The 54,783-nt window shown below is 57.0% G+C and carries 48 protein-coding genes; 39 read left to right on the forward strand and 9 right to left on the reverse strand.

The annotated features are described in order from the left end of the window. From ACESLM_RS14685 to ACESLM_RS14695, 3 genes are all read right to left on the reverse strand, one after another. On the reverse strand, positions 1–372 hold a 372-nt coding region (locus tag ACESLM_RS14685; RefSeq protein WP_372632323.1), incomplete at its 3' end, for a hypothetical protein. 116 nt (positions 373–488) lie between these two features. Further along, complete coding sequence (locus ACESLM_RS14690; RefSeq protein WP_372632367.1) at positions 489–2,243, reverse strand: ABC transporter ATP-binding protein; 1,755 nt, start codon at positions 2,241–2,243, stop codon at positions 489–491. 5 nt (positions 2,244–2,248) lie between these two features. After that, on the reverse strand, positions 2,249–4,000 hold the full coding sequence (locus tag ACESLM_RS14695; RefSeq protein WP_372632324.1) for an ABC transporter ATP-binding protein: 1,752 nt from the start codon (positions 3,998–4,000) through the stop codon (positions 2,249–2,251). Positions 4,001–4,201: 201 nt separating this feature from the next. On the opposite strand from ACESLM_RS14695, the gene ACESLM_RS14700 reads away from it, so the two are divergent. The 8 genes from ACESLM_RS14700 to ACESLM_RS14735 all read left to right on the forward strand — a co-directional run bounded on the left by ACESLM_RS14700 (position 4,202) and on the right by ACESLM_RS14735 (position 14,323). Continuing rightward, entirely contained in the window at positions 4,202–5,245 is a 1,044-nt protein-coding gene (locus ACESLM_RS14700) for a helix-turn-helix domain-containing protein (protein WP_372632325.1), read from the forward strand. Positions 5,246–5,330: 85 nt separating this feature from the next. Beyond that, positions 5,331–6,374, forward strand: a complete 1,044-nt coding sequence (locus tag ACESLM_RS14705; RefSeq protein WP_372632368.1) for an AraC family transcriptional regulator — start codon at positions 5,331–5,333, stop codon at positions 6,372–6,374. 53 nt (positions 6,375–6,427) lie between these two features. Further along, positions 6,428–7,867, forward strand: coding sequence for an MATE family efflux transporter (locus tag ACESLM_RS14710; RefSeq protein WP_372632326.1), 1,440 nt, complete (start codon positions 6,428–6,430; stop codon positions 7,865–7,867). A gap of 94 nt (positions 7,868–7,961) precedes the next feature. Next, positions 7,962–8,573: an MptD family putative ECF transporter S component gene (locus tag ACESLM_RS14715; protein WP_372632327.1), complete on the forward strand. Its 612-nt coding sequence runs from the start codon at positions 7,962–7,964 to the stop codon at positions 8,571–8,573. After that, positions 8,570–10,408, forward strand: a complete 1,839-nt coding sequence (locus tag ACESLM_RS14720; protein WP_372632328.1) for an ABC transporter ATP-binding protein — start codon at positions 8,570–8,572, stop codon at positions 10,406–10,408. Before ACESLM_RS14715 ends, ACESLM_RS14720 begins: the two co-directional genes overlap by 4 nt. Continuing rightward, on the forward strand, positions 10,405–12,147 hold the full coding sequence (locus ACESLM_RS14725; RefSeq protein WP_372632329.1) for an ABC transporter ATP-binding protein: 1,743 nt from the start codon (positions 10,405–10,407) through the stop codon (positions 12,145–12,147). The genes ACESLM_RS14720 and ACESLM_RS14725 overlap by 4 nt, the downstream gene beginning before the upstream one ends. Further along, positions 12,144–12,839 carry an energy-coupling factor transporter transmembrane component T gene (locus ACESLM_RS14730; protein WP_372632330.1) on the forward strand — a complete coding sequence of 232 codons (696 nt, stop codon included), beginning with the start codon at positions 12,144–12,146 and terminating at the stop codon, positions 12,837–12,839. The genes ACESLM_RS14725 and ACESLM_RS14730 overlap by 4 nt, the downstream gene beginning before the upstream one ends. Next, positions 12,836–14,323, forward strand: a complete 1,488-nt coding sequence (locus ACESLM_RS14735; protein WP_372632331.1) for an ABC transporter ATP-binding protein — start codon at positions 12,836–12,838, stop codon at positions 14,321–14,323. The genes ACESLM_RS14730 and ACESLM_RS14735 overlap by 4 nt, the downstream gene beginning before the upstream one ends. Positions 14,324–14,347: 24 nt before the next feature. On the opposite strand, the gene ACESLM_RS14740 is transcribed toward ACESLM_RS14735, so the two are convergent. From ACESLM_RS14740 to ACESLM_RS14760, 5 genes are all read right to left on the reverse strand, one after another. Continuing rightward, a complete protein-coding gene (locus tag ACESLM_RS14740) occupies positions 14,348–16,054 on the reverse strand; it encodes a GMC family oxidoreductase N-terminal domain-containing protein (protein WP_372632332.1) in 1,707 nt (568 codons plus the stop codon). After that, positions 16,047–16,706 (reverse strand): hypothetical protein, encoded by a 660-nt coding sequence (locus ACESLM_RS14745; RefSeq protein WP_372632333.1) that lies wholly within the window; start codon positions 16,704–16,706, stop codon positions 16,047–16,049. The genes ACESLM_RS14740 and ACESLM_RS14745 overlap by 8 nt, the downstream gene beginning before the upstream one ends. A gap of 132 nt (positions 16,707–16,838) precedes the next feature. Continuing rightward, the gene (locus ACESLM_RS14750) at positions 16,839–17,633 is read right to left on the reverse strand and encodes a GGDEF domain-containing protein (protein WP_372632334.1); all 795 of its coding nucleotides are present in this window, start codon (positions 17,631–17,633) and stop codon (positions 16,839–16,841) included. Further along, a complete protein-coding gene (locus tag ACESLM_RS14755) occupies positions 17,630–17,983 on the reverse strand; it encodes a hypothetical protein (RefSeq protein ID WP_372632335.1) in 354 nt (117 codons plus the stop codon). The genes ACESLM_RS14750 and ACESLM_RS14755 overlap by 4 nt, the downstream gene beginning before the upstream one ends. A gap of 46 nt (positions 17,984–18,029) precedes the next feature. Further along, the gene (locus ACESLM_RS14760) at positions 18,030–18,869 is read right to left on the reverse strand and encodes an EAL domain-containing protein (RefSeq protein ID WP_372632336.1); all 840 of its coding nucleotides are present in this window, start codon (positions 18,867–18,869) and stop codon (positions 18,030–18,032) included. 228 nt (positions 18,870–19,097) lie between these two features. On the opposite strand from ACESLM_RS14760, the gene ACESLM_RS14765 reads away from it, so the two are divergent. From ACESLM_RS14765 to ACESLM_RS14815, 11 genes are all read left to right on the forward strand, one after another. Next, positions 19,098–19,406 (forward strand): PadR family transcriptional regulator, encoded by a 309-nt coding sequence (locus tag ACESLM_RS14765; RefSeq protein WP_372632369.1) that lies wholly within the window; start codon positions 19,098–19,100, stop codon positions 19,404–19,406. Between the two features lie 57 nt (positions 19,407–19,463). Beyond that, positions 19,464–20,675, forward strand: coding sequence for a chromate transporter (locus ACESLM_RS14770; RefSeq protein WP_372632337.1), 1,212 nt, complete (start codon positions 19,464–19,466; stop codon positions 20,673–20,675). After that, entirely contained in the window at positions 20,621–21,886 is a 1,266-nt protein-coding gene (locus ACESLM_RS14775; protein WP_372632338.1) for an HD-GYP domain-containing protein, read from the forward strand. Before ACESLM_RS14770 ends, ACESLM_RS14775 begins: the two co-directional genes overlap by 55 nt. Before the next feature lie 638 nt (positions 21,887–22,524). After that, complete coding sequence (locus tag ACESLM_RS14780) at positions 22,525–24,165, forward strand: response regulator (RefSeq protein ID WP_372632339.1); 1,641 nt, start codon at positions 22,525–22,527, stop codon at positions 24,163–24,165. Further along, the gene (locus ACESLM_RS14785) at positions 24,162–24,788 is read left to right on the forward strand and encodes an SGNH/GDSL hydrolase family protein (protein WP_372632340.1); all 627 of its coding nucleotides are present in this window, start codon (positions 24,162–24,164) and stop codon (positions 24,786–24,788) included. Before ACESLM_RS14780 ends, ACESLM_RS14785 begins: the two co-directional genes overlap by 4 nt. Positions 24,789–24,842: 54 nt before the next feature. Beyond that, a complete protein-coding gene (locus tag ACESLM_RS14790) occupies positions 24,843–26,663 on the forward strand; it encodes a cache domain-containing sensor histidine kinase (protein ID WP_372632341.1) in 1,821 nt (606 codons plus the stop codon). A gap of 192 nt (positions 26,664–26,855) precedes the next feature. Further along, complete coding sequence (locus ACESLM_RS14795) at positions 26,856–27,770, forward strand: ABC transporter permease (protein WP_372632342.1); 915 nt, start codon at positions 26,856–26,858, stop codon at positions 27,768–27,770. Positions 27,771–27,788: 18 nt separating this feature from the next. Continuing rightward, positions 27,789–28,673 (forward strand): carbohydrate ABC transporter permease, encoded by an 885-nt coding sequence (locus ACESLM_RS14800; protein ID WP_094049005.1) that lies wholly within the window; start codon positions 27,789–27,791, stop codon positions 28,671–28,673. 123 nt (positions 28,674–28,796) lie between these two features. Further along, positions 28,797–30,347, forward strand: coding sequence for an extracellular solute-binding protein (locus ACESLM_RS14805; RefSeq protein ID WP_372632343.1), 1,551 nt, complete (start codon positions 28,797–28,799; stop codon positions 30,345–30,347). Between the two features lie 119 nt (positions 30,348–30,466). After that, complete coding sequence (locus tag ACESLM_RS14810) at positions 30,467–31,513, forward strand: glycoside hydrolase family 130 protein (protein ID WP_372632344.1); 1,047 nt, start codon at positions 30,467–30,469, stop codon at positions 31,511–31,513. Between the two features lie 4 nt (positions 31,514–31,517). Continuing rightward, positions 31,518–33,005 (forward strand): FAD-dependent oxidoreductase, encoded by a 1,488-nt coding sequence (locus tag ACESLM_RS14815; RefSeq protein WP_372632345.1) that lies wholly within the window; start codon positions 31,518–31,520, stop codon positions 33,003–33,005. Positions 33,006–33,141: 136 nt separating this feature from the next. On the opposite strand, the gene ACESLM_RS14820 is transcribed toward ACESLM_RS14815, so the two are convergent. After that, a complete protein-coding gene (locus ACESLM_RS14820) occupies positions 33,142–33,306 on the reverse strand; it encodes a hypothetical protein (RefSeq protein ID WP_372632346.1) in 165 nt (54 codons plus the stop codon). A 140-nt stretch (positions 33,307–33,446) separates the two neighbouring features. Between ACESLM_RS14820 and ACESLM_RS14825 the strand changes: the two genes are divergently transcribed. The 20 genes from ACESLM_RS14825 to ACESLM_RS14920 all read left to right on the forward strand — a co-directional run. After that, positions 33,447–33,932: an RrF2 family transcriptional regulator gene (locus tag ACESLM_RS14825; RefSeq protein WP_372632347.1), complete on the forward strand. Its 486-nt coding sequence runs from the start codon at positions 33,447–33,449 to the stop codon at positions 33,930–33,932. Positions 33,933–33,986: 54 nt separating this feature from the next. Continuing rightward, on the forward strand, positions 33,987–34,904 hold the full coding sequence (locus ACESLM_RS14830; RefSeq protein ID WP_372632348.1) for an NAD(P)/FAD-dependent oxidoreductase: 918 nt from the start codon (positions 33,987–33,989) through the stop codon (positions 34,902–34,904). Further along, on the forward strand, positions 34,901–35,782 hold the full coding sequence (locus ACESLM_RS14835; RefSeq protein ID WP_372632349.1) for a class I SAM-dependent methyltransferase: 882 nt from the start codon (positions 34,901–34,903) through the stop codon (positions 35,780–35,782). The genes ACESLM_RS14830 and ACESLM_RS14835 overlap by 4 nt, the downstream gene beginning before the upstream one ends. Before the next feature lie 151 nt (positions 35,783–35,933). Then, positions 35,934–36,695, forward strand: coding sequence for an SDR family oxidoreductase (locus ACESLM_RS14840; protein WP_372632370.1), 762 nt, complete (start codon positions 35,934–35,936; stop codon positions 36,693–36,695). A gap of 185 nt (positions 36,696–36,880) precedes the next feature. Then, positions 36,881–37,444 carry a TetR/AcrR family transcriptional regulator gene (locus tag ACESLM_RS14845; RefSeq protein WP_372632350.1) on the forward strand — a complete coding sequence of 188 codons (564 nt, stop codon included), beginning with the start codon at positions 36,881–36,883 and terminating at the stop codon, positions 37,442–37,444. 166 nt (positions 37,445–37,610) lie between these two features. Then, positions 37,611–38,549 carry a nickel ABC transporter permease gene (gene nikB / locus ACESLM_RS14850; RefSeq protein ID WP_372632351.1) on the forward strand — a complete coding sequence of 313 codons (939 nt, stop codon included), beginning with the start codon at positions 37,611–37,613 and terminating at the stop codon, positions 38,547–38,549. A gap of 13 nt (positions 38,550–38,562) precedes the next feature. Further along, entirely contained in the window at positions 38,563–39,372 is an 810-nt protein-coding gene (gene nikC, locus ACESLM_RS14855; RefSeq protein ID WP_372632352.1) for a nickel transporter permease, read from the forward strand. A 28-nt stretch (positions 39,373–39,400) separates the two neighbouring features. Further along, entirely contained in the window at positions 39,401–40,228 is an 828-nt protein-coding gene (locus ACESLM_RS14860) for an ABC transporter ATP-binding protein (protein ID WP_372632354.1), read from the forward strand. 4 nt (positions 40,229–40,232) lie between these two features. Further along, positions 40,233–41,033 carry an ATP-binding cassette domain-containing protein gene (locus ACESLM_RS14865; protein WP_372632355.1) on the forward strand — a complete coding sequence of 267 codons (801 nt, stop codon included), beginning with the start codon at positions 40,233–40,235 and terminating at the stop codon, positions 41,031–41,033. Between the two features lie 22 nt (positions 41,034–41,055). After that, complete coding sequence (locus tag ACESLM_RS14870) at positions 41,056–42,687, forward strand: nickel ABC transporter substrate-binding protein (RefSeq protein ID WP_372632356.1); 1,632 nt, start codon at positions 41,056–41,058, stop codon at positions 42,685–42,687. Positions 42,688–42,728: 41 nt separating this feature from the next. Further along, positions 42,729–43,508: a class I SAM-dependent methyltransferase gene (locus ACESLM_RS14875; RefSeq protein WP_372632357.1), complete on the forward strand. Its 780-nt coding sequence runs from the start codon at positions 42,729–42,731 to the stop codon at positions 43,506–43,508. A gap of 539 nt (positions 43,509–44,047) precedes the next feature. After that, positions 44,048–45,019 (forward strand): ABC transporter permease, encoded by a 972-nt coding sequence (locus tag ACESLM_RS14880; RefSeq protein ID WP_372632358.1) that lies wholly within the window; start codon positions 44,048–44,050, stop codon positions 45,017–45,019. After that, a complete protein-coding gene (locus ACESLM_RS14885; RefSeq protein ID WP_372632359.1) occupies positions 45,013–45,924 on the forward strand; it encodes a carbohydrate ABC transporter permease in 912 nt (303 codons plus the stop codon). Before ACESLM_RS14880 ends, ACESLM_RS14885 begins: the two co-directional genes overlap by 7 nt. A 138-nt stretch (positions 45,925–46,062) precedes the next feature. Further along, the gene (locus tag ACESLM_RS14890; protein WP_372632360.1) at positions 46,063–47,688 is read left to right on the forward strand and encodes an extracellular solute-binding protein; all 1,626 of its coding nucleotides are present in this window, start codon (positions 46,063–46,065) and stop codon (positions 47,686–47,688) included. Between the two features lie 44 nt (positions 47,689–47,732). Next, positions 47,733–50,060, forward strand: coding sequence for a helix-turn-helix domain-containing protein (locus tag ACESLM_RS14895; protein ID WP_372632361.1), 2,328 nt, complete (start codon positions 47,733–47,735; stop codon positions 50,058–50,060). Between the two features lie 74 nt (positions 50,061–50,134). Beyond that, the gene (locus tag ACESLM_RS14900) at positions 50,135–51,190 is read left to right on the forward strand and encodes a TolB-like translocation protein (RefSeq protein ID WP_372632362.1); all 1,056 of its coding nucleotides are present in this window, start codon (positions 50,135–50,137) and stop codon (positions 51,188–51,190) included. Between the two features lie 6 nt (positions 51,191–51,196). Next, a complete protein-coding gene (locus ACESLM_RS14905; RefSeq protein ID WP_372632363.1) occupies positions 51,197–51,748 on the forward strand; it encodes a glycoside hydrolase family 88 protein in 552 nt (183 codons plus the stop codon). A gap of 65 nt (positions 51,749–51,813) precedes the next feature. Next, positions 51,814–53,508, forward strand: coding sequence for a hypothetical protein (locus ACESLM_RS14910; protein ID WP_372632365.1), 1,695 nt, complete (start codon positions 51,814–51,816; stop codon positions 53,506–53,508). A 527-nt stretch (positions 53,509–54,035) separates the two neighbouring features. Then, positions 54,036–54,518, forward strand: a complete 483-nt coding sequence (locus ACESLM_RS14915) for a hypothetical protein (protein WP_372632366.1) — start codon at positions 54,036–54,038, stop codon at positions 54,516–54,518. A 105-nt stretch (positions 54,519–54,623) separates the two neighbouring features. Continuing rightward, positions 54,624–54,783 (forward strand): helix-turn-helix domain-containing protein (locus ACESLM_RS14920; RefSeq protein ID WP_372632371.1); only part of this gene is annotated, 160 nt, incomplete at its 3' end.

Raw genomic sequence — 54,783 nt, forward strand, 5'->3', positions numbered from 1 at the left:
TATTTGCTCGTATACATCATTCAATTCTTTATAAGAATATTCAACGTAATGAACCTTTATTTTCGAGATATCAATATTTAGTTCTGTTGGAGCAACCCCCGTTACCAAGTTAATATTCAGAACTCCGCGATCGTCAAGATACGCCCCTGCGAACCTATCGGGATGATTTATTCTTAGTTCATATACAAATCTAAGATTATCCCCACCCGGTTGAGAAAAACCTTGTTCAAATTCGTCCTTAAACAAATTATCCTCCTCCGGTTGGGGAAATCCCCCGCCTGATTCCGGTTTAAATTGGTTTTGAACAAACCATAAAACCACGATAAGGGTAAGAACGAGAATAACTGTGAGGCTTAATTTGTTAATCTTCAACGCCGTTCCCCCATTTTATTGCAGGATCCCAACAACGTTTACATTATACCTGCATAGTCAATCAAAACGCCAGCATACAATCATTTTTTGCACCGCATCCCGGGACGGCCGACGAGTCAGGCCGGTCCGGATTCGGCGCCCGCGGCGATCTTCCAGCTGCGGGCCGTCTGCCGCTTGTGCCACAGATTTGCGTACGGACCGGCCTGCCGGATCAGTTGGTCATGCGTCCCTTGCTGGACCAGTCGGCCGCTCTCCATAACCAGAATCTGGTCGGCGTTGCGTATAGTCGACAGCCGATGAGCGATCACGACAAGCGTTTTATCCTTGACCAGCTCGCTGATCGCTTGTTGAATATGCTTTTCGTTATCGGGGTCGACGCTGGCCGTCGCCTCGTCCAGCAGAATAACGGGCGCGTCCTTGAGAATGGCCCGGGCAATGGAGATCCGCTGCTTCTCGCCGCCGGATAACGTTCCGCCGCCTTCTCCGAGCACCGTGTCGTAACCGTCCTCGAGCGCCATAATAAAATGGTGGCACCTTGCCCTCTTGGCCGCCTCCACCACTTCTTCATAGGAGGCATCCGGCTTGCCGAATTTGATGTTGTTGAAAATCGTATCCTTGAACAGATAGACGTTTTGAAAGACCATGCTGATATTCCGGAGCAGACTGTCGCAGGTCATCCGTTTGACGTCCACGCCGCCTACGAGCACCTCGCCCTGACGGACGTCCCAAAATCGTACGATCAAGTTGGCGATCGTGGTCTTGCCCGAGCCGGACATGCCGACAAGGGCGGTCATGCTCTTCTCGGGCACCTGGAAGCTGACGTTTTTCAAGATTTCGTTTTCCTCATAGGCAAATGTAACCTTCTTAAACTCGATATCGAAACGGTTCAGCCGGATATCTTTGCCGTCTTCGTCGATGATGACCACGGCGGTCAACCGCTCATACCGATTGAGCGCCGCTTCCATGACCCGGATCAGGCTGGTCAGGGTGGCCAGCGACTTGACGGGGATGTACATATAGAAAACATAAACGAGCAGCGTGAGCATGACCGACATCGCCATGCTGCCGCTCTGAAAGAAGCTGGCCGCCATAAAGACCGTCAGAGCCGTGGAGAAGGAGAACCAAGTCTGATACCGAAAACTCGGCGGCGCGAATTTCTCCTCGTAGTCGACGGCATGATCGCGGGCACTGCCGATCGCCTCTTTTACCGCTCTGGCCTTGTCTCCTGTCAGGTTCAGCGATTTGATCACCGGGAGGCCTCGCACATATTCGAGGACGGCGGAAGTCAGCTTGGCCTGCTCCCGTTGCCGGATTTCCGAGTGGCTTTTGCCGACATGCTGCAGCCGTTCCAGCGCAAGCATGGCCAGGGCGGCCAGCGCTACAGCGGCCAAGCCGATGCGCCAGTCCATCGCGAGAAGAACCGCGCATCCGATTGCCAGGCCGAGATAACCGTTAATCACCTTGTCCATCGCGCCCATGCCATGCTCCTCGATAAACAACAGGTCGATGGATACCGCGGAGGTCACGCTGCCGAGATTGCCTTCCGTGAAATAGCTCATCGGGAAGCGCTTGAAGCGGTCTCCGATACGGATTCTTTCCCGGGCGCAGACGTCATATCCCGCGCCGCTCTGCAAGGCGACAAACTGACGCCGCAGCAGGCATCTGGCGAGAACGGCGGCCAGCATCGCGCCGCCGCACAACCAGACATCCGAGGGGGCAAGCGCGTTGTCCGCGATTCTTGTAAAGAGGAAGAGCACGGCAAAAATAGGCACGTTGGCCAAGAGGCTTTCGAAAAAGCTCAGGACAAAGGCGAGTTTGATTCTGCCCGAATACTCGCCCGCGAGGGTCAGCATTCTGAAGATAAATCGCATCACTTTTATCGGCTCCTTTCCTTGACGTTAAGATCCCAGTCCATCGATTCCATGTGCGCCTGCCACATCGTTCGGTAAATAGGCGAAGCGGCCAGCAAATCGGCATGCGTCCCCTGCGCGGCAATTCGACCGCGGTCCATTAGGACGAGGTTGTCGGCATCCGCAACCGTGGACAGCCTGTGCGCAATGACGATCAGCGTTTTGCCTTGAATCAGGCCGTTCAGCGCGGCTTGAATGCGGTCCTCGTTCTCCGGATCGGTCGCGGAGGTCGCTTCGTCCAGCACGACGACGGGCGCGTTCTTCAGCATGGCGCGGGCAATCGAGAGACGCTGTCGCTGTCCGCCGGACAATTTATCGCCGGCATCGCCGACAACCGTCTGGTACCCGCGTTCGGTTTCCATAATAAAGTCATGGCATTGCGCCAGCTTGGCCATGGCGACGACTTCGTCGTCGGCGGCGTCCTGCCTGCCCATCCGGATATTTTCCATAATTGTCGTATTGAACAGGAAAACATCCTGCGAAACATAGCTGATCGTCTTCATCAGCGTTTCCATGGACATCTCCCGGATGTCAACGCCTCCGATGGCGACGGCGCCCTCGTTGACGTCCCAAAACCGAACGAGCAGCTTGGCCAGCGTAGACTTGCCGGCGCCCGATTCTCCGACAAGCGCCGTCACGGCGTTTTCCTTTGCCGTGAAGGACACATCCCGAATGACGTCCAAATCCCCGTAAGCGAAGGTCACATGGCGAAACTCGACCGTATAGTCCTTCGGCGCCGAACGGATCGCGCCTTTCGCGAGCTCCGGTTCCTCGAACAATCGTTCGATCTTTTGCGCTTTTTGCCGGAGCGTCGGGAGTATCGGCAAAAACTCCACGAGACGGATCAGCGGCGCTCCCATGCTCATGGCCAACAGGATAGCCATGACGAAGGCGCCGAGCGACAAGGTGCCGTTCGTGTAGAACCAAGCGCCGCCAGGCAGCAGGAACAGCAAGGTGGACGGCAGGACAATGCTGTAGACGGTCATATAGTTCCATGACACTTGATACCAGTCGAGCGCGAACTTCCGATAGTTTTCCACGGACGTCCTGTATTTTTGAAACGACGAGGTCGTCTGGTTAAAGACTTTGATGACTTCCATACCGGCGACGTATTCGATGATGTTGTCGTTCATCTCTTGGGAGGCCTGATAATACGGCCCCATTCTTTTCATGCCGTCTTTGACCATCAGAACTACCGCAAGCAGACCGATCGGCAAGACGGCCAGCGCGAGCAGCGCCATGCGCCAGTCCAGCGCGAACATCGTTACGGAGATAACGGTCAGCATAAGCAGGTTGGAGATGCCTTCCGGCACGGCATGGGCCAACATCAGTTCCATATCTTCGATGTTTTCGACGAAATTTTTTTTCAAGCTGCCGGTACTATGCCTGCTGACCGCACCCATCGGCATTTTTCTCAATTTGTCGGCCAGTCGAGTGCGCATGCCCATCAACGTATCGTAGGCGAGCTTGTGAGAGGCTGACATCCCCTTGTGAAGCGTTTGCGTTCTCAGCAGGAGGCTGCCCAAAATTAATCCCGCCACGATGCCGAGGTAGGCGAGGGAGAGCGGCTCGTCCTGCATAAAGCGCATGATGATGAGGTAGATCAAATAATAGGGGACTATTCCTAGAAGGATACTAATCGTAATGTACGCGACGGCCGCGTACATTTTCTTTTTGAACTGCGCGACATAGGTATAAACGTGCAAAAATTCTCGCATGGGCATCTCTCTTTCAAAAGTGATCTTTACGCGGCTTGCTTATCCTTCGGCGAGATAGTAGATTCGGGATAACGGATTAACGATAGCGAAGTCGACGGATTTCAGCCTACTTGTTCATGCGGCTTGAGGTCAATGCCATCGCCGGCCGTTCGTCTCCGGCGGGTACAGATTTGTCCGGTTCGGGCAGAAGGGGAGAGGAACATGAAAAATATCAAGAAGGACCTGTTCGAGGCGTTCTTGGTGCGATACGGGTTTCATCGCGAGGAGGGCCGGGAGGCTTCCAGTCGGGAAGGCAGCCGCTACGCCCTTTCGGGCGAAAAGGGAAAAGGCTACTACTGGGTGTATACCTATGAGAATCTGTTTGCCATTTCGGTGCTGAACTTCGTGATCTACGAAGATTTTCACATGGAGTATCCCCAGCCGGACTATATTAGCGTCAGCTGCTACGACTCCGTGTCCGGAGAGGAGCTCCAGCCTTACAAACGGTTATCCTGCTCGCGCATCAAAGGCCACATCGGCGCGGGCAATGTGTATCGGGCGATCTACCATCGGAACATTCCCATCCGCTGCACCTCGATCATGCTTATGCCGGACTACTACAGAGACTATCTGCAGACGCGCTATCCGGGCGAATACGAGGATCCGCGGGAGGCTTTCCTGAGCGTCGACGGTTCCGCCGATTTTCCCGAGCTGATGATCCTGCTCGGACAAATCAAAAACTGTCGGCTGACGGGACTCTCGGCCAAGCTGTTCTACGAGAGCAAGGTGGCCGAAGCGGTCTCGCTGATCGTGCACAAAACGAAGGAGTCTCGGAAGGCACGCCTGCCCGAGCAGGTATCCGTCCAGGACCTGAAGCATCTATCCTCGGTCAAGGAATACATGGACGAGCATTTTGCCGCCGATCTGCAATTGGGGACGTTGGCGAAAATCGCTTGCATGAGCGCGACCAAGCTAAAGACGACCTTCAAAAAGGCGTACGAATGCACCGTATTCGAGTACCTGCTGAGCAGGCGCGTGAGTCGCGCGGAGCAGCTTCTCGCCGGTACGGATATCAGTATCCGGCAAATCTCGCGGATGGTAGGCTATTCCAAGGCCAGCAACTTCTCCAGCGCTTTTCGCAGGCAAACCGGGTTACTGCCCAACGTGTACCGCAAGATGACTGTCCGGCGATTCCAAGGGGAGGACTCTCGCGATGCGGAAACGCACGATCCGAAAGTTTACTTAGGGAAAAACATTTGCCAATAGGAAAAATATCTGTATATACTTAAACCGTGAAGGCCTATGACGGAATGAGAATTCCGGATCGAAGCGGAGGAGAATCGATTTGAAGGTGCAAATAGGAACGAAAAATTTGGAAGGGATTTTCGACGAATTTAAAAAAGTGGCGCCTCGGTCCGCTCTGCAGACGGATCAAGACGTGTATTCGATTCCGGAGAGGGCCGGGGAAGGGACTTATCAACGGACTTGCTTGCGAAGCGGAATGGAAATCAGTTGGTTCGACGCGAATTTCCGCGACGCGATCTCCTTGGATGTCGACGTCCAATATCCTCATTTGGAAATCGCGTATACCTGGGAAGGACAAGGGAGCTGGGAGCAGTCGGGCGACTCCCGCAACTACGCCTTAACCGCAGGAACTTCCTCGCTCCTCTATATTCGCGATGACAAAGTACATGCCGAACTCTCTCCACGAGAACGCATGCTGCATATGGAAATACGGATGGACATGCGGTGCTTGAATATGCAACTGCCCGAGCTGAGCCGTTTGCTGGAAAGACGCTTTTTCTGCCGCCAAACGGCGGGAGCGCCTCAAATTCGGCTTATCGCGGAGCAAATGAAGCAATGTCCGTACTCCGGTTCGCTTCGAAAGCTGTATCTGGAAGGGAAAACGTTCGAGCTGCTGGCCATTCATTTGGACGATGCGGGCATAGAAAGGCAGCCGACCGTATCCAAACTGACGGCCGGAGATATTCGCTGTCTCTACGAGGCGAAGGAGATTTTGTCGCGCAGGTGGAGGCAGCCTCCCGGTTTATTGGAGCTGGCCAGATTGTCCGGTCTCAACGATTACAAACTCAAGCTCGGTTTTAAGGAACTGTTCGGGACGACGGTGTTCGGCTATGTGCGCGGAATGCGCATGAACGAAGCGCGCAAAATCCTCGAACAAGGGAGAGTCGGCGTGAACGAAGCCGCGATTTTGGTCGGCTACCATAATTTCAGTCACTTCGCCGCGCTGTTCCGTAAAACGTATGGCTACAACCCCAGCGAAGTCAGGAAAGTGGCCGGGATCGATCCCGGCCAGGCCGAGAGATCAGAAAATCCGTACAGCGTTATGAATAATCCGTTTCCTGGTAGAGAGGAGCGCCGTTTGCATGAATAATAAAACCAGCCGCCGCTGCAATCGTCCGAAAAAAAACGTCCGATGTTCTCTAGTTGAAAGAAAAGGAGCGGGATGGTTTGAAGAGGAGCATTCAAGGAAACGAGGATGAAAAGGAACGTCAAAAGCGCTTCATCCTGAACGGAAACATGTGGAAGGTCATGCTGGAAATATCGTGGCCGGCCATCCTTGCGATGGTGCTGTATGGTCTTAACGCGGTAATTGCGGCCGCGTTCGTAGGGCGTTACGTCGGAGAAATCGCGTTGGCGGGCGTTTCGGTGGCATATCCCTTGACGCAGATCAGCTTAGGCATCGGCTCGTTGATCGGAGTCGGCGCCGGGTCCGCGCTAAGCATGGCGATCGGCCGAGGAGACGTAAAAACCCAACATCGACTGATGGGGAACGTCAACGTTCTTACTGGGATTGCAACGGTCGTTTACATGGTATTCGGGCTGCTTTTCTCGACGCAGCTGCTGAAGATGGTGGGCGGGGAAGGCGAAGCCTTGCTGCTGGGCGACCAATACTTCAGGATTACCGTTATCGGGGCTTTTTTTTGGATCTACGGCCTGGCGGCTAATATGATCGTGAGAGCCGAAGGCAAGATGAAATCGGCGGCAGTTGTAATGGGGATTGGATTGGCGGCGGACATCTTGGCCAACTACATCCTGGTCGCAGTTTTGGATCTAGGCGTGGAAGGGGCTGCTTGGGCAACGAATATTGGGATGACGGTTTACACGCTGCTCGGGCTTATTTATTTCGGCAAAGGATTTTCCTCGTTCAAAACAAGAGCGTTCTCCCTTCGCGCGGATGCAGCCGCCGTCAAGTCCATCGTAGGCCTGGGGATGTCTTCTTTCATCATGATCGCGATGAGTCTGCTGCAGGCTGTTGTCGTATTCAACGCGCTTGCCCGGCATGGCACCGTGTTCGACGTTGCTCTTTACGGCGCGATCTACCGATTGTTCACGTTTCTGCTTACGCCGATTTTTGGACTGATGCGCGCCCTGCAGCCGGTCATCGGCATGAATTACGGAGCCGGACAGTATGAACGCGCGATAAGCGCCTATAACCTGTTTTCGCTGGCCTCCGCCGTGTTGACCCTGCCTTTTTGGATCGTTTCATTGGCCGCACCGGATTTTGTTCTGTCGTTCATGCTGCCCGATCAGGTGTTTACGGAAACCCAATTGATGTACTTCCGAATTTACATGGCGATTTTACCGTTTCTGTCGCTGGTATTTATGGCTATGACCTTTTTCCCTGCCATTGACAAAGGTAAACCCGCGGCTGTAATCGGGATGGCCCGGCAATTCGTTTTTTTCGTGCCGGTTATGCTTCTTTTGCCCGAATGGATCGGTGTCGCCGGCGTTTACTGGGGCTCGCTCGGAATTGACGCCATCATTGTGTTATGGACCGTGATCATGGTGAAGAAGCAGTTCAACGTTTTCCGAACCGGGATAAGCGCGTCGCTATCGAAACCACGAAAGACGACAAATTTTTAGATTGCAAGAATGAGAGTTGTTCGTTAAAATCGTAATTATTACAATTATTATTGAGAATAATATTCATTCTAAAATGGATGTGGAGGCGTGTCTGATGAAGACCAAACTGCAAACGAAAGATTTTATCTTGATCGGAGTATTCAGCATTTTGATTTATGTTGTCAACGCGATCGTCGGTTTCGCCTTGACGCCCGTCATGGCGACTGCAGCGATGCCGCTCATTTCCGGCGTTTGCCTGTTTTTCTCGGCGGTCGTGTATTTGATCATGGCGATGAAGATCGGCAAGAAGGGGGTGCTGCTCCTGCTCGCGATCGTGACGGGACTCTTCTATACGATTATGGGCGTGCCGCTCATGCTCCCGTTCTTCGTCGTGGCGGGACTGATCGGAGAGGCCACGCTCGTATCCGGCGACGGCAGCCAATATCGGCGCCTCGCGCGGCAAGCGATCGCCTATGCCGCGTACGGAGCGCTGTTCGGATTGGGAGCCTACGTCACCGTCTATGTGTACGGCAGCGACTACCTGGAGAGCATGTATTCGGCGGATATGCGCGAGCGCATGCTGTATTTCGCTTATTCGCCGGCATGGATCGCGGGAAGCATGGCCTTTTCGTTCGGGATGAGCGTGCTCGGCAGTCTGTTCGCGGCCACGCTGCTGAACCGGCATTTCGTCAAAGCCGGTATGGTAAGGAAGGCGGAGCCCCGATGAATTCCCGTTCCGAACTGTCAAGCTTGATTCGGATCGCCGGCGAGAAGAAGGGGCTGCTGCTGACGGCCGGTTTGTTTTCGGCCGTGTCGAGCGTGCTGCAAATCGCGCCCTTTCTCGCGGTGTATCGCATTATCGAGGAATTGCTGATGCATGCGGGGGATCCGGCGGGGGTCGACAAGGATTTGATCCTGTTCTGGGGGCTGGCGGCGTTGGTTGCCTTGATCGCCGTGCTCGCGACGCTGTACATAAGCGGGATGTGTTCCCATATCGCCGCCTTCGATATCCTGTACCGGCTGCGAGTGCGGCTATCCGAGCATGTCGCCAAGGTGCCGATGGGCTACCATACGCGAACGGCCACCGGAGAATTGAAAAAAATCATCGAGATCAGCGTCGAAAAGATCGAAAAGTTCATCGCGCATCAGCTGCCGGATGTGGTGAGCGCCGTTATCATGCCGCTGCTTCTGCTCAGCTACTTGTTTTGGCTCGATTGGCGAATGGCGCTTGTGCTGCTCGTTCCGATAAGCGTCGCCTTTTGGCTGCAAGCCCGTATGTTCGCGAGCGAGGCCAGCCGACAAGCCTACCGCGACTTTCAGTCGGCCGTAGAGGAGATGAATGCGACCGGGGTGGAGTACATCCGGGGCATGCCGGCCGTCAAAGTGTTCGGAATTACGGCGGATTCGTTCCTGACCTTCAAGCAGGCGGTCGACCGGTATCGCGATATTTCACTGCGCATTACGGACATTTGCAAGACGTCCTACAGCCTGTTTTTCGTAATCGTCGTTTCGTTGTTCACGTTCGTCGTTCCCGTCGGTCTGCTTCTGATGAGCGGCCGGCCGGGCGATCAATCGTTCGCCATCACGTTTATCCTGTTTCTGATCGTGTCTCCAAGCCTGTCGGTTCCGCTGTTGAAAATGCTCTATTTAGGCAGCGGGCTGAGGGAAATCGCCGAGGGCAACAAACGCATCGAGGCGGTATTCGCGGAGCCGGTCATCGCCGAGCCCGCTGCCCCGCGGATTCCCGACACGTACGATGTCGCGTTCGAGCAGGTGAGCTTTGCTTATGAGAAGGAGATCAGCAAAGACTTCAAGCCGGTGCTGAAGAACGTCAGCTTTCTGGCGCGAGCGGGGGAAATGACGGCGCTCGTCGGACCTTCCGGCGGCGGGAAGTCGACGATCGCCAACTTGCTGCTGCGGTTCTGGGACGTGCAGGAGGGCGTCATCTCGATCGGAGGCGTGCCGATTCGCGGCATCGGAACGGAGAAGCTGATGGAGATGGTGTCGTTCGTGTTCCAGGACGTGCACCTGTTCTACGATACGATCGAAGAGAACATCCGCATGGGCAACGCGGCGGCGACCAAAGCGGAAGTCGAGGCGGCAGCCAAAGCCGCCTGCTGCCATGCGTTCATCGAGAAGCTGGAGCATGGATACGAGACGAAGATCGGCGAAGGCGGCACCTACTTGTCCGGCGGGGAGGCGCAGCGGATCGCGATCGCCCGGGCGCTGCTCAAGAACGCGCCGATTCTCGTGCTCGACGAAGCGACCGCGTACGCCGATGCCGAAAACGAACACCTGATCCAGCAAGCGCTGGCCGAGCTGGTCAAAGGCAAAACCGTCCTGATCATCGCGCACCGGCTGTCGACCATTCGCGCGGCGGAGCAAATTCTCGTCGTGAATCAGGGCGAAATCGTCGAGCGCGGAACGCATGACGAGCTGCTCGGTCGCGGCGGGCTGTATGAGCGGATGTGGCAAGCCCATGTCCGGGCGGCTTCCTGGAAGCTGGCTTCGGAGGAGAAACGCGCGTCGCGGCCGATGGCCGCGGAGGGAGGGCGGAGATGATGAACTACTTCTACAACATTTCCGGGGGAGACGTTCGCGGCTTGCGGGCTCCGATAGCGGCCGCCCTGCTCGATGGCATCGTCAAAGTCGTTCCCGCCGCGCTGGTCGTCGATCTGTTCAATACGGTCTACCGGTCGTTCGCGGATCCGGCGGAGGGCCTCGACACCGGCCGAATGTGGTTCGTTTGCGCGTTCATGTTCGTCTGGCTTGCCGCGATGTACGCAGCTTATGCCTCGCTGTACGACAAAACGTACCGGGTGGCCTATAGCCTGGCGGCATCCGGACGGCTTCGGCTGGCCGATCACATCCGCCGGCTGTCGCTCGGATTTTTCGGAAGGCGCGATCCGGGGGATCTGACCAATCTGCTGCTGAGCGATTATGCGCAAGTGGAGCATACGATTTCCCACAACGTGCCGCAGCTCGTCAGCGCCGTCATGCTGCCGGCGTTGTCGCTTGCCGCGCTGCTGTTCGTCGATTGGCGGATGGCGCTAGCCATGTTCGTCGCCGTGCCGTTCGGCGCGCTGCTTCTGTGGGCGACGGATACGATTCAGGCGCGCCTGAGCGAACGGCATGTCCGGGCCAAGAACGAAGCCGCCAGCCGGCTGCAGGAATATTTGGCCGGCATTTGCGAGATCAAAGCCCACAACCTGGGCGGGCAGCGGTTCGAACGGCTGCGCCTGTCCTTCGATCGGCTGAGAAGCGCCTCCATCCGCCTGGAGGGGGTAATGGGGCCGATGATCATGGGGGCGATGCTGCTGACCCGCTCCGGAATGACGCTGATGATCGGCGCAGGAAGCTATTTGCTGGTCGGCGGATCGCTGTCGCTGCCCGTCTTCCTGCTATTCCTGCTGATCGGCAACAAGGTGTTCGAACCGCTCACCGTCGTCCTGATGAACTACGGGGAGATGCGGTATTCCGCCTACAGCGCGCAGCGGATTATGGACGTCCGGCAGGAGGCGCCGATGCGAGGAGACGCGGCGGCGGAGCCCCACCGGCCGATTGCGTTCGACCGCGTAACGTTCGGCTACGATCCGGACTCGCCGGTGCTGAAAAACGTATCGTTCACGATCGAGCCGAATACGATTACGGCGCTGGTCGGGCCTTCCGGGAGCGGCAAGAGCACGGTGGCGCGGCTCATTGCGCGGTTTTGGGACGCGCAGGAAGGAACGATCGCGATCGGCGGCGTTCCCGTCCGCGACCTCGATCCGGAGAAGCTGCTGGCGGATGTCTCGATGGTGTTTCAAGACGTGTACTTGTTCCAGGATACGATAGGTAACAACATTCGCATCGGCAGGATGAACGCGACGCAGCAGGAAGTGGAGGAGGCGGCGAAGCGCGCCTGCTGCCACGACTTCATTTCCAGGCTGCCGCAAGGCTACGATACGCCGGTAGGCGAGGGCGGTTCGACGCTGTCCGGGGGCGAGAAGCAGCGCATCTCGATCGCTCGCGCCTTGCTGAAGAACGCCTCGATCGTGCTGCTGGACGAAGCGACCGCGTCGCTCGACCCGGAAAACGAGGAAGCCGTGCAGAGGGCGATCAACGAGCTTGTCGTCGACCGGACGGTTGTTCTGATCGCGCATCGGCTGAAAACGATTCAACACGTGGACAACATTCTCGTGCTGGATAAGGGCGAGCTGGCGGAAACGGGCACGCACGACGAGCTGCTCGCCCGGCAGGGGCTGTACGCGAATTTGTGGCGGCTGCAGCAAAATACGGACGGGTGGAGGATTAAACCGTGAGCAGGCGCCTCGGATTCGACCCCCGCATCCAACTGCTCGTCGTGGCGCTTACGACAGCGGCCTCCATCCTGGGGGAGCTTCGGACGTTCCCTTGGCTCATCGGCGCCGTCGCTTTGTATTTGGCAGCCCAAGGGATCTTCAAGCCGACGATCTATTTTCTGCTGGCGGCCGCGTGCCTGTATGCCATTTATGTCTGGAGCCCGCCGGAACCGTCAGGGCTTTGGACGGTGGGCGTGTTTTTCTCCCTGCTCGGCTTGCGTATGCTGCCTGTGCTGATGGCGGCCGTGTCGCTCGGAAAAGCGCCCTCGGGTCAAATGATCTCCGCGCTCCGCGCCGTTCGTCTGCCGATGGGGGTGCTGATCGCGCTGGCGGTCGGCTCGCGTTTCCTGCCGATCCTGAAGCTGGAACAGGAAGCGATTCAGACCAATGCGAAGCTGAGAGGCGTATCCGCCGCTTCTCCGCGCAACTGGCTTCGTCCGCTGCGCACGTTCGAGTATACGATCGTCCCGCTGCTCATGCGCAGCTTGAAAATCGCGGATGAATTGGCCGCTTCGGCGGCAACCAAAGGAATCGATCATCCAGGTGTCAAAACGAGCCTCTATCCCGTCGCCCTCCGGCGGAGGGACATTGTCGCGCTGCTCGTTTATGCCGGTTGGTTGGCTGTCGTATGGGGATATGGAGGGTGGTTATGAAGCCGCGCGTCATCGTGGATATCCGCAATGTTTCTTTTCAATACCAGAACTCCCGCGAACAGTTGAAGCAGGTGAGCCTGTCCGTTCGGGAAGGCGAATGCGTCGTTGTGACGGGGCCGTCGGGCAGCGGGAAGACGACGCTGACCCGGCTGGTCAACGGCTTGATTCCGCATTTTTACGAAGGGAGGCTTTCCGGCACGGTTGAGCTGGACGGCGGCAATGCGGGGGACCTCGAGTTTTCGGCCATCGGGCGCCTCGTCGGCAGCGTGTTCCAGGATTCCCGGAGCCAATTTTTCGCTTCGATCGTGGAGGAGGAAATCGCCTTCTGCGGCGAAAATTACGGGATGGATGCGCGGGTGATCCGCGAGCGGGTGGACCGGCTGGCGGAAGAAGGCGGGATCGCGCACTTGCTGCGCAGCGAGGTGCATAAGCTGTCCAGCGGCGAAAAGCAGAAGGTGGCCGTCGCTTCCGCCAGGCTGACCGAACCCGCCCTGCTCGTCATGGACGAGCCTTCGGCCAATCTCGATATGCCGGCCACCCGGCAGTTGGCCGAGCTGTTGGCCGCGCTCAAGGCCGGCGGCAAAACGCTGATCATCGCCGAGCATCGGCTGTACTACTTGCTTCCGCTGGCCGACCGGATCGTCTACATGCGCGACGGCGAGATCGCCGCCGAATGGACGCCGACGGAGCTGCTGGCCTTGTCGCCGGAGGCGCTCGACGAATACGGATTGCGCTCCCCTGTTGTAGGTCCGTGTCTCCCGGATGCGGTGGAGGGGAGAGCAGGGGAACAACGAATGGCTTTGCGGCAAGTCGCGATAGCGCCCGGCCGATTCCGGCGACCCGTGCTCGAGGAAGTCGACTTTGCCTTGAGGGCCGGTGAAGTCGTCGCGATTGCGGGACCGAACGGGACGGGGAAAACGACGCTCGCCAAGACGATTTGCGGGCTGATTCGGGAACGCTCCGGAACGATCGCAATGGGCGGCCGGCCGACGAAAGCCAAAGATCGCTTGCGCAAGCTGTGGTTCGTGATGCAGGACAGCGATTACCAATTGTTCGCGGACAGCGTGCTGAAGGAAACGATGCTGTCCCATGAACAGGAGGAGGGGGCTCCGGAAAGGGCCGAGCGCCTGCTCCAAGAGCTGGGCTTGTGGGAGCTGCGGGACCGTCATCCCGCGTCGCTGTCCGGCGGGCAGAAGCAGCGCCTCGTATTCGCCGTCGGCTTGATGAAGCGTCCCGATATGCTCATTCTGGACGAGCCGACCTCGGGCTTGGACGGCCGCAACATGCGCCGCGTCGTGAAGCTGATTCGCCGAATTGCCGATACCGGCGTGACGGTGCTGATCATCACCCACGACCATGAGCTGGTGTTCGGCGCTTGCGACCGATTGCTTTTTTTCCGGAACGGCCGGCTGCAGGCTGAAGTGCCCGTGGAAAGCGGACATGCCGCCGAGGCGATGCGTCTCATAGAAACGACGACCGCTTAGCCGTCACGTCTCAGAGCGATCGCGTTATTGGAAATATTTCAAGGCCAGCTTCTCTGCCGTTCGAGTGGCAAGCGCCTGCGTCGTCAAGGTCGGATTCGGTCCGCCGATTCCATTAAAGTGCACGCTGTTGTCGGCGATGAACAAGCGATTGACCTGATAGGCTTCGCAGTTCGCATCGACGACATGGCCCATCCGCATCGTGCTCTCGAGATGAAGCATGAAGCTGAAGGGCGTATCCGATCGGATAATCGTTTTGGCTCCGGCCGCCTTCAGCGTTTCGCAAGCGTATCTGGCCAATTGATGGCGCCTTTCCAACGTTTTTTTGCTGGGCGTGTAGGAAATAACCGGAATCGGACCGTTCTCGTCTCTCAACACCGGATCGACCTCCACCCGGTTGCGGTAAAGCGTTTCGTCGTCCGTCAGAAGCAGATACGTCATCGTGCGGGAATAGTTCAACATTAACTCCTTAAGCGCCGGACCGACAACCCGTCCCCGAATGTCCCACGGCTCTCCGGAGTCCGGAGGGTTTACGCCGGCGTATCCCGCTTCGCTGAAGCCGTATGTCAAGTAGGACATCAACCCCGGACTCAGACAGGAGACCTGGAAGATTCCGGTTCCCGGGACATCGACTCTGGCTCCGGACGTGTGTCCAACATACGGAAAAACCGCTGGTTTTCCCAAGATGCTCATGAGTTCCTTCTCGTCGAATACGCCTGCCACCCAGTCGAAACAATGGTTGGTCAGCCCTCTTCCAACCCATTCGTTGTAAGGCAGCTCGGAATTCAGCCAAAGGCGCGGCGTTTCGATGCAGCCGCCTGCCATGACGACCGCTTGGGCCGACAGCTCTCCGACCTCCCCCGTCCATGTATCCCGGAATTGTACGCCAGTCGCCCGAAGCCCTTCCTTCGGGTCCTGCGCGGTCAATATTTTGATAACATAGGAATTGGGCCGAATCGAGACGTTGCCCGTCTTGAGAGCGAGAGGGACGTAGCTGACATGGGTGCTTCGTTTGGCGATTTTGTCGACCGAGGGACCGACGGAGCAGCCGTTGACGCAATGTCCTTTGAGGGTGCATCCTTCCATATTGGACAGCTCTTCCATCGAATAATCGCGATTCATCAGATGCTTGTTGGTCGGAAGGATGGCATTCGGGTTCGGCCGGTAGCCCGGCGTCGTGACATTGAGCGTCGGGTTGAGGCTCCACCCGGCTTTTTTGGCCCCGTAGTAAAACAGCTCTTCTTTCGGAGTGGTCGGAGCGAAGTGCACGGGCAAAGTCGCCTCGACTTTCTCGTAATAGGGGATCAGCGTATTGTAGCTGATCGGCCATATCCCGTCGATCGCCGCAGGAAAAGCGCGCGGCGACTGCGTCCAGTAATGCTGGGTGGTTCCCCCGACCCCGGAAAGCTGCCAAATGTCGCCTTTTTGGCGCATGACCCGGTGCCAAGGCGTGCGCCGACGATCGGCCGGACCGAAGCGAAATACGCCGGACGCTCTGTCGTTCATGTTGTTTTCAAGCGAGTTGTATAGCCGCTTATAGATCCCGACATCCAGATCGTCGTAGCTGGAGCTCCATTCCGCGCCCCGCTCGCTATTCGGGTTTTCCCATTTTTTGTTTCCGTACCACGGACCGGCCTCCAGCACCAGCACGCTTAATCCCGCTTCTCCGAGCTCCTTGGCCGCGACGGCGCCGCCGCCGCCGGACCCGATGACGATTACGTCCGCATCAAACAATGGTGGATTCCCCTCCGTTTCGTTCGATCTTCAACAAATAACCGCTAAGAGCGCGATAGCCTAAAGCAACTCCCGGGTATTCGACCTGCTTCCATCCGTCGGGGAAGTGTTCAAGTTCCCTTTCGTTCGGCGTCGCGAGTCTGCTTGTTCCGTACGCGGACCATTCCGAGTAATAACCGAACATGGTAAGTCTGGTGAGATAATCCACGACGAATCTCACCAGCTCCCCGTTATTTTGATACGGGACAGGCAAGGCTCCAAGATCGCAGATGAGATTTTCCAACATGGAGAGCGTCCGGATCCGATCGGTCGGCGAAAGGGAGGCGAAGGAACTTCCTTGAATAGCTGCTCTTTGAGGATCTTGAGCTTTGCCGGCAGCGATGAATTGAGAGGCGCCGACGTTGAGCAGCGTGGCTGTCGCCGCGGCTTGCGGGATAACGGTTAAGCCCATCCCCATGACAAGGGAAAGACTATGGTCCAGCACCCAGATCAAGTACTCGTGAACCTGAAGCTGGCTGGCGGCATCTGCCTTTATCGAATCGTCCGGTTCCGCTCTCATTTGCTGGTCCCGGCAGATCGCTTCGACCAGTGCCCGAAAGGTCTCGATCAGGAGAGGATCCGCGGATTCGGCGAACGGTTTGGCTTGTTTCACGCGATTTCAACCTTCCGTTAGATGTAGTAGAGATCCTTGGTTTTTGAAATTCGCGATTTATTTTTTCCAGTCCCGCCATTCCTATTCATTGACTCGGAGGATTCGATCGGCGCCCTGCTGAGGCATTTTACATTAGACAAGCGAATTCTGCTTCAGAGAAGTCGATAATAAACTCGCTCTGCTGATCAGTTCCCGAAAAGTCCGAGCGTAAAAGTCGGGAACGGCGTAATCGCTTGCAACTCCGACGGCTGCGGATATTTTAGCGGTTTGTATGACTACGGGTTCGGACAGGGCCTCAATCAGACGCTTCGCTTCGTTATCCTCGCGGCATGTAATCACAACAAATTCATCTCCTGCATACCTGCAGACATAATCCTGTCCGGTCGTAATGGCCCGAAGGCGATTCGAATACTCGATAAGGATATCGTCCCCCACCGGATGTCCGTACATTTTGTTGATTTCGCCGAAATTATTGAGATCGATAAACAGCAGTTGGAAAGAGGTGCCGCGATTCAAAAAATGCTCGCCGATTTGCTGGATATAGGGCGCGCGATACAAACCGGTCAGCGGATCCACGATTCGGTTCAATTTAATTTGAAGAGTCTCCCGGGTGACTATTCCGACGACCTGATTTTCCCGGGTGACGAGCAAGCGCTCAATGCAATGGCGTTCCATCGTTGCCAAGGCGTCCCAAGCAAATTGTTCAGTCGAGACGCTGATCGGGTTAGGGGTCATTGCGTCGGCTACGATGCGATTGGGATGGGAGGAACGGAGATCGCGAGACGTAACGATCCCTATCGTCGTTCCGTAATCCGAGACGGCGAGGGAACCGACTTTGAGTTCATTCATCCTGTCGGATACATATTGCACGCTTCGGTCCGATGAGACCGTATGAACCGGGGATGACATGAATTCCGACACCTTCATTGCAACTCGACCTCCCGCTGAACCGACAGCGAAATTTTCAGTTCGGAACGGAGAACCATGTTGTCGCTGATCAACCGATCCGCTTCCTCCAGAATGATTTGTATAAGCAGATGTTCGTCCAACATTTGCAGAAGGGAATTTCGGATCAAGACCGCTTCAATCTTGGCGTGCTCCAGCTTGATGATCGTAAATTGTTCCGGCGATAGCGCTTGCGCCATACGCTTCACCGCTTCCGGTCCGATCGGCGCTTTTTTTCCAATAATCAATAAATCCTGCATAGGCGGAACTTCAAACTCTGAAATTTTCATAGAGAGCGTTGCTTTTCGGAAATAGTTGATCTTGTCCTGCACCTTGATTTCTCCTTCGTGTTCGGGTGAAACTACACATTCCATAGCCTTACTTTAATCTAGTCGGTTCTCCGAATAAATAGCCTTGTCCGATCTTGACTCCCAATGCTAGAGCGACATCCTTATCTTCCTCTTCTTCGATTCCTTCCAAGATCAGACTGGACTCGTCTTGGCAGTACTCGGCAAATAGCGCGACGACTTTTTGTTTCCTCTTGCACGCACGCAATTCGGCGGAGAAGAATCGGTCGATTTTAATGAAATCCGGCGAGATGTCCAGAATATTTCGGAACGAAGTCGTTCCATCGCCTACATCATCGAGCGCAATCAAGAAACGTTGTTCGCGCAGCAAACGGATCGCAGCTCTGAAAGAAGCGCTTTTCCATAAAACGCCCTCAAAAACGGACTCATTAATCTCAAACACGATTTGCTTTCTACAGGGCTCGACTTGCTTGACCAGGGTGTCGAGAAAATCAATGAACAAAGGCGAAGCCAAGGTTGAAGGGAAAATGTTGATAAACAGCAAGCCCTGTTCGCGCGATTCCGGAGAGCCGAAGTAAGTAGAGACGGCATGGGAGATGGAGTAAGAATCGATTTCGAACAGCTTGTTCTGTTCCATGGCGTGCCGAAATAAAAGGTCCGGGCTTATTTGGGAGTTGCTGCGAAGAAGAGCCTCGTAACCGAAAATGCTCTTTTTGGGGAGCTCATAAATAGGCTGGAAAACATGGTACAAATCGTCTTGAACGATTAATTGTTCGATGTCGGGAATCAACGGCTCCCCTCCTTTGGCATGAAAATGAAAATAAGAAGCCACTCCGAACTGGAGCAGCTTACGCTTGGAAGCAACAAATTCGGCCATCCAGCTATACAAGAGGTCTGTCTTAAGACTCATGGAGTAAGCTCTGCTCTCGCTAAAAGTCCTCGTTATGTACGACAAAATCCTTCTTTATACCCAATTATTCGCCAAAAATCTACCAATCCCTCCCGAACGTGCGTTCTATAAATCGATTTTGCGAAACGGAGACGCGCCTGACGATAATCTTTGTTGAACGGGGTTATCAACTAAGGTATGATAATATCGTTATCCGATATCGATAATCAAAGGTGGTGCGCTTGAATGATGGAGGAACAAATCAATCGAAAGCTATTTCTGGGATTCATACAGATTCACATCCTGCATCATGCCGCTCAAGAAGCGATATTCGGATCGTGGATGCTAGAAGAACTGAAAGAGCATGGATATAAAATGAGCGCAGGAACGCTTTATCCGCTGCTGAGAACGATGGAAATCAGCGGTCTGTTGGAACGGGAGGACCGAAATGTCGGAGGGAAAATCCGCAAATACTATCGGACCACCGAAAAAGGCAATCAGGTTCTCGTTGAAGCGCGCAACAAGGCTTATGAGTTGTTTAGGGAAATCCAAGACTGAATAGGAGTCCGCTTCCTTGCGCGCCCCCAATCTACGGATGAAGGAGTTATCATTGCGATGGAATCGAATCAAGCCGCTGTTCAAGTCCAGCCGAAAGGCAAATGGCGGGCGCTTTTGGAAGTGTTTGGGGTCTCGACCAAGCTGGGATTTACTTCGTTCGGAGGGCCAGTCGCCCACCTTGGTTATTTTCACGACGAATACGTCCGCCGGCGCAAATGGTTGGATGAGCGAAGCTACGCGGATTTGGTGGCGTTATGCCAGTTTCTGCCCGGACCGGCGAGCAGCCAGGTCGGTATCGGCATCGGCGTCATCCGCGCAGGCTTGATGGGCGGTTTGATCGCATGGCTTGGCTTTACGTTGCCCTCTGTCATTGCCTTGGTTTTATTCGCCTTTCTGCTGCAAGGTTTTGATATTGGCGGAGCGGGATGGATTCATGGGCTCAAAATCGTCGCCGTAGCGATTGTCGCCCATGCGATCCTGGGTATGGGACAGAAGCTGACGCCTGACCGGAACCGGGCGACGATCGCGATAATGGCGGTATCGGTTACGCTGTTATGGCAGACGGCGTTCACTCAGGTTTTGCTGATTATTGCAGCGGGGATGATCGGACTGTGGATGTACCGGAATGCGGCCGTTCCGGATGCTCCCAGCCTGCAGGTGCCTGTAAGCCGCGGTTTTGCCGTCTTATGTCTCGTTCTGTTTTTTGGCCTACTGATCGCACTGCCTCTGCTTCGACCGTTATTCGTCGGCGGGCCGCTGGCGCTATTCGACAGCTTTTATCGTGCAGGTTCTCTTGTATTCGGCGGGGGCCATGTCGTGCTTCCCTTGCTGGAAAGGGAAGTCGTGCCCACCGGATGGGTCGGCAGCGAGGATTTTCTCGCCGGATATGGCGCGGCCCAGGCGGTGCCCGGGCCGTTATTCACCTTTGCAGGCTACTTGGGGGCGATGGCGAACGGAATACTCGGAGCCGCGATCGCGACTACGGCTATTTTTCTGCCGGCCTTCTTGTTAATTCTAGGAGCTCTTCCATTTTGGAATTCCTTGCGTGCAAGCCCGAAGGTCCAAGGCGCTTTGATCGGCATCAATGCGGCGGTCGTGGGCATCTTGCTCGCAGCGCTTTATAATCCATTGTGGACCACTGCGATATTGGCGCCTGCAGATTTTGCATTGGCTGCGATTTTGTTTATTATGCTGGTATTCTGGAAAGCGCCGCCGTGGGTGGTCGTTTTGTCAGGAGCGGCAGGGGGGACGATAGTTTCTTATTTATGACTCTGGATACAGGCGACTGGATGTCAAAAGACCGTCAGGTCCCGGTCATTGCGGCATTACTGAACAATGGCTATAATCACAAAAGACAGACATCATTCAACATGGAAGTGAAAGTGATGAGACTTGTTTCGACAATGAACTGTGTCGAAGGAATGGAAATCGCGAAACCGATATTTACGGACAGCGGTGTCGTATTGCTGGGCTCGGGAGTCAGATTGAATCAACGAATCATTAAAGCGCTTCTCGATCGTAATATCGGTATGGTTTACGTCAGAGACAAGTCGACCGATGATTTGGTGATTCAGGATACGATTCCGCTTGAAATGCGAATGGAAGCAACTCATGCGATCAAAGAAACGTTTGTCGGGATGGCGAACTTCGATAAAAAATATACGAGAACCGTAAATTACATGCATCTGGACAAGCTCCAAAATGTGTTTAAAAGCGTCATCCGGGAGTTGAAAAATTCCAAAAGCGAAATGAATCTGCTCATTAACGCTTATGCGCATGACAATTATCTTTTTTCCCATTCGGTTAATGTTACGATCTATTCGCTGTCGATGGCGATAAAGCTTGGCATGGACGATAAAAAACTGACGGAAATCGCGATGGGCGGCATTTTGCACGATATCGGGAAGACCAAAATTCCGCAGGAGATTTTGAACAAGCCCGGAAAGCTTACATATGAAGAATACGAGATTATCAAGAAACATCCGGAATATGGATTTGAAATCTTAAGAAACGAATCATCAGTGTCGCTTCTGACCGCGCACTGCGCTTTCCAGCATCACGAGAAGCTGGATGGAACCGGATATCCCAGGGGGATAAAAGGAGACGAGATTCACCCCTGCGCGAAGATTATGGCGATCGCAGACGTGTTTGACGCGATCACTTCCCTCCGCAGTTACCGTAAGCCGCTTCTTCCCCACGAAGCGCTGGAGATTGTTTTCGCCGGCGCGGGCACGCACTTTGACTATGATTTGGTCCAAACGTTCCGCACATCCGTCGCTTCTTATCCCATTGGAGTTACTGTGAAGCTGAATACGGGAGAAACGGGAGTTGTTGTCCAATATATCTATAACGCCCCCGGACGCCCTGTCGTCCGAATCATCAAAGATCCGAACGGCCAGGAGCTGTCGAATCCTTATGAATTGGATCTTTCCAAACATTTGACCCTGATGATTATTGCGTGCGATGCGATAATGGGGTAGACGGAAGCAATAATCTAATAACCAAGGAAAAAGGACGAATCTTCCATGGTCATCGATCTGAGAATCGCCTCAAATTCCATCGTTGGCGAAGGTAAGCAAGCGTAAAATAGTCCCCATCTCATCCGAAGCGAGGACTATTTTCGCTTACTCTTTATGAGCTACCGGATTCTGCGGAATACCCATACATTCGAACGGAGACGAATTAGCACAAAGCCCGCGGCCAGCAAACATCTGGTGGCAGGAGCCAAGCGAAGGCCAGGTCTGAGCAGTTGACGGCAGGGTCTGGCGTTGCCAATGATACAAACGTCAACAATCCGCCTTACTCCAAACCTATCACGTGCAAATGTGATCGTCACCACATCAACCCGACGACGCGGTCTACGGGGACGGCGTTGAGAGGTTTTTGCCATAAAGGTCACCTCCCCTCTTCTTCAATTACCCTAGTAAATGCTTATTTGTAATAATAGGAAACTGTCAAATGAACTCATCTTAATGAAATGGGGTCAGTATCTACTGAAGATTCGACTATCTTTCCATAAGCTTGTCGTAGCGAAGAGAGACGATAAACCGCTTATAATAGAATAAAAAGCGCCGCGGCCTTTTCGCACAATGGTCTTTTCATCGGGGGGAGGAAGCTTATGTACAAGCTGATCATCGTGGATGACGAGTATTCGACGCGCAACGGTCTGAAAATCTGCATCCATTGGTTCGATTACGGCATCGAAGTCGCCGGGGAGGCCGAGAACGGCAACAAGGGGCTGGATCTGGCCGAACGGGTCCGGCCGGACATTGTGCTGACCGATGTGAAGATGCCGGGCATGGACGGGATCGAGATGGTGAAAAGGTTGAAGGAACGCCATCCCGATACGAAGATCGTGTTCATCAGCGGGTACGACGATATCGAATATTTGAAATCGGCGATGAAGATGGATGTGGTGGATTACATTCTGAAGCCCGTTAATCTGCAGGAACTGACCGCGGTTATCGAGAAAATCATGGCGATGTCGAAGCGGGAGGAGAACCGCAAGGATATGCTGCAGCGGCTGTCCGCCAAGCTGAACGAGAGCATCCCGCTGCTGCGGGAGAAGTTCTTCATCCAACTGATCAAGGACGGCAACATGGACCGCGCCTCGACGGAGAAGCGCATCGATTTCCTTGACTTGCGGCTGTCCTACCAGGCGCCTTATTGCGCCATCATCATCGGCATCGACAACCCTCGGACCGTGTTCGAGAAGATGCCCGAGCAGAATACGCAGCTGATTTCCTTTGCCATTCAAAATATTTGCCGGGAAGTCGTGGAGGCGCGCGCTTCCGGAAGCGCGTTCGAGCATCAGCGGGGGGAATACGTGCTGATCGTAGAACTGCCGGAGAATGAAGGGGAGGAGATTATTTTCCCCTTGGTCAGCGAATTGATGACCAGTCTGAACGGGTTTCTGAGTCGGATGGTCGGCGGCATCAGCCTGACGATCGGGATCGGCGGCACGGTCGAGCATCTGGGACGATTGGCCGACAGCTACCAGATGGCGTCGGGCGCGATCGAGCGCAAGCTGTTTCTCGGCAGAAACCAGGTCGTCACCTTCGACGCGATGGCGGCGCGCAAGGACGTCGATTACCGCGCCGTCAACGAACGAATGACCTCGCTGTCCTCCGTGCTCAAGTCGGGAGACGCCGTTCAGGTGTCGCATCGGCTGGACGCGCTGTTCGAAGAATTGCGCGGAAGCTCGGGCATCGGCTATATCGATTGCCAGCGGATAGGGCTGCAGGTGCTGCTCGTCGCGTCGCAGTTTCTGTCCGAGTCCGGCATTCGCGCGGGCGATCTGGGCGAACGGGAGTCCGAAGCCTGGGCGCAGCTGATGAAGCTGGAGACGCTGGACGATATGAGCCATCATCTGAAGGTGTATTTAACGCAGGTATGCGAACGGATCGAGCATCGGGAGGACAGGAGAATCCCGGAAGTCATTACGGAAATCATGCGCATCATTCAGGAGCGCTACTCCGAAAACTTGACGATCGCGGACATTGCCGCGCAGGTGTATCTGGCTAAGACGTATATTTGCCTGTTGTTCAAGCAGGAGACCGGGGAGACGATCAACGAATATATAACCAGGGTCAGAATGGAGCAAGCCAAGAAACTGTTGAACGGCACGGATCGCAAGCTGGCGGAGATCTGCACGGCGATCGGCTATGCCGAGCCCAGCTATTTCACGAAACAGTTCCGCAAATATACGGGTATGAATCCGAGCGACTATCGGGACATTCACAGGAGGACGGACGGATGAACGGGAGCAGGTGGCGCGGCGCCGGCTGGGCGACGCTGGGGGACAGCATCACTGCGGCCGGCGGGTATCAACCGCTCGTGCAGCAGGCGCTCGGCTTCGCCCGGGCGGACAACTTCGGGCGCGGAGGCTGCCCGCTGACCGCAGGCAGCGACCGGGACGAAGGAGCGACCGTTCATATGGGCCGCCGTCTCGAAGCGCCGTACGATTGCATTACGATATTCGCGGGGACGAACGATTATCGGCTGAGTATGCCGCTGGGGGAGCTGCGGGCGGTGGGCGGCGTGTTCGACGATCGCACTTTTTTCGGCGCCTATCAGACGCTGGTAGAGCAGCTGCAGAGCCGTTATCCGCTCAGCCGGATCAATCTGTGGACGCCGCTGCAGCGGGACAAGGACGGATACGATGGCGAGAGGCGCAACGAAGTCGGCTGTCTGCTGGCCGATTATGCGGCTGCCGCGATCCGGGTCGGACAGGCGTACGCTTTGCCGGTGCTGGATTTATACTCGGTCAGCGGCTTCAACAAGCTGACGCTGGATACCTTCACCAGCGACCGGCTCCACCCTAACGAGGCGGGCTTCCGGCGCATCGCCGATACGGCCATTTCGTTCCTGGGCGCGATTTGACCCGGATGCCGCGGCAGGATAGAGACGGCTTCACGGCGGGAGGTAAACGGAGCGATGGGGATTTGGCGTAAATTACAGCTGTTGTGGCTCACTTACCGGAAGATGCTGCTGCTCTATCTGTTGGTCGTGCTGCTGCCGGCCGGCGTTATGCTGTATTCCTATTTCGAGAAATCGGCCGATATTTTGGAGCGCCAGGTCACGGAGTCGATGCTGAAATCCGTCCAACAGGTGAAAATCAATCTGGATTATCGCCTGTCCAAGGTGGGCGATATTTCCGATGCGCTCATTCTCAACTCCGATCTGTACGACATTCTCGCCCTCGATCCGCTTGTCGGCACCAAGTTCAGTCAAGTGGAAGAGGAGAAGAAGCTGGGCAATCTGATCCGCAGTCTTCAAGGCAGCGACATTCTGAAAATCAAGCTGTACGTCAACGCCGACAAAATGTATGCGGGCGAGCACGTCAACTTCTTCAGCCTCGACCTTGCGCGGGAGATGCCGTGGTACGACGCTGTAATCGGACGCAACGGCGCAGTGGAATGGATACCGACGCATGTCGAGAATTATATCAGCTCGCCCGGCGAGGTCCGGGTATTCTCGTCCGCCCGGATGATTCGGGACCCGAACGAATATGCCCGCGTGATCGGCATTCTGATGCTGGACATGCCGGAAGCCAATCTGGCGGCCATTCTGAACGACGCCGAGCTGGACGTCTCCAATCGGAACATGTACGTCGTCGATCGGGACGGCGTCATCGTATCCCACGGGCAGCCGGACAAGATCGGCGGCAAGCTTCCCGTGCCGGAGTCCGTCGGTTTGTTCGGCAGTCGGCCGTCCGGCATCGAGAAGTTCGCGATGAACGGGCAGCCTTACTTCATGATTCACGCCGCGCTGGGCGCAGGCGGGTGGAGCGTGGTATCCTTGCTGCCGGCCCGTCAGATCAACCATATGAACAACGATTTCAATTTCGGATTTTCGCTTATTTTGACGTTGTCGCTGGCGCTGCTGTTTATTCTGGGCGCTTTTCTCGTGTTTGTGCATGTCACCCGCGGCACGATCAATCGCGTCCGCGATATTACCGAGCAATTGCGGGAGCGCGGCGCCGCCATGATCGAAGAAGGAATTCCCCACCACAGCGGCGTCGTCATTCGGCTGGAGAAGAGCGTGGCGCACATGCTGTCGACGTTCCAGGATCTGATCGAAGACAATTACCGCGTCAAGGAGCAGGAGAAGGAAGCGAGATTTCGGGCTTTGCAGGCGCAGATCAACCCGCATTTTCTGTACAACGCGCTCGATACGATCAATTGGATGGCGCTGACCAAGGGCGCGCACGACATCAGCCGGATGCTGAACATGCTGGCGCAGTATTTTCGGCTGACCTTGAACAAGGGCAAGGACATCGTGTCGCTGGAGGACGAGATGAACCTGGCGCGGGCCTATCTGGAAATCCAGAAGCAGCGGTTCCATAACTTCGATTACGCGGTGGAGTGTCCGGAGACTCTGTCCGCCCGGCTTATTCCCAAGCTGTCGATTCAGCCGCTGATCGAGAACGCGATTCTGCACGGCATTCAAGGCGTCGAAGGTCATTACGGCAGCATTCGGGTGGAGGCGGAACCAATCGTAGACGGCGGCGGGTTCGTGATCCGGGTGTCCGACGACGGGAACGGCATGAACGAGGAACAGGTGGCGCAGCTGTATGCCAGCCTGGACGCCCCGCCGTCTCCCTCGCCGTCCGGCTACGGTCTGTACAACGTATGGGAGCGCGTGCGGCTGTTCACCGGCGGCGAAGGCAGGCTGCATGTTCGATCGGCGCCGGGAGCAGGGACGACCGTCAGCCTGTTCATGCCGGAGCGCGCGGAGCCAGGCGGCTCGCTGTAACCGGCGAATGGCGAGGCAAGATAGGACAAGGCTGTCCCGCAAGGCTGCAAGCAGGCCGGGCCGGGGCGGCCTTTTTTGCTGCGCGACCTGAAGAATGTACCAGTACCGTTGAACGATGTGCCTCACGACCGATCTCCTCCGGCCGCTATGATTAAACCAGGATCAAGCAGCGACGCTGGAGGGAGGGATAGCATGAAGGGCCGTATTCAATGGACTTCTCAAGTCAGACGCAATTACGATTTATACTTGTTGCTTATTCCGGGACTCGTATTTTTGGCGATCTTCAAATACACCCCGATATACGGCCTTGTCATCGCGTTTCAGGAGTTCAATATTTTCAAGGGCATTGGCGGCAGCGAGTGGGTCGGGCTCAAGCAGTTCGAGCGGTTGTTCTCCTCCGACGATTTCGGCAGGGTCATGACGAACACGCTGCTCATCAGCTTGTACAAGATCGTCATCCTGTTTCCGATTCCGATCGCGCTCGCGATTTTCCTGAACGAGGTCGGGAAAATGTGGTTCAAGCGCACGGTTCAGACGATCATCTACTTGCCCCATTTTCTGTCGTGGGTCATTATCGCGGGATTGTTCGTCAACATCATGTCGCCCTCCAACGGCATCGTGAACAATATCATCGAATTTTTCGGCGGCGAACCGGTCAACTTCTTCATGGACAACGACTATTTCCGCAGCGTGATCGTGGCCACGGCCGGCTGGAAGGAAGCGGGCTGGAACGCCATCATTTTCATCGCCGCGATCGCCGGACTCGACCCCGAATTGTACGAGGCTTCGAAGCTGGACGGAGCCAGCCGGATTCAGCAGATTTTCACCATTACGCTGCCCGGGATCGCCTCGACCATCGTGCTCATGTTCATTTTGCGGATCGGTCATGTGCTGGAGGCGGGAACGGAACAGATTCTGCTGCTGTACAACCCGACCGTCTACGAGACGGGCGACGTCATCGGCACCTACATTTACCGGATGGGGCTGACCTCGATGGAATACAGCTTCTCCACTGCCGTCGGGCTGTTCGAATCGGTCATCGGGTTCTTCCTCGTCATCGGAGGCAACTGGATGGCCAAGCGGGTGACGGGCAAGAGCATATGGTAACGAAGGAGGCGAACGAAGTTGGAGCATTCAATCAAACGGCCATGGTCTGAGAAGATTTACATCGGGGCGGTGTACGTCATCCTGATCGGCTCGGGCATTCTCTGCCTGTTTCCCTTCTTGAACGTGCTTGCCAAGTCGCTCAGCGCCAACTGGGCGATCATATCCGGCAAGGTGGGGCTGCTGCCGGTGGCCTTCACGATGGAGAACGTCATGTTCGTCCTTCGCGACCGGCTGTTTCAGAACGCGTTCCTGATCTCGGTCTTCGTCACGGTCGTCGGCTCGCTCGGCGCGGTCCTGTTTACCGCCGTCTCCGCGTATCCGCTGTCCAAGAAGCATCTGCCGGGCATCAAGTTTATTTTGCTGCTCTACATCTTCACGATGCTGTTCAACGGCGGGCTGGTGCCGACCTACCTGCTGATCAAAAATCTTCATCTGATGGACAATCTGGCCTCGCTGATTTTGCCGGCCCTGATCAATGTGTTCAACCTGCTGCTGATGAAAAATTACTACGAGAGCCTGCCGGAAAGTCTGGAGGAATCGGCCAAGCTCGACGGCGCAAGCAACCTGAGAATCGTACTCTCCATCGTCATTCCGATCTCGGCGCCGGTATTCGCGACGATCAGCCTGTTCTACGCGGTGTACTTCTGGAGCAACTGGTTTCACCCGATGCTGTATTTGAACGATCCTTCGCTCAAGCCGCTGCAGCTGTATTTACGGGACATTATTTTGCAGGCTTCGGACGAGAATCTGCTCAACCAGGACATCGACGCGCTGCTCAATCTGTCGCCGGAGGGCATTCGCAATGCGACGATCATCGTATCGACGATCCCGATTCTGCTCGTCTACCCGATGCTGCAGAAGTATTTTATCAAGGGGATTTTGATCGGTTCCGTTAAAGGTTGACCGGGCCGGGACGGCCTTGCCGGACGGAATAATCCCTTGCGCTTGGATCGCGGCAAGCTTGTACCCATTTGCGGCAAAGCGCAGCGGGTTTATTTATAATAAAGCTTATTGGAGGGGTTAGAGATGTCGAGGAAAAAAGGGCTCGCCGCACTGCTCGTACTGCTGCTGTCGTTTGCGACGATTCTGGCGGCATGCGGGGGCAACAACAAGGACGCCGGCGGCAATTCCGGCGCAAGCCCGGCTTCGCCGAGCGCAAGCGCCAAGGCGCCGGAAAGCTCTGCGGCCGCGCCGGAAGAGAAGCCGGTTCTGAAAGCTCTGCGCAATTACATGCAGGACGATTACAACAGCTACCCGGTGAATCAGTACATCCAGGAAAAGACGGGCTATACCGTTCGAAACGATATGCTGCCGCAGGAGAAGCCGGGCGACAAGCTGAACCTGATTATGGCTTCCGGCGCGGATTACGATTTCATCGACGCGATGAATACGCAGGACTTCTTCAACTTCGCGAAGAACGGCGCGCTGACCGATCTTACGCCGCTGATCGAGCAGTTCGGTCCCAATATTAAGCAAGCGCTTTCTCCGGAATCGCTGGCGGGCGCGACGGTGGACGGCAAACTATACGGCATTCCCACGCTTAACGTCAGCTACGTGAGGGACGGCTTGCTGATCCGAACCGATTGGCTGGACAAAGTCGGGAAGGCGATGCCGACGACGCTGGACGAATTCGTCGATGTGCTGAAGGCGTTTAAGGAGCAGGATCCCGGCGGCAACGGGAAGAACAACATTCCGTTCACGATTGACAGCATCGGGCTGGTGGACAACATCATGGGCGCGTTCGGCATTTACGGCCAGTGGAACGAGCTGGACGGCAAGCCGGTTAATGTATCGAGCCATCCGGCGTTGAAGGATTATGCGTCATTCATGCGTTCCTTATACGAGCAGGGACTGCTGGACAAGGAATTCGCCACGAATAAATCGGCCACTTCCGCGGAGAAGTTCACCAGCGGCCGCGCCGGCGTCATCTGGGCGCGCTGGTCGTCGATTCCCGGATACGACGAAGCGATCAAGAAGAACGTCCCCGACGCGGCTTATCAGTTCATTCCTCCGATGAAAGGTCCGGACGGACGGAGCGGATTTACGCAGATCGGAGGGTTCAACAAAATCACGTTCGTGCCCAAGTCGGCGAAGCATCCCGAAGACGTGGTGAAGATGGTCAACGCGATGCTGGACCCAGAGACGTTCAAAGGGATATTCGTCGGCGAGGAAGGCGTCACCTATACGCTCGAGAACGGCAACTATATGCCGATCGAGCCGGCGTTCTTCGAGCAGAGGGGCTCCGCGAACAACTTCGTGATCGGCATGGACGAAGCCAACTTCGTGACGTATTGGCAAGCGCGCCTGCAGAAGAGCAAAGCGATGTTCGACAACTTCCAGCTCGTCAACAGCATCCCCAAGGAGCAAATCCATCAGGACGTGCTGGCGTTCGCGCCATATTTGCCGAAATATTCGGCGAACGGAGCCAAGCTGGACAGCGCCGTGAACGACTACCTGATCAAGATGATCGTGGACGGCGTATCGGACGACTCCATCGCCGGCCTTCAGAAAGCCTGGAACGGCGCGGGCGGAGAAGAAGTCGCTCAGGAAGTGAGCTCTTGGTACGCGAGTAAATAAAGTCCGGTTCGGGGCTCCGGCTGTGCCGGGGTCCTCGATTCGTACGCGCCGTTCAGGGCGGCGAAATCCGGCAATCCCGACATCGGAGAAGACTGGAAAGCGGAGAGGAAGTGGCAAGGATGGCGAATTCCGGAGCAAGCGGCGCAGCTAGCGTTCCGCTGCGGTCGGCAGCGGTTGTTCATCGGTATGAGGGCAATCCCGTGCTGTCGCCCCGTCAAGTGCCCTACGGTCCCGCGATGGTGTTCAACGCGGGGGTAACCAAGTACGAGGGCAAATACGCGATGGTGTTCCGCAACGACTACGGAGACGAACAGGCAGAGCGGGTGCACGCCAGCCGGACGACGAATCTGGGGCTGGCCTTCAGCGACGACGGCATAAACTGGGAGGTGCGGCCTTCGCCTGTCTGGCAGTGGTGCGACGAAGAAGTGGATCGCGTGTACGATCCGCGCTTGACGGTTATCGAAGGCAAGGTGTATCTGTGCTTCGCGATGGATACGAAACACGGACTGCGGGGCGGCATTGCGACGACGGAAGATTTCGAGAGCTTCGACGTGGTCAGTCTGAGCGTACCGGACAATCGCAACATGGTGCTGTTCCCGGAACGAATCGGCGGCCGGTACATGCGGCTGGAGCGGCCGATGCCAGTGTATAGCCGAGGCGGACGCGACCGGTTCGATCTGTGGCTGTCCGAGTCGCCGGACCTGGTCTACTGGGGGAAGTCGTCCCTCGTGCTGGGCGTCGAGCAGGTCGCGTACGCCAACGACAAGATCGGTCCCGGCGCGCCGCCGGTGCGCACGAAGCAGGGCTGGCTGACGACGTTCCACGCCGTCGATATCGATCCGGCGCGCGGCAAGAACGGCTGGGAGCCGAAGTGGACGAAGCGCTACAGCGCCGGCATCATGCTGCTAGACCTGGACGATCCGCGCAAGGTGATCGGCCGCTCCCGTGCGCCGCTGCTGGCGCCGGAGGCTCCCTATGAGGTCGCGGGCGGATTTCGCAACGACGTGATCTTCCCCGGAGGCATGATTCTTGAAGACAGCGGAGAAGTGAAAATCTATTACGGAGCCGCGGATACGGTGGAATGTCTGGCGACCGCGCATGTGGACGACCTGATTGCCTTGTGCCTGAAGGACGGCCCGGGCGGTCCTGCGACGGATGGAGGATAAGCGAATGATGTACGATCTGGTGATCTACGGAGGCACGTCGGCAGGACTGGCCGCCGCCGTGCAGGCCAGCAGGCTGGGACTGCGCGCGGTTGTGCTGGAGCCGTCCGCGCGCTTGGGCGGGCTTAGCTCGGGCGGGCTCGGCGACACCGACTTCGGAGACAAAAGCGCGATCGGCGGATTGTCGCTGGACTTCTACCGGAGGCTCGGACGCAGGTACGGCACGGATAACGCGGCGGCATGGCTGTTCGAGCCCAAGGAGGCGCTGGCCGTGTTCCGGGAATGGGTTGAGGAATACGGGCTCGACGTGCGCTTCGGCGAACGGCTCGACCCGATCGATCCGCTCGTCAAGCAAGGGAGCCGCATTGCGGCGATCCGGATGGAATCCGGCCGCAGCTTCAGCGGGCGGATGTATATGGATGCCGGATACGAAGGGGATCTGATGAAAGCCGCGGGCGTGTCCTACGCGACGGGCCGCGAGTCCAACAGCGTATACGGGGAAACGTACAACGGCATTCAGACCGCCAACGCGGTGAAAAACCAACTGCCGCACGGCGTCGATCCATATGTGGTCAAAGGCGACCCGTCCAGCGGCCTGCTCCCCGGCGTCAATCCGGACGCCGGCGGCCCCGACGGACAGGGCGACCATAGAATTCAAGCCTACTGTTACCGGATGTGCCTGACGGACGACCCGGCCAACCGGGTATTCGTAGAGCGTCCGGACGGCTACGACGAGCGGGATTACGAGCTGCTGTTCCGGGCGATCGAGCAAGGAGAGCAAATCTTTTTCAAGCTGAACAAGGTGCCGAACCGCAAGACCGATTCGAACAATGACAAGGGCTTCTCCACGGACTATATCGGCTGCAACTATGATTATCCGGAAGCTTCGTACGCCGAACGGGACTTGATCGCGGCTGCGCACGAGCGCCACCAGCGCGGCTTGATCTGGACGCTGCAGCATCACCCGAGGGTGCCGGATCAGCTTCGCGCGTTTTATGCGCCGTGGGGGCTGCCCCTGGACGAATTCGAGGAGAACGGGCATTGGTCGCCGCAGCTCTACATTCGGGAAGCCAGAAGAATGGTGGGCGACTTCGTCATGAACGAACACCATATTTTCCTGCGTTCGCCCGTTGCGGACGCCATCGGACAAGGTTCCTACACGATGGACTCGCACAATGTGCAAAGGCATGTGAGCGCGGAAGGCTTCGCGGTTAACGAAGGCGATGTGCAGATCAAACTGAAGGGTCCGTACCCGATCAGCTATCGCGCCATCGTGCCCAAGGAAGAAGAGTGCGCCAACTTGTTCGTGCCCGTCTGCTTGTCGGCCTCGCATATCGCTTACGGCTCGATCCGCATGGAGCCGGTGTTCATGGTGCTGGGGCAATCCGCGGCGACCGCCGCGGCGCTCGCATTGGAAGCGGATATCCCCGTGCAGGCGGTGGATTACGCTGCGCTGAGGGCGCAAATGCTGCGAGACGGGCAAGTGCTGGCTTGATCCAGGGCGAGTATGCATACTCCGAGGATAGCAGATGTGCTACACGCCCTAGGCCCGGCTCCTTGCGTCAGCCTCCTTATAACTAAGCAAGAAGCTCTTGAATTCGTCCTGGCGACGGTTCAGGAGCTTTTTACGTTCAAGGTAGCGTTACGGCTATTCCCGCGAAGACGTCGTCCGGGTCGACGTGAGCAGGCACCTGCATGCGAAGCTGGCCGCCTTCCGGGCCCATCGCTGCCAGACCGAGATCGACGAGTGGGTATGGCGATCCGACCGCGAAGCGCTGTCCGGATTCGGCAAGCATGAGTATTTCACGCGCGGGGTTGGAAAGTCCGGCAAGGGGGGCGCTCACGATCTATTTTAACAATCGACTTGCCATTCGAGGGCAAATCGGATAATATGGACATCACAGGTCCATAATAAGTTTGCGGAGGGGAGGAAAGCATGCAATATTCCAAAAGCACGGATTACGCCCTGCACGCCCTGCTTCATCTCGCCCGTCCGGAGCTTCGGAATAACGTCGGCATCAAGGAGTTGTCCGGGATGTTGGAAGTCTCGGAGAGCTATCTGTCGAAGATCATGTCCAAGCTGCGACAGGACGGAATCGTGCGCGCGGTGCCGGGAGCGAACGGCGGTTATGAGCTGGCGCGACCGGCCAAGGACATCACCTTTCTCGATGTGGTCCAAGTCATCGAAGGCAGGCAGCAGATGTTCGAATGCTCGAACTCGCGATCGCGGCAGCATCGGCTGTTGGCGGAAGAAGAGGACGGGCGGGAGCCGGCGCCATCCAGAGGGAGCGAATGTTTGGTCGAGAAAGTGATGAACGGAGCGGAGCTGCAGCTTCACCGGTATTTGCGGGAGCACACGATCCAGTCGGTGCTGGATGAGGCGCTGCAGCGCGGCGGGTTTCAAGCAGCCAAGAAGCGATGAGCTTCTTGTAATCTAATTATGGACAATAAAGATCCATGGAGGTTGATTAGAAAAATGGAAAAACAACTGCTCGATGCGGCGATTATCGGCGGCGGCCCGGCAGGCTTAAACGCCGCGCTAGTACTGGGGAGAGCCAGAAAAAACGTGACGGTGATCGACGAAGGACGTCCCCGCAACGCGGTAACGCACGAGACCCACGGGTTTCTTACCCGCGACGGAGTCAGTCCCGGCGAATTTCGGCGAATCGCCAAGGAACAGATCGGCGCCTATCCGTCGGTGTCCTTCCTGGCGGATACGGCCGTGTCGATCGAGGGCGCGGATGGCCGGTTCCAAATCACGACGGCTCAAGGCGCCACGCTGCTTAGCAGAAAACTGTTGTTTGCCGTCGGCCTGAAGGATCGCCCGATGGATATCCCCGGACTGACGGATGTTTACGGGAAAAGCGCGTTCGTATGTCCGTATTGCGACGGGTGGGAATTACGGGATCAGCCGCTGGTTATCATTAACAAGGGAGCCGAGCTGATGCATTTTGCTCCTCTGATCTCCGGCTGGACGGACCGGTTTACGGTATGCACGAACGGCCCCGACGAGCTGACGGAGGAGCAGCGCGAAGAGCTTCGGCGGCACCGGGTGCCCCTGCTCGACTCGCCGATCCGCCGCATCGAATCCGATGACGGGATCGTGCGAGAGGTCGTGCTTGCGGACGGGACGGTCGTTCCGTGCAGGGGTATCTTTTTTAAACCGGAGCTGACGCTGGGATCGGACCTGCCCCAAACGCTCGGATGCGCGATGACGGAAATAGGAACGGCAGCGGTCGACGCATTCGGGAAAACCAACGTGCCGGGCGTCTACAGCGCGGGAGACGCGGCATCGCGGATGCATCAGGCGATCGCCGCCGCTTCGATGGGCGCGGTTGCCGCGGCGATGATAAACGGCGAGTTGAACGCTGAAGCTTGGGGGAGAAGCGAATGAATCACTTTTACGATGAAGCGGCGTGGGAGAAAGAGTGGAAGGATTACGGAGACTCGGTCGCGAACAGGCTGGCACGCGCCGGTGTCGATCTGTCCCGTTCTTTCGATTCCAAGGCGAAGTCGTTCAATGAGCAGTCCTTTAACGAAGAGGGAAGAAGGCGGACCGCGCGAATTATGAACTGGCTGGAAGTTCAAGGCGTAGAGTTCGAGGGAGCCTCCGTTCTGGACATCGGCGCCGCCTCCGGCGTATTCTCGCTGCCGTTCGCGGAGCGGGGAGCTTACATTACGGCCGTCGAGTCCTCTCCCCCGCTGGTCGAATTGCTGAGCGCCAACCTGGCCGGGTTCGGCCCGGACCGGGTGAACATTGTGGCGGAGCCGTTCGAGAATGTCGACGTGGAGGCTCGAGGCTGGAACGGGAAGTTCGACTTGGTTTTTGTCTCGATGTGCCCGGTCATTCGCGATTGGGAGAGCGTGGAGAAGGTGCTGGGCTGCGCAAGCCGGTTTTGTTACATCAGCCTGCCTGTCGGTTCGGCGGAGCATAGTCTGGCAAGCGAGATTTGGCCGCTTATCGTCGGCCAGCCGTTCAAGCCGGAGCCTACGGCTATGGGGTATCTGCTGCATCTGCTGTATCTCAAAGGCTACTCCTACCAATCGATCGTCACGCGGGAGACGAAAACGGCCGAGATGTCCCGGGAAGCGGCGCTTCAGGAAGCGATGAACTTGCTGAGCGGCCGGGGCTTGTCCGCCGACGAGGGGACCCGCCGCACGATTCAGGACTACCTGGAGCGCGCCTACCCGTCCGGAACGGTGCCCGTCAGTCAGGGCGGCCGCTTCGGCAAAGTCCTGATCCGTTTGCAGGACCTGTCTATGTACGGCTAGAACCAGGGGAAGCTTTGCCTGCCCAGCGCGCATCCGCGAGTGGCTGCGACGAAACCTCCGTACCGGTCGGTGAGGCTCGTTTGACAGCAGCGCGTCAATTCCCTATAATTTTATTGTACAGTTGTTCATTAAAATGACGGAGGGATTCGTGATGCGATTAAAAGGCAAAGTAGCGGTCGTCACCGGCGCCGCTTCGGGTATGGGCAAAGCGATTGCGGAATTATATGCGAAGGAAGGCGCCAAAGTCGTCATATCGGACCTGAACGTTGAAGGCGCGGAATTGGTCGCGTCCGGCATTCGGACAAGCGGCGGCGAAGCCGTCGCGATTAAGACGAACGTCGGCGACTTAAACGATGTCAACGCGATGATCGACAAAGCCGTCAACGAATTCGGTACGCTTGACATTCTGGTCAACAACGCCGGCATCATGGATAATATGGCCCCAGTCGGAGACGTGGACGACGAGAGATGGGATCTGATTTTCGACGTGAACACGAAAGGCGTCATGCGCGCGATCCGCAAGGCGCTGCCGATCTTCCTGGAGAAGGGAAGCGGCGTCATCGTCAATACGGCATCCACCGGCGGCTTCAGCGGCGCTCATGCGGGCGCAGCTTATACGGCTTCCAAGCATGCCGTCATCGGCATTACGAAGAATACCGGCTTCATGTACGCGCAGAAGGGCATTCGCTGCAACGCGATCGCTCCCGGCGCGACGATAACCAATATCGCCTCGACGATGACCAACATGAACGAATTCGGAGCGTCGCGGACGAAAGTGACGCAAGGCGTCATTCCGCGGGCCGGACAGCCCGAGGAAATCGCGCAAGTGGCGTTGTTCCTGGCGTCCGACGAGTCCAGCTTCGTGAACGGCGCAGTCATCGCCGCGGATGCCGGCTGGACGGCGGGCTTCTAAGCTGCGCCTGGCCGGAAGGCTGCAAGAAGAGCGAATCTTCTTGCAGCCTTTTTACATTTCCCCGATCCCGTTATATAATACAGGTTGCCATCAAGATATTAGACAGATGTTGAAAGAATTGTTCACTAACGTAAAATTGGCAAAAGGAAATAAATATACGGGATAACGAGCGGGGAATGGGAGATATGAATCCGAACGATTTGCGAGTCATCAATACGAAGAAGGCGTTGCACGAAGCGTTGCTGGCGCTGCTCAAAAATGCGCCGCTGGAATCGATCTCGGTATCGACGCTGTGCCGCAGAGCGGAAGTCAGCAGGGGGGCGTTCTATCTTCATTATAAGGACGTAAGCGCCCTGTTCGACGAGCACCTCCGCCATCTGCTTCAGGACTTGGAGGAATCCTATTACGAGCCATACCGTCTCGTTCCGGAACTCGTTCCGCATCTGCTCGATCCTTCGACGATCCGTATCTTCCATCATGTCAAGAAGTACCAGTCGTTCTACGAAATCGTGTTCGACAAGAATGCCTCGCTGTCTTACTACTATTCGCTGTTCGGCAAAATCAAGAGCTTAATGCTGGACAGCTCCTCGCTCCATCCGTCGGACGTTCAAAATCTGTCGCTGATGGTCGCGTATCAGACCAACGCGATCATGGGACTGCTGATCCAGTGGTACGAGGACGGCTTCTCCCACAGCCCCGAATATATGAACGAGCAGCTTGCCTATTTGCTGTATAGGTTGAACCCATAAGACGACTGATTTAATCGAAGATTACAGGGAACTGCTGTGAATGAATATCGGCAATCCGTTGTCAGATCTGGATGCGATTAAGCGATTGACAACCGGACGGGCATGAGGCATAATAGCCACATCTCTAATTGTAATATTTACAATTAATGAAAGTTGGACCGGCACCATGAGCAAATTCATTTTGCAGCGGCTGCTGCAATCCGCGGCGCTGCTGCTGGGCATTTCGCTGATCGCGTTCGGGCTGATGAGCTTGACGTCGGGCGATCCGGCCGAAATTCAGCTGCGTTCCGACGGGGTCCGGCCTTCGCTCGAAGCGATCGCCGCGATGCGGGTCGAGATGGGGCTCGACAAGCCGCTGTACGCGCAGTACGGGCATTGGCTGTGGCGGGCGCTGCATGGAGATTTGGGCTTATCCTTCGGCAGCGGTCGGCCGGTAACGTCAGAGCTGCTCGGCCGGCTGCCGGCCACGCTGCTGCTGACCGTCTGCGCGATCGCCCTGCTGCTGCTGACCGCGCTGCCGATTGGCGTCGTATCGGCTCTCTATCCGGGAAGCTGGATCGACCGTATCGGCCGGACGGCGGCGCTGCTCAGTGTCTCCATGCCCGGTTACTGGCTAGGCCTGCTACTGCTGTACTACGGAGCGGTAAAGCTGAAGTGGTTTCCGGTCACCGGGCTGGACGGCATCTCCAGCGTGCCGCTGCCGGCTTTTACGCTGGCCTTCGGTATGGCGGGAACCTATATCCGGCTCATCCGCGCGGGCATGCTCGACGCTCTCCGCCAAAGCTACGTGCGTTCGGCCAGGGCGCGCGGCTTGCGCGAAGCGGTCGTCGTCGGCTCGCATGCGCTGCGCAATGCGCTGCTGCCGACCGCGACGCTGCTGGGTATTCACTTCGGCCAACTGCTCGGCGGGGCCGTCGTCGTGGAGACGATATTCGCCTGGCCGGGTCTGGGCAAGTACGCCGTCGACGCGATCTTCTCCAAAGACTTCATCGTTATTCAAGGTTATGTGCTGCTTATGGCCGTAAGCGTCGTGACTGCCAATCTGCTGACGGATATCGGCTACAGGCTGCTGGATCCGAGAATTCGTCTCGGCAAGCCGGCGTAAAGGGGGAGTGCGGATGAACGTCCAAAATGCGTCTTCCCGTCGAAGCGCTGCCGTCTGGATCGGGGGCGTTCTTGTCGGCCTGGCGCTGCTGACCGCGCTCTTCGCTCCGTACCTAATGCCGTCGGACCCGCTGCTGATTAACCTGGACATCCGTCTCAGCCCGCCTTCCGCGCAATATCCGCTCGGCACCGATCATCTCGGCCGCTGCGTGCTGTCGCGGCTAATTGCCGGCACGCGGACGTCGCTGCTCTATTCGCTGCTGGCGCTGGGAGCGGTGATGCTGATCAGCGTGCCGGTCGGCGCACTCGCCGGTTACGTTGGCGGCCGCACGGATCAGACCGTCATGCGCCTTGTCGATCTGCTGCTGGCCTTTCCCGGTCTGGTGCTGGCGCTGGCAATCGCAGGGTTGCTCGGGCCGAGCCTGCGGAATCTGCTGTTAGCGTTCGTGCTCGTAGGCTGGGCGGGTCACGCCCGCATCGTTCGGGGGATCGTCCTGCAAATCAAGGAGAAGGACTTTATGCTGGCCGCCCGCGCCTCCGGCGCGTCGCATCGGCAGCTGGTGCTGCGGCATATGGTCCGCAACGCGGCCCGGCCGTTGCTCGTGCTCGCTTCCCTCGAGGTCGGAACGATGATCCTCTCGATCTCGGGGCTTTCCTTCCTCGGGCTCGGCGCGCAGCCGCCGACGCCCGAATGGGGGGCGATGCTGAGCGACAGTCGCGCTTACATGCAGACGGCTCCCCGGCTGATGCTGTTTCCCGGGCTGGCGATTATGGCGGTGGCGGCAGGCTTTAACCTACTGGGAGAAGGACTGAGGAAGGAATAGCCGGCTCATGGAAAAGGAGGGAGATCGGATGGCCAACGGCGATCTGTTGCGCATTCGCGGGCTGAGCGTGCAATTCGCCACGCCGGACGGGGCGGTGGAAGCGGTCCGGGAAGCGAGCCTGGACGTGCCTCCCGGTACGATCGTCGCCTTGATCGGCGAGAGCGGGAGCGGCAAATCGGCGACGGCGCTATCCGTCTTCGGGCTGCTCGATTCCCCCGGACGCGCGGCTGCGGGAGAGATCTGGCTGGGGGAGACGGACTTGCTGCGGTTGAAGCCGCGGGAGCTGCGCGAACGCAGAGGCCGGGATATGGCGATGATCTTCCAGGACCCGGCGAACAGCCTGAACCCAGTGCTGACGATCGGCTGGCAGATGATCGAAGCGATCCGCCGCCTTCGCCGCGTCTCGCGGAGCGAGGCGAAGGAGATCGCGATAGCCCAGCTGGCGCGCGTGGGCATGACTGATCCGGGGCTGCTGCGCCGCTATCCGTTCCAGATTAGCGGCGGGATGTGCCAGCGGGTGATGATCGCAATGGCGCTCGTCTCTGGGGCGCGGCTGCTGATCGCGGACGAGCCAACGACGGCGCTGGACGTCACGCTGCAGGCCCAACTGCTGAACGAGCTGTACCGGCTGCGGCGGGAGCGGGGGCTCGGCATCCTGCTCATTACGCACGATCTGGGAGTCGTGGCGGAAATCGCCGATTTCGTCTACGTCATGATGGAGGGGCGCATCGTGGAAGCGGCCGATGTCCACGCCCTGTTCGAGCGACCGGCGCACGATTATACGAGGAAGCTGCTAGACAGCCGCAGCCTGCGGGCCGATTCGCCCGCCCAGGCGGCTTCGGGACAGAGGGGGTGAGCGCTTGCTGCTCGAAACGCAACAACTGACGAAGATCTACCGGCATGAAAGGGGGTGGTTGGCCGCAGCCGAGCAGGTGACGGCGGTCGACCGCGTCTCTCTGCGGCTTGTCCAGGGCATGTCGCTGGGGCTTGTCGGCGAAAGCGGCTGCGGCAAAAGCACGCTCTCGCGCCTGCTGCTGGGACTGGAAAACCCGACCTCGGGGCGGATTATTTATCGCGGCACGGACATCACTGGATGGAGCCATCGGCGCATGCGTCCGCTAAGGGCTCTGATGCAGATGGTGTTCCAGAACAGCTTCGCCTCGTTCGATCCGCTGTTTACGGTGGAGCGGATTGTGACCGAGCCGCTGGAGAACGTCCGCAGGCTGTCGGCAGAGGAGCGCCGTAGAGAAGCGTTGGAATTGCTCGAGCTGGTCGAGCTGGACGAGCGCTGCCTTCGGAGGTATCCGCACGAATTAAGCGGCGGCCAGCAGCAGCGGGTCGGCATTGCGCGCGCTCTGGCGCCGAAGCCGGAGCTGCTGATCTGCGACGAACCGTTCTCAAGCCTGGATTTTACGCTGCGCCGAACGATGCTGCGGCTGTTTCTCGGGTTGAAGGAGCGGCTGGGGCTGACCTACTTGTTCATTACCCACGACTTGTCTCTCGTTCCCGAGCTGTGCGACGAAGCGGCGGTCATGCGCCGGGGCCGACTGCTGGAGACGATTCCGGCCGGGCGCATCCCGGAGCTGGGGCGCCACCCCTATACGAGGCAGCTGCTGGACGCCGTTCCCGCGCTGTCCCCGAGTCTTAGAAAACAAAGATAACTGGAGATGGAGAGCTGATCTTATGAGGAAAAGAAACGGATATACAAGGTTCCGTTGGCAAGCGGCCGCAATCGCGGCGCTGGTCGTGACGCTGTTGGCCGGCTGCGGGCAGAGCAAGGAGGAGGCTGCCTCAGAGGGCGGAGCTTCCGGCAAGCAGATTGTGATCGCGGTCGCGTCGGACCCGGCGCTGGACCGGCTCGACGCAGGCTCCTATCAAGGGGCGATCGAGGTTCATCCGATGGTGTACGACAGTCTGGTGGAGTATGGGGAGAAGGGGGCCGTCGTGCCGTCCCTCGCCGAGTCGTGGGACGTCTCGGAAGACGGCAAGGTCTATACGTTCCATCTGCGGAAGGGAGTTGTTTTCTCCGACGGAACGCCCTTTACCGCGGACGCCGTGAAGTTCTCGTTCGAGCGCTGGTACAAGGACCCGGCGAACTCTTCGCTTAACGTCGCCAAAAGCTTGCAGAAGATCGAGACAGTCGACGAGACGACCGTCCGCTTCACCTTCGCGGGCGCTTTCTATCCGCTGCTCACGGAGCTGACCTTCGCCCGTCCGGTCCGCATCATCAGCCCATCTGCAGTCGAGCCTGCCGGCGATCCGGAAGGCCGATTCGTGAAGCCGATCGGCACGGGGGCTTGGATGGTGGACAGCTATACGCCGGATCAGGAAGCGGTGCTTGTCCGCAATTCGAGCTACTGGGGCCAAGCACCGAAGCTGGCGAAGATTGTGCTGAAGGTAATCCCGGACGCGCAATCTCGGGTTCTGGCGCTGCAGAGCGGAGCGGTCGACATATCCGGAGGCTCCTCGGGCAAAATTCCGTTCGACAATTTGGAGCTGCTGCGGGGCGACAAGCAGTTGACGGTGCAGCAGGGAACGGGCACCAGCTCGCATTTTCTCATTTTCAACTACGACTTGCCGCAGCTGCAGGACGCGAGCGTTCGCAAGGCGATCAACCTGGCCCTGGACAAGAAAGCGGTCGTCGACAAGCTGCTCTCCGGCGCAGGCCGGGAAGCGCAGGGCTTGTTCCCGCTGACGGTGCCTTATGTGACGGAAAGCAACAACGTCTGGTACGGTTACGATGCGGAAGAGGCGAAAAGGCTGTTGCAGCAAGCCGGATATGCCGATTCCGACGGGGACGGCATCGTCGAGAAGGACGGCCGCGCGCTGGAACTCAACCTGGTGCTGCAGCAGACGGAATTCCCCGAGTGGAAGCCGATTGCCGAGTACGTCCAGTCCCAGCTGCAGATGGCGGGCATCCGCGTGCAATTGCAGGTGCTGGAATCGAACGCGTATTACGATGCGCTGTGGACGACCCGCAAATACGATCTGATTTTCTACCGGACGTATTCGGACGCTTACAATCCGCACGCCTTCCTGCTGTCGCTGTTCCATCGTACCGGCGAAGCGCCGGCGGTGGCTTGGTCGGACGCACGGCTAGAGGAGTTGATCGAGGAAGCGGTGGCGTCAACCGATCTCGAGCGGAGGCAGGAGCTGTACGACGCTTGGTTCGCCAGGGCGAGAGAAGAGGCGATCTATGCGCCGATCTATTATCCGGACGATATTTTCGTCGTGAACCGACGCGTGCAAAACTTCAAGCTCGGCTATACGACGTATACGCCGATCGTATGGAACGAACTGGATGTCGCGAACTGACGAACAGCTCCGGCGTTCGCGGATAATCGGAGGGGTAACAGATGCAATTGAAGGAAATTTCCCGTTACTGGACATCCGGGGCCGCCGCCTACGACAAGGTGGTGCGATCCCAGGTTCGCAGCCGGCGGACGGTGCGGATGTGGAAGGAGCTGCTGCAGGAAGGGCTGACCGCCCGTTCCGGGCAGAAGGTGCTGGACGTTGGAACCGGCCCGGGCTTCTTCTCGCTGCTGCTTGCGCAGATGGGGCATCGTCCGACCGCGGTCGACGCCTCTCCCGGCATGGTGGAGACGGCCGCACGTAACTTCAAGGAGGCCGGGGCGGACGTCAGGGTCTATGAAGGGGATGCGGCAAACTTGCCGCAGGAGGAAGACGATACGTACGACGCGGTCGTCTGCCGGGACGTCGTCTGGACGCTGCCCGACCCGGTCGGCGCATACCGCGAATGGTTCCGCCTGCTGAAGCCGGGCGGACGGCTGATCGTGTTCGACGGCAATTATTTGTTCGAGCGGCCGAGCGGCTTAAAGTACCGGCTGTGGTATGCGCTGGCCTGGACGCTGATTCTGCTGACGGAGCGGCGCGTCAGACAGCGGACGGACGAGACGGAGCCATCGCTAAAGGAGCTGCCGTTCGTTCGGGTGCTGCGGCCGGAAGCCGACGAGGAGACGCTTCGCGGCATTGGCTATCATGTCGAAGAGATTCGGCGCAACTACATGTCCGGTTACAAGCGGACGCTTCAGCATATCAAGTACGGCCACCTTACGGGCGTACGCTTCAGAATTATCGCGAGCAAACCGGTCGGAACCGGTCGGGAGCGTGTTTAACATGATAGCCCAGAAGTCTCCCGCCTCTTCAGGCGGTGTGATGAATGGGCTTCGGATGTGAGAGGGGTTCTCCTCTCGAACATCCGCTGGTGCTGCTGAAGGCGACAAAAAGAGGGATGCCCCGAGGTCACAGCTTGATGACCTTCTGGAGCATCCTTTTTTCGCTAGAAAGTATAAAATTCGCTATCCTCATCTGAATCGTCTCCGACAAAACGCATTCATCGTCCAGAGGACGCCGACGAAGACGCTGACGAATTTCGCGTTCGGAACACCGCCCAATGGCCCTTGCCGTCCTGCGGCGGCTTGGACGCGAATGTCGTGCCGATGTTCGCTCCTACTTCTTTGCGTCCCGACTTGGAACATTTTGCGTCCGAATCCGCGAAAAGGAGTGTTGTCACAAAAAAAGAAGATCCCCGTCGGAAAGGAAAGCGTACTCGCGCAAAAAGTGTCCGTATCGGACCGGCGTCGTTCCGTGATAGGCTCAGGCCGAGACAACAGCAATCCACCATTCCGGGGCCACGGAGCAAAAGGAGAGAATCATGGTTACGAACTCGACATCCTTGGGGAAGCCGCCTTCGAGAATACGCGGAACACGCGAGGGACGAGCGCCGACTCTATGGAAGCAGATTTCCCGCAATCGCTTCCTGTACGCGCTGCTCATCCCCGTGGCGATCTATTTGATCTTATTTAAATACGCGCCGATGGCAGGAGAGATTATCGCCTTCAAAAACTATCGTCTGTCCGAAGGCATATGGGGCAGCAGTTGGGTCGGCTTCGAGCAGTTCGAGAAGCTGTTCGCCAGCCGCGACTTCTACGTCGTGCTGAGGAACACGCTGCTGCTGAATTTGTACCATCTCGTATTTGCTTTTCCCGTTCCGATCGTCCTGGCCATTTTGCTGAACGAGGTGCGGGCGGAATGGTACAAGCGCACACTGCAGAATCTGCTCTACATTCCCCACTTCATCTCATGGGTCGTCCTGGGCAGCATCGTCATCGCGCTGCTGTCGCCGTCCACCGGCGTGGTCAACACCGTGCTGAAGGCGTTCGGCATGGAGCCGATCTACTTTATGGCCGACAAGTTTTGGTGGCCGGTCAGCTTTATCGTCTCGGGCATTTGGAAGGAAGCGGGCTTCGGCACGATTTTGTACTTGGCAGCGATGTCCGCGATCGACCCGACGCTGTACGAGGCGGCCAAGATCGACGGAGCGAGCAAACGGAGACAAATCTGGCACGTTACGCTGCCGGGCATCCGCAGTACGATCGCGATTCTGCTCATTCTTCAGGTTGGCAAAATGATGGATGTGGGCTTCGAGCAGGTGTACACGCTGCGCAACGACGCCGTCACGAGCGTGGCGGAAGTGATCAGCACATTCGTCTATACGAGAGGGTTGGTCAGCCTGCAGTATAGCTACACGACGGCGCTCGGCTTGTTCCAGTCGCTGATCGCCCTCATTCTGATCGTGTCGGTCAACCGCATCATTAAAGCGATGGGAGAGCGAGGCTTATGGTAACGACGGCAGAAGACAGGGGCGGCCCGCCCGCATCCGCAAGACGCGGGCGCCGAGGCTCGCTTGCCAGATGGCTGAACAACGTATTTTTGGCGCTATGCGCCTATGCCACGCTGTTTCCCTTCGTGAACGTGATTGCCACATCGCTGAGCAGCAGCCGGGCGATCAACGCTGGGGAAGTGTTCATGTGGCCGATCGAATTCAACGTCGACGCGTACCACAATTTGATTCGGGACGGCCAACTGATCGTCGCGATGCAGAACACGGTGCTCATTACCGTCGTCGGTACGGCGCTCAACATGCTGTTTACGATTATGGCGGCGTACCCGCTGTCCAAAGCTCGGCTTAAAGGCCGCAACTTCATGCTGATGGCGATTCTGTTCACGATGCTGTTCAGCGGCGGGCTTATCCCGAACTTCCTGCTCGTGAACAGTCTCGGTCTTGTCAATACGTACTGGGCGCTCTGGCTGCCCGCTCTGATCAGCGCCTACAACATGTTTGTGATGAAGGCGTTTCTGGAAGGGCTGCCGGAGGAGCTTGAGGAGTCCGCCTCCATCGACGGAGCCGGCGAGTTCACGATACTAACGCGTATCATCCTGCCATTATCCAAGCCGGTCATCGCCGCGCTGACGCTATTTTACGCGGTCGGCTGGTGGAATTCCTATATGAACGTGCTCATTTACATTCGCAGCACGGACAAAATGTCGCTGATGGTGAAGCTGTACCAGATGATCGATCTGGTCAGCTCGGAGCTGCTGCGCGGCGAGGGCGTCACGCAGGCGGTCATCACGCCGGAAAGCATTCGGGCCGCGGCCGTCGTCTTCGCGATTCTGCCGATCTTATGCGTCTATCCGTTCCTGCAGAAGCACTTCATCAAGGGTGTGCTGCTCGGCTCCGTCAAAGGGTAGTCGAGCAAACGGGGGATATCGAATGCATCCATTGGAAGCGTGTTCATCAAGTCCGGTTTTCGGCGCCGAATTCCGAGCGGCTTTGTGAACAAACTCTCAAATGCATTTTGATATAATAAAAAAAATAGGAGGGCGAACATGCAACAGAAGAGAAGCAGCAATAAGTCCAAGGGGAGTTTGGCGCTGATCATGGTTATGCTGGCGGCGCTGCTGGCGTCCGCTTGCTCAAGCGGCGGCAACGGAGAGGGTAGCGTAAGCGCCAAGCCGGATCAGGGGAGCGGCGGTCCGTCGGCCGGCGCGTCGCAGTCGGCATCCGACGATCCGTACGCGAACGCGCCGAGAAAGATCAGCATTTCAATGTTCGATCGCGGCCAAGTATCCAGCGACGAAGGCACGTACGAGGACAACCGCTGGGTGAAATGGATTCGCGAGCAGTCCGGCATCGACGTAACCGTCGTTCCGGTGCCGCGCAATCAGTCCCAGGACTCGCTGAACGTCCTGTTCGCGTCCGGCCAGGCGCCGGATCTCGTGTGGGAGTACGACCGCGCCTATATCGGCAAGCTGGTGACGCAGGGCGTCATTCAGCCGATCGGCGATTACATCGAGAAATACAGCACGTCCTATAAAAAATATTTGGAGGAAAACCCCGACCTGCTTCCGCACATGACCTTTAACGGGGAGATTTACGCCGTCACCGCGAAGCGGCCGATTACCTCCATCGCCAACCACGGCATGTGGATTCGGCAGGATTGGCTCGACGAGCTGAATTTGCTGCGTCCGACGACGGTCGAGGAGCTGGTCGAGGTCGCGAAGGCGTTTAAGCAGCATTATCCGGACAGCACGCCGATCGTCGGCCATACGACCGGCGACATCTATTCGGCGATGTTCGGCGCGATGAATTTCCTCTGGTATCTGGAGGACGGCATGATGCAGTACGGCGCGACGCTGGACCGGTTCGCCGACGTCATCGCTCTCGAAAAGCAGGTTTACGAACTGGGCCTCGTGGATCGGGAATATCTCACAGACAGCAACAATCAGCGAGCGGCCCAACTGTGGACGACCGGCAAGGCCGGCATCTATCTCGGACAATGGGGCGGCGGTGCCAACGATATTATGATCCAGGATATGCTGGCCAACGAACCGAACGCGAAGCCCGAGCCGCTGGAGATGGTCGCATCGCAGTACGGCAAATACGGCGCTTATCAGGAAGCTCCTCCGAACATTCTCGTCGCGTTCAACAAGGAGATGAAAAATCCGAAGGCGGCGATCGAGTACTTGGACTGGCTCATCGACAAAGGCTGGTACCCGCTCGCCTACGGGGAAGAGGGCGTGCACTACAAGCTGGAGGGAGGCGTGCCGAAGCGGCTGGACGACGATAAATTCAACAAAGAGGTGCTGTATGCCGGCGAGTACGCCGTCGTGCGCGATCAAGTCGTCAAGGCGGAGGATTTGATGGCCATGGCCGCGGACGACGAACTGTCCCAGCGCATCGCCGCGCTCAAGGTGGAGTCGTTGAAGCTGACGCTCAAAAACGAATTCCGCCGCGACATTCCGTATCAGCCGAGCTTTGACGAAATCAACGAGATTCGGGCGACGCTGGATAAGTTTATCCGCGAGACGAGGGCGACGTCGGTAACACAGGGCGCCAAGTATACGGGAGATTGGGCGCTCGGCGAGATTCGTAAGGAATGGGATCGGCTTGGCGGCGCGAAAGCGCAAGAGATCGCCCAGCAATGGTACGAGGAGAACAAAGGCAGCTTCTAGTCGAAGGCTGGGAGCCTCCGTAACGGGACGAAGGGGGAGCAGGCATGAACCTGGCGAAAAATCGAAGGCTTGTCAAAGCGATCGGCATTTTATCGATCGTCCTGTTCCTTCTTGTCTCTTCCTCGTTTTTCTTTACGTATTCGGTGTTCAATAAGCAGCTCAAGCGGCAGCTGGTAAATACCAACATGGAGCTGCTGGGCCAACTGGATCATAAGCTGAAGCTCGCGCTGAAGCATATCGACAAGTCGGCCATCCAACTGCTCAGCAGCGACGAGATCGTGCGTTTTTACGAATACGAGCTCAACGAGCAGGAGGCCCGCAATAACGCGTTCCGCATCTACAACCAGATCACGAACGCGATCCAGAGCATGGACAACGTATTTTCGATCGATATCTATTCCTATGACAAGCAGCGGCTCGTTTCGGGCAATATTTTGACCGAACAGGACCTGTCGGGCGAATTTCAATGGATATCCGGGTTCCAGCAGTTCGACGGGTTCGCGGAATGGATTTCGACCCGCAAGGTCATGCTGAACCGATCCTCGTATCCGATCTATCGGAACGTCGTCACGCTTGTCCGCACGTACCCGCTCATCCATTCGCCGGGTGCTCGCAAGGGGGCGATCGCCGTCAACGTCAAGGAGGAGGCGCTGTTCACCCTCATACGCAGCACCGCGGAGAACGACGGAGGGCAGACGTTCGTCGTCGACGACGAGGGCATTGTCGTGCTGCATGCCGATAAGAGCAAGCCGGGGAAGGACATCAGCGAATTTCCCTATATAGGCCGGATTCTGGAAAGCGGGGAGGAAAGCGGCCATTTCGTGGCCGAAGTGGAGCAGACGGCCTCCTCCGTCTTCCATGTCAGAGACGATTATACCGGCTGGCATATCGTCCGGGTCGTGCCCGAAGCGCAGTTTACGCGCCAGCTCACGCTATTCCGCAATGCGGTGGCCGTGCTCGCGGCGGTGCTGTTCGTCGTGGCGACCGTCTCCGCTGCCGTGATCGGGCGCTGGACGTTTAAGCCGGTCAACCGTTTCGTGCAAGCGATGGGGAAACATCTGACCGCGTCGTCCAAGCACGGCGTTCGCAAATACAACGACGAATTCCACTATTTCGAATCGACGGTTCAAGATATTTTGGAAGACCGACAGCAATTGCACAAGCAGGTCATCGAGAGCAAACCGTTGATCAAGTGGCGGCTGATGAGCGAGCTGCTGTCCGATCGGCGAATCAACCCGGCGGTGCTGCAGCCTTATATGGACATGCTGAACGTCCGGTTGGACGGCGATCGTTACGTGGCCATGAGCATCGAATTCGACAACCGGGACCAGATCGCCTCTCCGTGGGACTTGAAGCTGTACGCTTACGCTTTGTGCAACGTGGCCGAGGAATTGATGAACGCCGAGAGCAGGGGTATCGCGGCCGAACTGGACAACGGCAAATGCGCGGTCGTGATGATTTTCGCCGACGGGGACGACGGGGAGCGGCATTTCATGAGGGCGGTCGCCGTGGCGGATTTGCTGAAGAAATTCGTTCAGGAATACTTGCGCCGCACGATCACGATCGGGATCGGCGACCCTGCGGACAATCTGGACGACATCCATGACTCTTACCGGCAGGCGCAGGAGGCGCTGCGGTATAAGCTGGTTATGGGCGGCAACTCCATCATTACGCGGGAGGATATCTCGACCGATCCGTCCCCGCAATTTTACAGGCTGTTCGCCATGATCGACGGCATCGTCGCCTCCGTGAAGCTGCCGGATGCCGATAAGATGCGGTCGCAGGTGCGAAGATGGTTCGACTCGATCGCCGAGAACGGCGTTCCGGCGGAGATGATCATGCAGCTTGTCGTGCAGTGCCTGATGAAGACCGCCACCGCCGCCGCGGAAATCGGGGTTGAAGCCGAAGGCATTTTCCCCGAGCAGTATTTGGTTGAAATGCTGAACCAGTACGAGCAATTGGAGCAGCTGGAGCAGTTCACGGTCGGAGCGCTGGACAGCTTCATCGAGCGGATCAAGGACAAGCGCAGCAACAGGGAGCGCAACGACGTCATCGACAGGGCGATGCTGTACATTCAGGAAAATTACATGCGCAGCGATCTGTCGTTGAACCTGCTGGCCAGCGAATTCCATATCAGCGTCTCGCACTTGAGCAAGCTGTTCAAGGAACAGAGGGAATGCAATTTTATCGACTGTCTGATGGAAATCCGGATGAACCATGCGAAGGAGCGGCTTGCCGGCACGAATGGCAAAATCCGCGACATCGCGGAGCAGGTCGGCTACTCCAACGTGAACAGCTTCGTGCGGATTTTCAAGAAAATGACCGGCTTTACGCCTACGGAATACCGGGAGCGGTTCGGCTTGCAGCGTTAGTCGGCCGCTCTCCGGCTTCAAAACGAGAGAAAGCTGCATCTTCACTCGGAAGAGGATGAAGGGACAGGTGAGCCATGCTGACGATAAGAAACTTCGAAGACCCGCATACAAGCGTTCCTATCCGCGCCTTGGGCAACCCCGGGTCCAACACGGGCCATAACTATTTCACCGCGATGACGTGGCTGTCGGACAGTCGCCATCTCGTGCTGTATACGGACATTAACGAGGAAAAAATGGGCGTCTGCGTCAAGGCGGATTCGGAAAGCGGAAGCGCGGAGACGGTGGCGGAACGGCTCGAATGGGCACGGGGGCTCGTATCGGTCCAAGACCGGTTCTACTATTATGAAGGGCCTCGAATCTATGAATACGACTTGCGGACAGGGGGAAGCCGAACCGTCTGTACGTTGGGTAAGGATGGCGCCGTGTACGGGCCGCTGTCGATCACGAACGACGGCCGGACGATGGGCATCTACTGGCGCGACGGCAGCGAATGGGCGATCGGCACGGTCGACACGGAGACGGGGCGATTGACGGAGCCGGCCAGGCCATCGTTCGCCGAGCCTTACTCGGTCGCCAATCACGCGATGGTCAATCCGGAGGACGGGCGGTTGGTGTTCTTCGCGCACGAGGGCAAAACCGAGCATATTCCGGATCGCATCTATATGGCGGATGCCGTCAGCGGGGAAGTATGGAACGCCTATCGACAAGCCCGGCTCGACACCGGCGAGCACGTGGAATACGTCGGGCACGAGATGTGGTCACCGGACGGGGAGCATCTTTATTTTGTCAAATATCCGCAGAGCCCTCTGAAGCCGACCGGAATTTACCGCGTGCACAAGCGGACGGGGGAAGCGGAATTCATCAACGGAGATTACGCCTACTGGCATGTATCGCTTAGTCCAGACGGATGCTGGGCGGTTGCGGATACGATCGAGGACTGGGAGACGAGCAAAATCGTGCTGATCAACCTCCGGGACCGCTCGTCGCGGCTGCTGTGCGAACAGCCGATGTGGCCGCAGCATCCCGGCCATCCTCATCCTTCGTTCAGTCCGGACAGCCGCAAAATCAGTTTTACTCTCGCGGACGAGAATCGGCATTTGTGGGTAGGCGTGATCGAGAGGGGAGCGTGATTGCGCATGCAGAATGAGAGCCAAGCCGCGGATCTGCGGGAGGCGGCCTACGTCGCTCCGGAGCCGGCGGTCTGCGCTGACCCGGAGCTGCTGAAGGAGACGGCGGAGCGCGTCTATCGTTACATGACCGCCGGACGGTACGAGGAATGGGGCATGGATATCGAGCACTGGGACTGGGTGCCCGGAGTCGGCCTGATCGCGATTATGGAATACGGAACCGAAGGGAGAAACGATTCGGCGATCCGGTATGTCGAGCAATGGGTGGAGCGGAACCGGGCCAAGGCGGCGTCGGCCAAGACGGTCAACGCGATGGCGCCGTTCGCCGTCTATCCCGAACTGTACCGCAGAACGGGGAGAGCCGAGCTTCTAAGCGAGGCGGGACGCATTGCGGCGTGGATGCTGGACGAAGCGCCGCGAACGCGGGAAGGGGCGTTCGAGCACACCGTTACGGAGCCGGCCAGTTTCCCGGAGCAGGCGTGGGCGGACACCGTATTCATGGCGGCGCTGTTCCTCGCCCGCTACGCCAGGCTGACCGGGGATCGCCGTGTCAAGGGCTGACCCTGATGCTGCTGACGGAAGCGGCCTCAGGCGTCGAAGCCCAGCATGGAGAGGAGCGTTAACGAATGAAATCGACAATAGATCAACACAGCATGCTGCTTCGGGTGATCGAAGCGAAGGAGAGGAGCTACAATCCGCAAATCCGCATGCTGGGTTCCCCATTCAGCAGTCCGGGCTATCATACGACGATCAAGCAGGCCGAGACGATTCATTCGACTTATAAATCGCTGGTTTACGCCCTCGGACTGCTGGATACGGAGGAAGAACGGTACGAGCGGCCGGCCTTCGACATCATCGGGCAGCTTGCGGGGATGCAGGATAAGGACCCGGCCAGCGCGACATTCGGAATCTGGTCGTGGTTTTACGAGGAGCCGCTCGAGAAGATGTCGCCGCCGGACTGGAACTGGGCCGATTTTTGCGGAAAGGTGCTTGTGCTCGCCGTTCTGCGCCACGGACATCGTTTCCCGGCATCCTTGCGGGAAGAGGTAAGAGAGACGATCGGGAACGCCTGTGACGCCATCATTCGGCGTAATGTCGGCCCCGAATATACGAATATCGCCGTAATGGGAACGCTGGTCACCTTGATTGCCGGAGAGCTGTACGAGCGAGAGGACTACAGCAGCTACGGGCTGCGGCGGCTGGAACGGATCGCGGCTTTTACGCGGGATCGGCAAACGTTTCAGGAGTATAACAGTCCGACATACACCTATGTCGCTCTGCTGGAGCTGAGCAAGCTTTCGACATCGACGCGCAATCCCGAGGCCAAACGGCTTGCGGACGAATTGATCGATATGGCGTGGGCCAGCGTGGCGGAGCATTTCCATGCGGCGACAAGAAATTGGGCGGGGCCGCACAGCCGCTGCTATCGGACGCTGCTGAGCGACGAGCACAAGGCGTTCCTGCAGCTCGCGTCGGAAGGCGCCCTGAGCTTTTTCCCCTGGGAGGAGCTACCTTACGAAGAGGGATGGTATGGAATCGGCTTTAGCTGCCCGGAACGATTCAGAGAGCAGTTTCTGACGAAGGAGGTCCGGGACATTCGCGAATGCTACGAGCCGGCGAGCGGCGGAGAGCCCGACAAATGGGCGGTCACCCATATGACGGAGACGTACGCGCTGGGCAGCTTCAGCCGGGAAATTCTATGGAACCAGCGGCGGGCGCTGCTGTTGTATGCGGACAATGGAGGCGAGCCGACCTACGCACATTTTCGCTGCTTGCACGACGGCTACGATTTCTGCTCGGCCATTCTGCACTCGGCTCAGGAAGGCGGCGAGCTGCTGTTCGGCGTGAGCTTCATCACGAACGGCGGCGATACCCATCCTAGTCTCGATATGACCGAAGGGGAGATCGAGGCAGCTGACCTCAGACTGCGGCTTGAGCTTGGCGGATGCCTGGAGCGGGTTGAAGCCGATGTGCAGGGCGCCCGGGCAACGGTGCGGATCGGCGAGCTGACGCTGCGGCTGGATTGCGAGTACGCGGTTTTCGGTGGAGAACTGCCCCGAGAGTGGAGCGTAGAGTCCGACGAGAAGGGCGGCAGGCTGTTCATCGATCTTCCGATCTATGCCGGGCCAGTGAAACGAATCGATTTGCGCGCGTTGGATCAGGCGGCGTTCCTGTTCGCGCTTTCCGTTGACGGCGAAGAAGGCGGCTCGCCGCCGCAGATCTCGGTCAGGGCCGATCGGCTTGAAGCCCGCGTTCAGCGCGGCGGCCGCGAATTGGCCGTGACGCTGCCGCTGCGCCCCGTGGAGCGTGCGGGGCGTTGAATCGGCAAGCCACCGCTGACTCTCGCGGCCGCATCTTGGGAGCGATCCGGAAGTAACTGCAACCTCGCTCAATCGGGCTGCGGCAGCAAACTGAGGAGCATTGCGTCCTATCGTCTGTCTGCCCAAGCTTTTTTACAAAGCACGTAATGGTTATATTTCTCGTTCTCGATTTCGATAATCGCTTGAAAGCTAAAGCCGCATTTGTGTATGACTTTATCAGCTTTGTCGAGAAGACTCCGACTTCAACACGAATGTGTAAGTCGGGGATTTTTTTTTTTTTTTTTTTTTTTTTTTTTTTCAACAAATTAACATCATATTTTGTTTTCATTCAGAGAACAATGGATTTTATCCAAACCCTTTTTAATACATAAATTTACCTTTTATAATAAATTATACATCTTTCGCTATTTACAAACTCAAGACCCTTTTGTTAGTATCAAAATATAAAATTTGGAAATAAAGTTAGTTTTATACCGAAAGTGGTTGAATGGAACGTCGATGCCCTTATTTAACTAGGATGTGAAGACTTGAATATTAAAATGACTGTTTCGTGTATCGTATTGTTACTATTACTTAGTAGTTGCAATAAAGGAAATTCAGATGCAACAAGTCAAAATAATGCATTTCAAATCTCAACCGAATCGGTAGTCGTAGAGAATATAAATCCCCATAGAACAGAATTCACTGAAAATAATATTAGTTACAAAGGAATTCAATATGATGTTATTTCAATTCTGAAAAATATCCCCAAGAAATACTATAATCAAATTGGAGTAGGATTACAGTTTTCCGGAAGAACTAAGGGTATTTTCGGCAAAAGCGATTCTGGGTATGTTAATGGATTTTCTCTATTGGAGAGTTCTCAAAACGATCAAAAAATTCTTACGAGCATCTTAATTGTTAGTAACTCAATATCAGATGAAGAGATAAATTACCTCATTTCGGAGGAAGCTAAAAAAGATTTATCGGTTAATATTTACGATAATAACGCCCTAGTTAAAGAAAAATAATGTCAATACCGAGGAGCTGTATGGGAATCAAACCCCATACGGCTTTTTTTCATATGGGATTCTGATCGCTGTCAAAAAAAATTTTTTTGCGAGAAAAGCGAACGTATGTGCTATAATGGATATAATTGGATTGAGGGGGGTGTTGGCTTGCTCGTAGAGAAGGCCTTTCGCTATCGCATCTATCCCAATGCAGAACAACAAACTCGGATTGGGCAAATGTTTGGTTGTTGCCGGTTTGTCTTCAATCATTTCTTGTCCCAATGGA

The sequence above is a fragment of the Cohnella sp. genome, assembly GCF_041641335.1.
GTDB lineage: Bacteria > Bacillota > Bacilli > Paenibacillales > Paenibacillaceae > Cohnella.

Excerpts from the sequence above, each read along its gene's own strand:
- ACESLM_RS14690 (WP_372632367.1), bottom strand. The coding sequence starts at position 2,243 with ATGCGATTTATCTTCAGAATGCTGACCCTCGCGGGCGAGTATTCGGGC.
- ACESLM_RS14695 (WP_372632324.1), bottom strand. The coding sequence starts at position 4,000 with ATGCGAGAATTTTTGCACGTTTATACCTATGTCGCGCAGTTCAAAAAG.
- ACESLM_RS14700 (WP_372632325.1), top strand. The coding sequence starts at position 4,202 with ATGAAAAATATCAAGAAGGACCTGTTCGAGGCGTTCTTGGTGCGATAC.
- ACESLM_RS14715 (WP_372632327.1), top strand. The coding sequence starts at position 7,962 with ATGAAGACCAAACTGCAAACGAAAGATTTTATCTTGATCGGAGTATTC.
- ACESLM_RS14720 (WP_372632328.1), top strand. The coding sequence starts at position 8,570 with ATGAATTCCCGTTCCGAACTGTCAAGCTTGATTCGGATCGCCGGCGAG.
- ACESLM_RS14725 (WP_372632329.1), top strand. The coding sequence starts at position 10,405 with ATGATGAACTACTTCTACAACATTTCCGGGGGAGACGTTCGCGGCTTG.
- ACESLM_RS14735 (WP_372632331.1), top strand. The coding sequence starts at position 12,836 with ATGAAGCCGCGCGTCATCGTGGATATCCGCAATGTTTCTTTTCAATAC.
- ACESLM_RS14750 (WP_372632334.1), bottom strand. The coding sequence starts at position 17,633 with ATGAAGGTGTCGGAATTCATGTCATCCCCGGTTCATACGGTCTCATCG.
- ACESLM_RS14760 (WP_372632336.1), bottom strand. The coding sequence starts at position 18,869 with ATGAGTCTTAAGACAGACCTCTTGTATAGCTGGATGGCCGAATTTGTT.
- ACESLM_RS14765 (WP_372632369.1), top strand. The coding sequence starts at position 19,098 with ATGGAGGAACAAATCAATCGAAAGCTATTTCTGGGATTCATACAGATT.
- ACESLM_RS14770 (WP_372632337.1), top strand. The coding sequence starts at position 19,464 with ATGGAATCGAATCAAGCCGCTGTTCAAGTCCAGCCGAAAGGCAAATGG.
- ACESLM_RS14780 (WP_372632339.1), top strand. The coding sequence starts at position 22,525 with ATGTACAAGCTGATCATCGTGGATGACGAGTATTCGACGCGCAACGGT.
- ACESLM_RS14785 (WP_372632340.1), top strand. The coding sequence starts at position 24,162 with ATGAACGGGAGCAGGTGGCGCGGCGCCGGCTGGGCGACGCTGGGGGAC.
- ACESLM_RS14790 (WP_372632341.1), top strand. The coding sequence starts at position 24,843 with ATGGGGATTTGGCGTAAATTACAGCTGTTGTGGCTCACTTACCGGAAG.
- ACESLM_RS14795 (WP_372632342.1), top strand. The coding sequence starts at position 26,856 with ATGAAGGGCCGTATTCAATGGACTTCTCAAGTCAGACGCAATTACGAT.
- ACESLM_RS14805 (WP_372632343.1), top strand. The coding sequence starts at position 28,797 with ATGTCGAGGAAAAAAGGGCTCGCCGCACTGCTCGTACTGCTGCTGTCG.
- ACESLM_RS14810 (WP_372632344.1), top strand. The coding sequence starts at position 30,467 with ATGGCGAATTCCGGAGCAAGCGGCGCAGCTAGCGTTCCGCTGCGGTCG.
- ACESLM_RS14815 (WP_372632345.1), top strand. The coding sequence starts at position 31,518 with ATGATGTACGATCTGGTGATCTACGGAGGCACGTCGGCAGGACTGGCC.
- ACESLM_RS14820 (WP_372632346.1), bottom strand. The coding sequence starts at position 33,306 with ATGCTTGCCGAATCCGGACAGCGCTTCGCGGTCGGATCGCCATACCCA.
- ACESLM_RS14825 (WP_372632347.1), top strand. The coding sequence starts at position 33,447 with ATGCAATATTCCAAAAGCACGGATTACGCCCTGCACGCCCTGCTTCAT.
- ACESLM_RS14830 (WP_372632348.1), top strand. The coding sequence starts at position 33,987 with ATGGAAAAACAACTGCTCGATGCGGCGATTATCGGCGGCGGCCCGGCA.
- ACESLM_RS14835 (WP_372632349.1), top strand. The coding sequence starts at position 34,901 with ATGAATCACTTTTACGATGAAGCGGCGTGGGAGAAAGAGTGGAAGGAT.
- ACESLM_RS14840 (WP_372632370.1), top strand. The coding sequence starts at position 35,934 with ATGCGATTAAAAGGCAAAGTAGCGGTCGTCACCGGCGCCGCTTCGGGT.
- ACESLM_RS14845 (WP_372632350.1), top strand. The coding sequence starts at position 36,881 with ATGAATCCGAACGATTTGCGAGTCATCAATACGAAGAAGGCGTTGCAC.
- nikB (WP_372632351.1), top strand. The coding sequence starts at position 37,611 with ATGAGCAAATTCATTTTGCAGCGGCTGCTGCAATCCGCGGCGCTGCTG.
- nikC (WP_372632352.1), top strand. The coding sequence starts at position 38,563 with ATGAACGTCCAAAATGCGTCTTCCCGTCGAAGCGCTGCCGTCTGGATC.
- ACESLM_RS14860 (WP_372632354.1), top strand. The coding sequence starts at position 39,401 with ATGGCCAACGGCGATCTGTTGCGCATTCGCGGGCTGAGCGTGCAATTC.
- ACESLM_RS14870 (WP_372632356.1), top strand. The coding sequence starts at position 41,056 with ATGAGGAAAAGAAACGGATATACAAGGTTCCGTTGGCAAGCGGCCGCA.
- ACESLM_RS14875 (WP_372632357.1), top strand. The coding sequence starts at position 42,729 with ATGCAATTGAAGGAAATTTCCCGTTACTGGACATCCGGGGCCGCCGCC.
- ACESLM_RS14880 (WP_372632358.1), top strand. The coding sequence starts at position 44,048 with ATGGTTACGAACTCGACATCCTTGGGGAAGCCGCCTTCGAGAATACGC.
- ACESLM_RS14885 (WP_372632359.1), top strand. The coding sequence starts at position 45,013 with ATGGTAACGACGGCAGAAGACAGGGGCGGCCCGCCCGCATCCGCAAGA.
- ACESLM_RS14890 (WP_372632360.1), top strand. The coding sequence starts at position 46,063 with ATGCAACAGAAGAGAAGCAGCAATAAGTCCAAGGGGAGTTTGGCGCTG.
- ACESLM_RS14895 (WP_372632361.1), top strand. The coding sequence starts at position 47,733 with ATGAACCTGGCGAAAAATCGAAGGCTTGTCAAAGCGATCGGCATTTTA.
- ACESLM_RS14900 (WP_372632362.1), top strand. The coding sequence starts at position 50,135 with ATGCTGACGATAAGAAACTTCGAAGACCCGCATACAAGCGTTCCTATC.
- ACESLM_RS14905 (WP_372632363.1), top strand. The coding sequence starts at position 51,197 with ATGCAGAATGAGAGCCAAGCCGCGGATCTGCGGGAGGCGGCCTACGTC.
- ACESLM_RS14910 (WP_372632365.1), top strand. The coding sequence starts at position 51,814 with ATGAAATCGACAATAGATCAACACAGCATGCTGCTTCGGGTGATCGAA.